Here is a 57076-nt window from a genome sequence, read left to right as displayed (position 1 = left end):
ATCCGTCCCGGACGAACGCCGCGGTCAGGTCGTGGAGCTCCTCGGGCTCGCCGAAGGTCAGGCAGGCGTGATCGTTGGCGGTCAGATCCGTGATCTGAACCTCCGCGCTGATCGTCACCCGCGCCACCACCTCACCGTGACCGCCGTCGCCACCGCACCGCGGAAACTCATCGTAATGACGTGTCCGAGGTGGGCGGACCGGCACCCGCCCCGTGGGGCGGCCCTGCCCCGAGGAGGCATGGAGCCGGGTCCTCGGGGTAGCGAGCGTCGGGTCGCCACGAAGCCGGAGGCGGGGGGACGCCCATGACCCGTGTGAGCGAGGACCGGACCGCCGGAGTCACCGAACCGGCCACCCGCCACCCGTCCGCGTCCATGGCTGTGGGAGCCCTGTTCGTGTCGGCCTCGGCCGTGCTCATCCACCTGTCGGGCGCCTCGCCGGGCACCGCGTCCTTCTACCGGTGCCTGCTGGCCCTGCCGCTGCTGATCCCGCTCGCGCTGGGCGAGCGGAGGCGGGAGGGCGGGATCCCGGGACGCCGCCGGCTCGTCACCGTCGTCGCGGGAGCCCTGTTCGCCGGCGACATGCTGCTGTGGACGGCGGCCATCGCAGAGGTCGGCGCCGGGCTCTCCACCGTGCTGGTCAACGTCCAGGTGGTGATCGTCCCGCTGCTCGCGCTGCTCGTGGACCGCGAGGCGCTCTCCCGCAGGTTCCTGGCGTCCGTGCCCTTCCTCCTCGTGGGCGTGGTCCTCGCGGGCGGCGTGTTCGAGAAGGGCGGCGGCGGGAGCGACCCGCTCCTCGGCACCGTCCACGCGATCCTCGCGGCCCTGTGCTACTCGGCCTTCCTGTTCCTCCTCCGGCGTGAGGGGCAGGACGGGCGGCCGGTCCAGTCCTACCTGTGGGTGACGGCGTCCGCCGCGGTCGTCTCGCTGGTCGTGGGCGCGTTCTGGCAGGGCGTCGACCCGGCCCCCGGCTGGGCGGCCGTCGGCTGGCTGGCCCTGGTCGCGCTCTTCGGGCAGGTTCTCGGGTGGCTGCTCGTCGCCCTCGCCACCCCCCGTCTCGCGAGCCACGTCGGCGCCGTCCTCCTGCTCCTCACCCCCGTCGGAGCGGTCGTGCTCGGCGCCCTCGTCCTCGGCGAGCGCCCCTCCGCCCTCCAGCTGGCCGGCTGCGTGCTGATCCTCGCCTCCGGCGCCGTCGCCACGATCCGTTCCCGGCGGTGAAGGCCGATCGCGGTGCGGCCCGCGATCGGATCTGCGCAGCTCCCGGGTCCTAGACTCGGGAGATGACCTTCGACCTCCACGGACGGACCAGGCGTCTGGAGCTGTCCGACCAAGAGCTGCGATCCTTCGAGGCCGTCGTGCTGGAGGCGACGCCGGACGGCATCGTCCTGGACCGCTCGGCCTTCTATCCCGGCGGCGGCGGCCAGCCCCCGGACCAGGGCGTCCTGCTGTGGCAGGGGGTGGAGACCCGGATCGAGGGCGTCCGCAAGGGCGACGACCTCCACCTCGTCCCGGCGCAGGACGATCCCATCCCCCCGGCCGGCACCGTCGTGCGGGCGGCGGTGGCCGACGAGCGGCGTTCGGCCCTCATGCGCACCCACTCCGGGCTGCACGTGCTGTGCGGGGTGGTGTTCCGCGACTACGGCGCGCTGGTGACCGGCGGGAACATGGAGCCGTTCACCGCGCGGATGGACTTCAACCTCCCCGAGGTGCCGCCCGGGTTCAAGGAGGCGGTCGAGGACGCCTGCAACGCCGAGATCGCGGCCGACCGGCGCATCGACGTGCGGGTGCTGCCGCGCGAGGAGGCCTTCGCGATCCCCGACATCATCCGCACCGCGACCAACCTCGTGCCGGAGGGCATCCCCGAGGTGCGGATCGTGGACATCGTCGGGCTGGACACGCAGGCCGACGGCGGGACGCACGTCGCGTCGACCAAGCAGATCGGCAGGATCAAGGTCGCCAAGATCGAGAGCAAGGGACGCGGCTTCCGCCGCCTGCGCATCGCGATCTCCGGCTGAGGGCTCCAGACCGGACCGCGCGTCATGCTTCGACGGCCGTGGAGATGTCCGAATCCTAGGGTGCGTTCCGGAGCCGTTGCCGGTCTCCAGCGGATGGGGCCGGTACGTGTGCCCCGTCCGATCACGTGACGCACTGCTCTGGAGGCCGAGGATGTCCGATGAGGTTCCGACCACCGATGACCGCGAACCGGCGCTGGTCGTGGTGTCGATGATCGACCACGTACTCGGCCTGGCGGCGACCTGGACGAGCTGGGACGGTCGCCTGATGCGTGTGGACGAGCGGGTCTACACCCCGCACAAGGCGATCCGCCGGGTCGCCGATCACCTCGTCGATCACCTCGCCGAGATGGAGGCACGGCTGGCGGGCGGCTCCCCGATCCCTGATCGCTGGCACGCGTCGGCGGCCACGACCCCTGCCGATCTGGCGCCCTTCACCGATCAGGACCTGGACGAGGCCGGAAGCCGGCTCACCCGGCTGGGCCGGATCTGGGCCGATCGGCTGACCGCGCTCAGTCCGGACCAGCTCGACTGGTCGTCCGGCGAGGGCTGGACGTTCCGGCAGATCGCGTTCCACCTGGCCGGCTCGGTCTACTACGCCGACGCCGTCGGGGACCTCTCCACGGTCGGATCCGATCACTGACCTCCAGTCCGCCGGGTCATGCCGGTCGGACGCCTTCCGACGGGCGTGCCGCCACCGGGTCGGGCGCGGCCGCCCGCCCGGGCAGCAGGAGCGGGGTGCCGAGCAGGAGGACGCCGGAGACGGTGATCGCGGCGAGCGGGCCGATGAGTGTCGCGAGCACGCCCCATACCACCATGAGGGTGGCCTGGGCGAGTCTGCTGCTGATGCTCCACGCGCTGAGGACCCGGGCGGCGTGATCGGCGGGAGCGCGTCGCAGGCGTTCCGTCGCGCTGATGGGGTTGAAGACGCCCATGCAGACGATCAGCAGGCCCTCCACGACGATCACGGTGAGAAGGCCGGGGACGCCGGGACGGGTGAAGGCGAGGCCGAGCGGGAAGATCGAGCGCAGCCAGCCGGTGACGATCATGACACGGTGCCGGCCGTAGCGGGCGGCGAGGCGCGCGGACAGGCGGGCCCCCGCGAGGCCTCCGAGCGCCGGGACGCCGAAGGCGAGACCGTACTGCCAGGCCGGGAAGTGGTACCGGCCGAGAAGGAGGACGGCCAGGAGGGGGCCGGTGGCCATGATCAGGCCGTTGACGGTCATCTGGTTGAGGAACAGGCGCCGCATCACGCGGTCGTGGAGGATGAATCGCCACCCGGCCAGGAAGTCGGCGGCCCGAATCCTGCTCGCGGGGTCGCGCGCCACCACGACGTCGGTTCCGCGGATGCGGAGGACCCCGAGCGCGGAGAGCAGGTAGCTGACGGCGTCCGCCGCGACGGTGACGACCGGGCCGAGCAGCCCGATGAGCGCGCCGCCGAGCGGCGGTCCCGCCGCGGTGGCCACCCAGGTCGTGCCCTCGAACCTCGCGTTCGCGGCGAGGAGGTGATCGCCGCGGACGAGGTGCTTCAGGTACGCGCCGGAGGCGGCGGTGAACACGATGCCCGCGGTTCCCGAGATGACCGAGACAACGAGGAGGTGGCCGTAGGACAGCAGCCCGAGGAGGTACGCGATCGGGACGCTCGCCATGGCCAGGAAGCGGACCATGTCCATGCCGATCATCACCGGGCGTTTGGCCCGGTGGTCGATCCACGGGCCGAGCGGGACCGCGACGACCGCCGCGACGGCGAGGCCGGCGGCCTCCAGGAGCGAGACGGCGAACGCCGGCGAGTGCAGCACCCGCACCGCGATCAGCGGGAACGCTCCGAAGGCGATCCACGTGCCGTACGTGCTCACCGCGTAGGCCGACCACAGCCACCCGAAACCGCGTTCCAACCGCACGCGCATGCGACTCCTTGCGACAACCGATGTCCAGATCGGTGAATCACACCAGCCGCCCGGGAGCGGGATCAAACAACCGGCTGCCCGGCCCCCACAACCATCGGTTGTAGGCCCGTAGGCTGCGTCGGTGGATACCGAGGCGGTGCGATCGTTCGTCCGCGCCGCCGAGCTCGGACAGCTGCAACAGGCGGCGGACGAGCTCGGCGTGACGCAGCAGGCCGTCTCCAAGCGGATCGCCGCCCTCGAGCGCGAGGTCGGCGTCCGCCTGTTCACCCGCACCCCCCGAGGGGTCCTGCTCACGCTCGACGGCCAGGCGTTCCTCCCGCACGCCCGGAGCATCGTCGCGGGTGTCGACCGCGCCGTCACCGCGATCAGGCCGGGGTCGCGGGCCCTGCGGATCGACGTTCTCGGCCTCCGGTCCGCCCAGGCCGTGATCCTGCACGACTACTGGCGGTCGCATCCCGGCGTGGAGCTCGACGTGGTGACCCTCAGGGTCGACGACCCGGGCGTGGCGGTCGCCGCCGTCCAGACGGGCGACGTCGACGCGACGTTCCGCACGATCACCGACCCCGCCGCGCTGCCGCGCGAGCTCGAGATGATCCGGGCGTTCGACTCTCCGCTGGAACTCCTCGTCGGCCCCCGCCATCCACTCGCCTCCGCGCGAGCACTGACGCCGGCCCACCTGCGGCGGCACCGGATCTGGGTGCCGGGCATCGCGCCGCGGAGCGAGTGGGCCGAGTTCTACGATCAGCTCACCGCCGAGTTCGATCTCCGCGTCGACGCCGCCGGCCCGCACTTCGGCGACGAGGTGCTCCTCGACACCCTCGCGGACTCCGCCGACGTGGCCACGCTCGTCGGCTCGCGCGACCGGTACGTCTGGCCGGCGGGCCACGACCTGCGGCGCATCCCGATCGTGGACCCGGTGATCGCCTACCCGATCTCGCTCATCCTGCCCAGGACGAATCCGCACCCAGGACTACGGGCGATCGTCCACCACTTCGGAAGCCTGGCCCCCCTCCCCGAGACGACCTGGCTCCCGTCCTGGGCCCGATGACAGCGGCCACCCGGGGCGGGACCTGTCCTGACGGGGGCGAGCGGCCGGAGGTCGCGGAGGGCCGCCACCCGGGCGCCGCCGCCGAGCTGCGCGCGCACGGTCCCCGTACGGAGGATGTCGAGGGACCGCCGACGGCGGCACGCCTGACCGAACCCGAGTAGCGGTCCTCCCGGCCGGCCGGCACGGCGATCCCCGCGTCCCGCGCCGACCGGATGTTTCGAAGTTTCTCCGAAACATTGCGAGCGCGCAAGCCCCAATCCCCGACGCCTCGGGGCGCCCAGGAGCATAATGCCCGATCAACAACCTCGGTCATCGAGGAGAAACTTTATGTTTGGCAGAGAAAGTTTCGATCCGGTCGCCGCCGGCGGAGAACGCGGCGTGCTGCTGCGACGGCGCCGCCGGGCGCGGGCCCGGCGGCGCCGTCGCGGGCTACTGGTTCCAGACCTGGAACTCGGAGACCTGGCCGGCGGGCCAGCCGGTGTTGGCGGTGACGGTGACCCGCCAGTACCGCTGGGTGCTCGCCGGGAAGGTGATCGTGACGGTGTTGCCGGACGACGGCGAGAACGTGTAGGCGGCCGACGCCTTCACGGTGGTGAAGGTGGTGCCGTCGGTGGAGCCGAGCAGCGACAGCGTCTGGTCGCGGGCGCCCCACGACGCGGGCAGTTGCAGCACCACGCGGCTCGCCTGCTGCGCCGATCCGAGGTCCACCTGCACCCACTGGGGGAAGGCGTTGTTGGCGCTCTCCCAGTAGGTGTTCTGGTCGCCGTCCGTCGTCTTCGAGGACGGGTACACGTCGGTGTGCGACGACTCGGCGGTCGGCCTGCCCGCGGCGAGGTTCGCGGAGGCGGTTCCGCCGGTGCCCGACAGCGCGACGACGGTGGGGCTGTTGGACGCGGTGCTCGTGATCGTGAGCGATCCGGTGCGGCCGCCGGTCGCGGTGGGGCGGAAGGTGACGTTGACCGTGCACGACGCGTTCGCCGCGATCGAGCCGCCGCAGGTGTTCGTCTGGGCGAAGTCGCCCGACGCGGCGACGGAGCCGATGGACGCCGCCGCCGTGCCCGTGTTCCGCACCGTCACCGCCTGCGCCGCGCTCGTCGTGCCGACCGCCTGACCGCCGAACGTCAGCGACGAAGGAGCGGCGGTGAGCGTGGCGGTCCCCCCGCCGGCGGCGGTGAACTGCAGGCTGTTGATGTTCCAGCCACCGTTGTCCTGGTAGGCGGTGAGCGTCTGCCGCCCGGCCGGCAGGGTCAGCTGGGCCGTGACCGTGGTCCACGTCTGCCAGCCTCCGGTGGCCGGGATGGTCACGGCGCCGGTGAGGTTGCCGCCCGAGGCGCCGGCGACGTGCAACGCCCCCGTCACCGCGGCGGGCGCGGCCACCCGCAGGCCGAGCGTGTACGTACCGGCCGACGCCACGTCCACCGTGTAGTGGAACCACTGCCCTGCCGACGTCCAGCCGATGTTGTAGCCGCCGCCGGTGTCCGACGTGGTCTCCAGGTCGACGCCGTCGGAGCGGTAGCCGTTCGCCGTGCCGTTGACCGAGGAGACGCCGTACGCGACGCCCTGGCCGCCGGTGTCGTAGTTCTCCGCCTGCACGGTGCCCGGGACGGCCGCGGGCGTTCCGCCGTACGGGCCTCCGGTCCCTCCCCCGCTCTGCCAGCTGTTGCCGGTGACCGTCGCGGTGAAGCCGCCGGAGTTGTTGACGTACGCCGTCGTCCCTGAGCGCAGGCCGGTGACGGTGGTGCCGGTGATGGTGGCCGACCCGCTCGGCGCGGGGTAGAACGGCGGGGCGACGACCACGCCGTTGCGCCACGGCGAGGTGACCGTGTTGCCCTGCAGGAGCGTGTTCGTCGAGGTGGAGAACCCGATGCCGTCGTACAGGGAGTCGCCGACCGTGTTGTTCGTGGCGGTGACGTGGTCGACGACGCCGGTGTTCTGCCCGTCGCCGCCGTTGCCGATGTGCAGCGCGGGCTGGCCCTGGTTGTAGGCGTTGCCGCCCGACCTGACGACGACGTTGCCGTTGACGGTGGCCGAGAGCAGGTCGTCGCCGTTGACGCCGAACCGTCCGGCGCCGAGGCCGATGTAGCGGGCGGTGTCGGAGATGTAGTTGTACTCCACGTCCTGGGCGCTGCCGCCGTAGATGCCGATGCCCTTGCCGCCCCACGGCGCGACGATCGTGTTGTTCGTCAGCGTGATGTGCGACATCGGCGTGTAGTAGGTCCTGTTGCCGGCGAAGTCGGTGTTGTAGTGGACCGAGTTGATGGCCATGCCGTCGTCGCCGGTGCCGCGGACGAAGTTGTTCGTCGCGGTCAGGCCCGACCCGACGGAGCTGTTCAGCGACACGTTGTTGAGGTTGACGCCGTCGGCCCAGATCGAGGTGAGACGGCTGTTGCGGACGGTGCCGCCGGTGCCGGAGGCCCAGAACCCGGACAGGACGTGCTGGCTCCAGATGCCGTCGGCGACCCAGTCGGTGCCGGTGGTGTCCATGGCGCCGCCGGCGCCGTCCACGCTCGCGCGGCTCGTTGCGCTCGAGTCCAGGTGGAGGTTCTGGACCGTGCACGAGGTGAGGTTGAACAGGGCGGGCAGCGGGACGCTGTTCGGCAGCGGGACGTCGCGGTAGATCGTGCTGTACCACATGCCGGCGCCGGCGATGGTGATGCCCCTGGCGTCCAGGCCCCGGGTGCCCTTCAGGTAGAACGTCCCTGGCGGGATCCACAGGACCTTGTTCTGCGACTGGGCCTGGTTGATGCAGTTCTGGATGGCGGCCGTGCTGTCGACGGCGCCGCCGTCGCCGGCGCCGTTCGTCGGGGTGTCGTCGGAGACGGCGCCGCAGCCGGTGATGGAGATGGAGCCGGCCGGCTGGCTCAGCGGCCCGGGCGGGTTCTCCACGTCGACGACGTCGACGTAGTAGAAGGCCGCGGTGTTGGACCCGTCCTTCTTCAGCGCGAACGTGCTGCCGGGCGCGATCGCCGTGCCGGTGACGAACGTCCGCGCCTCGTCGAAGAAGACCCGCGGGTTGCCGTTGGCCGGGTTCTGGCTGTTGCCGTTGTAGTTGTCGTTGCCCTCGTAGAGCCAGCTCTGCCTGGAGTTGAGGTTCAGCGTCTGCCGGAAGGTGTTGTCGACGTACAGGTCGAGCGTGCCGGTCTGCCCGCCGCCCCCGGCGGAGTCGGGGATGCTCACCCGCACGGTGATCGCGCTGATCGGCCGGCCCGTGCCGTTCGTCCACTGGACGCTCTGCCCGGTGCCGTTGAGCTGGACGTACGAGTGCCCGGACGCCTCCAGTGCGGCGCTGGAGTACTGGGTCGTCGGCGGCGCGGTCAGGGCGACGGTCGTCGCCCCGCCGCCGGGCGTCCCGGCCTCGGCCTCGTAACTCGTGAACGGCAGCGAGGCGCCGGCCGTGGTCGCGGCCGCGGCGGCCGTGCCGGCTGCCGTGGTGCCGGTCGTGGTGGCGGCCCCGGCCGGGGCGGTCACGACCGCGGCCAGCGCGGTGCCGGCCACGACGGCCGCGGCGGCCGCGCCCGTCAGGCGGCGTAAGACGGCACGGGGATGGTGGCGCATGCGTTTCCTCCTCAGACCGCGGTACGGAGCGGTCCCCCCGCCGCCGCGTCGATGAGGGGGAGCCCGGCATGCGGACCCGGCGGTACGGCTCGTGCGCGGACAGCGCGTGTGGGATGGTGGCGGCTCAGAGTGTGTCGGAGATTTCCAGATTCTGGCAAGCAATTCGCGGCCGTTTATCAGGAAGATGAAACGCCTCTGTAATGCGTCCGTCAAGAGGACGTCTCCAGGCGGCCCGGCACGGTCACGCAGGCATGGACGGCCCGGCTCGCCCACCCGGCACCACCGGGCTCTCAACGTCGCTTGCGCCTGCCGTTGTCAAGAATGACGAAAATTTGCAGCAAAAATTGAGCTGCAATCACGGCACAGTTCGGTTATTGCGGAGAGATGTCCTGGAGGTTACGGTCCCAGGTACATCGATCCCATCGCTCTCCGGGCCTGTTCCCCCCGCAGCGCTGAAAGTGAGCAGCAGATGTCCATCCCCCGTCCACCGCGCGGGCCGCTGGCCCGCGTTCTCGTGGCGAGCGCCGCGCTGGCCGCGGCCGGTGTCGCCGCCGTCGTCCAGGCCGGTCCCGCCTCCGCGGCCGCGACCGGCGGCGTCGGCGCCTCCCTCCCGTACGTGGAGGTGCAGGCGGAGAACTCGACCACCAACGGCACCGTCATCGGCCCGAGCGCCGTCTACGGGACGCTGCCCGCCGAGGCGTCCTACCGCAAGGCGGTGACGCTGCAGGGCGGCGGCAAGTACGTCGAGTTCACCACGCCCGCGGCGACCAACTCGATCGTCTTCCGGTACAGCATCCCGGACAGCTCCGGCGGATCCGTCTACACGACCCAGCTGTCGCTGTACGTCAACGGGACCAAGCAGAGCAACTTCACCCTCACCAACGCCTACAGCTGGTACTACGGCGGCTACCCGTTCACCAACTCGCCGGGCGGCAACCCGCACCACTTCTACGACGAGGCGCACCGGCTGTTCACCACGACCTACCCGGCGGGGACGAAGTTCCGGCTGCAGGTCGACCCCGAGGACACCGCCTCGTCGTACACCATCGACTTCGCCGACTTCGAGAACGTCGGCGGCGCGCTGTCGCAGCCGGCCGGCTCGGTGTCCATCGCCAGCTACGGCGCCGACGCGTCCGGCTCGGCCGACTCGACCGCCGCGTTCACCTCGGCCATCAGCGCCGCCGGCGCGGGCGGCACGGTGTGGATCCCGCCGGGGACGTACCGGGTGCCCGGCCACATCATGGTCAACAACGTGACCATCCGGGGCGCCGGCATGTGGCGCTCCACGGTCACCGGCGCCGCCCCCGGCTTCTACGGCAACAACGCGCCGAACGGCAGCGGCGGCGTCCACCTGGCCGACTTCGCCGTCTTCGGCGACGTCCAGGAGCGCAACGACGGCGCGCAGGTCAACGGCATCGGCGGCGCGATGAGCAACTCGACCGTCGACCGCCTGTGGATCGAGCACGAGAAGGTCGGCGCCTGGATGGACGGGCCGTTCGACAACCTCGTGTTCAGCGGCATGCGGATCCGCAACACCACCGCGGACGGCGTCAACTTCCACGGCGGCGTCACGAACTCGAAGGTGACCAACAGCGACCTGCGCAACCTCGGCGACGACGGGCTCGCCACCTGGTCGGACCAGGCGATCGGCGCGGACGCCGGCAACTCCTTCGACCACAACACCGTGCAGTACCCGATCCTCGCCAACGGCATCGCCATCTACGGCGGCCACGACAACGTCGTCGCCGACAACCGGGTCATCGACTCGGGCCTAACCCAGGGCGGCGGCATCCACGTCGCGCAGCGCTTCGCCTCCACCCCGCTGGGCCGCACCGACGTGCTGCGCAACACGCTGATCCGCGACGGCAGCCTCGACCCCAACTGGAACTTCGGGGTCGGCGCGCTCTGGTTCGACGCGCGCGACGCGGCGATGAGCGGCCTGACCAACGTGGACAACATCCTGATCCAGCAGAGCCCGTTCGAGGCCGTCCAGTTCGTCTCGGGCTCCGGCATCACCAACGTGAAGATCAACAACGCGACCATCCAGAACACCGGCACCTGGGTCGTCCAGGAGCAGGTCGGCGGGTCGGCCACCATCTCCAACAGCACCGCGACCGGCACCCAGGCCCCCGCGCCGGTCTACAACTGCGGCGTCGGCTTCACGCTGACCGACGGCGGCGGCAACTCCGGCGTGACCGGCCCCACGGCCTGCCAGAACATCACCACCCCCGCGTTCCCGCCGTACCTGCCGGACAACGGCTCGCAGCTGTCGATCAGCCCGAGCACGCTCGGCTTCGGCACCGTGGCCACCGGCTCGTCGAGCGCCGCCCAGGCGGTCACGGTGACCAACACCGGCAGCTCCGCGGCGCCGGTCGGCTCGATCACCGCCTCCGGCGACTTCGGCCAGACCAACACCTGCGGCGGCAGCATCGCCGCGGGCGCCTCGTGCACGGTCAACGTCACGTTCACGCCGACCGCGTCCGGATCCCGGTCCGGCACGCTCACCATCACCGCGTCCGGCGTCACGAGCACGGTCGCGCTGTCGGGCACGGGTGTGGCGCCCGGGCCGATCCTCACCCCGAACCCGACGAGCCTGTCCTTCCCCGGGACCGTCGTCGGCAGCTCCTCCGCCACCCAGACCGTGACCGTGACGAACACCGGGACGACGGGGGCGACCGTCTCCGGGGTCTCGGCGAGCGGCGACTTCAGCCAGACCAACACCTGCGGCACCCTGGCGGTGAACGCGTCGTGCACGGTGACGGTACGGTTCACCCCGACCGCCTCGGGCACGCGCACCGGCACGGTCACGATCACCGGCAACGCCAACAACAGCCCGGCCACGATCTCCCTGTCGGGCAGCGGCGTCGGCAGCACCACCAACATCGCGCGTGGCCGGCCGGCCACGGCGAGCAGCCAGGTGAACGGGACGCAGAGTGCGGCCACGGCCACCGACGGCGACGCGAACACCTACTGGGAGAGCGCCAACAACGCCTTCCCGCAGTGGCTCCAGGTCGACCTGGGCGCGCAGTACGGCATCGGCAAGGTGACGCTGAAGCTGCCGCCGTCCTCGGCCTGGGGCACCCGCACCCAGACCCTGTCGGTGCAGACGTCGACGGACGGCACCACCTTCAGCACGGCCGTCGGCTCGGCGAACTACACGTTCACCTCGCCGTCCAACGTCGTCTCCATCACGGTCCCGGGGACGAACGCCCGGTACGTCCGGCTCAACATCACCGCCAACACCGGCTGGCCGGCGGGCCAGGTGTCGGAGTTCGAGGTGTACCCGAGCGGCGGCTCGTCCGGCTCGGCCACCCTGAGCGCCAACCCCACCTCGCTGACCTTCGCGAGCCAGGCGCTCACCACCACGAGCGCGGCCAAGACGGTCACGGTCACCAACACGGGTGACGCCTCCGGCTCGATCTCGGGCGTCACGGTCTCGGGCGACTTCGCCCAGACCAACACCTGCGGCACTCTCACGGCCGGCGCGTCCTGCACCGTCAGCGTCACCTTCCGGCCGACCGCCTCCGGCACCCGCACCGGCACGCTGACCGTCACCGGCAACGCGTCGAACAGCCCGGTGACGGTAGCCCTGACCGGGACCGGCGCCGGCGGGACGAGCACCAACCTGGCGGCGGGCAAGCCCACCGGCGAGTCGAGCCACACGCAGACCTACGGGTCGGGCAACGTGACGGACTCCGACCAGAACACCTACTGGGAGAGCGCCAACAACGCCTTCCCGCAGTGGGTCCAGGTCGACCTCGGCTCGGCCCAGAGCGCCGGCAGGATCGTCCTGCAGCTCCCCGCGTCCTGGGAGGCGCGCAAGGAGACGCTGACGGTCCAGGGGAGCACGGACGGGACGAGCTTCACCACGGTCGTGGGCTCCACCACCTACTCCTTCGACCCGGCCGGCGGCAACACGGTGACCATCACGTTCCCCGCGACGACCCAGCGGTACTTCCGGCTGACCATCACGGCGAACACCGGCTGGCCCGCCGGGCAGATCTCCGGCTTCCAGGTCTGGAACAGCTAGCGATCGACCGCTGACCGGTCCGGGCGGCCGGGCGCGTCTCGCGCCCGGCCGCCCGCGTCGTTCTCCTCGCGGCCGGCCGCCCGACGCCAGGTCATGGTGCCCGAGCCCGGACGGGCGACCGGCCGCGGTCACCGGCCCGGCCTGGCCGCACGGGCGGCGGGGGCGGGCGGAGCTCTGCTGATGGCCGCCGCGCAAGATCATCCCTGATGTGGTGGCGGAACTCCCTGCTTGCGAGGGTGCTACTCGCAGGGGCCCTGCGCGCCGTCGCACTCGCCGGTCTCGCCTGCGTCGCGTCGGTGGCCGCGGCGGGCGTCGCGGTCGAAGATACCCATGATCTCGCACGGGCCGCCCCCGACCCCGATCGCGTGCGGCATCATGGTGGGGAACTCGGCGGCCTGGTGGGTCTCGATGCGGAACCGGCGGTGGCCGAGCATGAGGATCGCGGTGCCGGAGAGCACGACGAGCCATTCGCGGCCGGGGTGGGCGCGCATGCGGGCGGGATTGTCGGGCGGAGGTTCGGTCATGCGCTGAAGCACGACGCTCATGCCGGGGTCGCCCTTGATGGGCCAGCGCATCAGGCCGTGGGCGCCGTCGATCATCGGGCTGATGACGACGTCGTCGGCGGCGTTCTCCACGAGCTGGTCGAGGGTGGTGTCCAGGGCGCGGGCGAGGGTGACGAGCTGGTCCAGGGCGAGGCGGCGCTGTCCGTTCTCGATCCGGCTCAGCGAGGACTGGCTGAGGTTGGCGCGGGTGGCCAGCTCTTCCAGGGACCAGCCCTGTGCGACGCGCAGTGCGCGGATCCGTTTGCGTACGAGGCTGTCCAGCCCCCCATCTTCTTGCGTCATAGGCAACATGGTATGCCTCTGCTGCAATGCGGGCTTAACGTCGAATACAGATGGTCCAGCCCCGGGGCCAGGTACGACGAAAGGGCGCGACATGTCTGCGCAGACTTCCCGCTACGAGAGCGACGCCATCCCCGCCGAGACCGTGGACGTGGTAGTGATCGGCGGCGGTCCCGCGGGCCTGAACGGCGCGCTGATGCTCGCACGCTCGCGCCGGTCGGTTCATCGTGATCGACAGCGGCACCCCGCGCAACGCACCTGCCGCGGTGATGCACGGCTTCATCGTCCTGGACGGTACCCCGCCACCCGAGATCCTCAAGCGCGGACGCCGGCAGGTCCGTGAATACGGCGGGCAGATCGTCTTCGGTGAAGTCGCCTCCGCCGAGCCCGCCGAACCGGTCGAGGGTGATCTGCGGTTCACCGTCACCCTCACCGCCGGCCGCAGCGTGACCGCGCGCCGCCTCCTGGTGGCCACCGGCCTGCGCGACGTACTGCCCGAGGTCCCAGGCCTGGCCGAGTACTGGGGCCACAGCGTCGTGCACTGCCCCTACTGCCACGGCTGGGAAGTGCGCGACGAGCCCATCGGCATCCTCGCCACCAGCCCCGCTTCCCTCCACCACGCACTGCTGTTCCGTCAGCTGACCGACGACCTCGTGTACTTCACCGATGGCGCGGACCTGGACGAGGGCACGCGCGCCCGGTTCGCCGCCCGCCACATCCGCATCGTCGAGACCGAAGTACAGGAAGTCGTCGAGAGGGACGGCGCCCTGGCCGGTTTGCGCCTGATGGACGGCACCTTCGTCGCCCGGCGCGTGATCACGGTGGCCACGCGGTTGCAGGCCCGCACCGAGGGCCTGGACGGGCTGAAGCTGCCGATGGAGGACCTGCCCGACGACATGGGCTGCCGCTTCGCCTCCGGCATGGCCGGCATCACCGACGTCCCCGGCGTGTGGGTGGCGGGCAACGCCACCGATCTGACCGCGCAGGTCGGTGCGTCCGCCGCGGCCGGCGCCCTGGCCGGATCCCACATCAACGCTCTGCTGGCCACCGCCGATACCGACACGGCCCTCGCCGCCGCCCAGGCCGCGAACACCCCCGCCCGACCCTCGGCCTGATCCACGCGGACCGCAGCCGGCGGTCCGCGCGACGAGCCCTTGTTCCCCCCTCTTCGGCGACCGGCCCTGTCCGGGCGCTGATTCTGCATGCCCTTTCTGAGAGGAAATCATGAGTAGCAACCAGCCTCCCCATGCGGCGGCCGCGACAGCGGCCGCGACAGTAGGTGGCGGGGGTACGCCGGATGCGCGTCAGCTGCGCGCGATCCTGACCGCCGTGTCGATCGCGCTGATGGCCGTCATCGCGTCGGTATCCGGCCTGAACGTCGCCCAGACCCACATGGCCGTCGAGTGGGGCGCCTCACAGACTGCTGTCCTGTGGATCATCAATGTTACACCCTTGCCCTGGCCGCCCTTCTGCTGCCGCTCGGTGCGATCGGTGACCGATTGGGCCGCAAGCCCATGCTGATCATCGGACTGATCATCTTCGGCGCGGCCGGCGTCGTCGCCGGGCTCGCCCCGTCGGCCGCAGTGATGATCGGCGCCCGCGTGGGCGCGGGCATCAGCGCTGCGATGATCATGCCCATCACGCTGGCCGTCATCACCTCCACGTTTCCCGAGGAGGAACGGGGCAAGGGGATCGGTGTATGGACCGGCGTCGCCGGAGGCGGCGGCATCCTGGGCATGTTCCTCTCCGCGTTCCTCGTGGACATCGCGGCCTGGCGGTGGCTGTTCGTGCTGCCCGTGGTACTGGTCGTCGTCGCGCTGGCGATGACCCTGAAGTCGGTGCCCGACTCCCGCGAACGCTCCACCTATTCCTTCGACACCATCGGCGCATTGGTGTCCACGATCGCCGTGGTCGGACTCATTTTCGTCCTGCAGGAAGGCCCCGAGCGCGGCTGGACCGATCCCGTCTCCCTGATCAGCCTGGCCGTCGGCGTGGTCGCCGCCATCGCCTTCGTGGCCTGGGAGCTGCACCGCCGCGACGCATCCCTGCTGGACGTACGCCTCTTCCGTGAGCGCGGCCTGGCCGGCGGCTCCATCACGCTGCTCGTCGTCTTCGGCGTCCAGGCCGGTATCGCCGTTGTGCTCTTCCCGTTCTTCCAGGCCGTGCTGGGCTGGTCGGGCCTGCTGTCGACCGTGGCGATGATGCCCATGGCCATCATGATGATGATGACGTCCGGCCTGGCCCCCAAGGTGGCCGCCAAGATCGGCGCCCGCTCCACCATGACCTTGGGCATCGCCCTGTCCGCCCTCGGCCTGGCGTTGATGGCGCTGTTCGTCTCCGTCGACGGCGGCTACCTGTCCATCCTCGCCGGCATGCTCGCCATGGGCATCGGCATGGGTCTGTCTATGACGCCCTCCACCGAGGCCATCACCAGTTCCCTGCCCCGCGCCAAGCAGGGCGTTGCCTCGGCCCTCAACGACGTCAACCGCGAATTCGGCACCGCCCTGGGCGTCGCGATGCTCGGCGCGCTCCTGGCAAACGGCTACCGCAGCGCCATTGACGACAAGCTCGGCGGCATCCCCCAGGGGGCCGCGGACACCGCACGCGAAGGAATCGCCAACGCCGTCGAAGTGGCTCCGAGCACTGGCAGCCATGCTCAGGACCTGATCCACGCCGCGCAGCAGTCCTTCGTCGACGGCTGGCAGCAGGCCATGTGGGCAGGCGTCGCCGTCATGGGCGTGCTGCTCGTCTACGTCGCTCTTCGCGGGCCGAAGGGCTCAGACCCCGCCATCGCGGACGAGACGGAGACCACGGAGACCGTCGCCGTCCGGTGACCGCGTAACGACTGGCGGATCATCCGTCAGGCGTCTGGCATCGCGATACCGCGATGCCTGACGCCCCAGCTCAGCTGCGGTTCGCCCGCAGTCCGTGTCCGTGGCCGGCAACGGCACGGTGGACGGACCCTCAAGGGCGTTGCCTCCGCGTCGCCCAGCGCATTCTCGCGATGGCCGCCGCGATCTGGCACAACCACAAGTTCGGCGCCCCCGTCCTGCGGTCCCTGACCGTATTCGACCACGAACCACATCGGAACTACTCGTCTAGGAGCCGCTCACGCCGAGGGCCTCGGCCTCCTCCTCCTCGATCCGCTGGTTCCACTCCCGCTTGGAGGACTGCCAGCCGTCCTCGTCCCGGCCGCGCCGCCAGTAGCCGGAGATCGACAGCCGCTCCATCGGCAGGCCGCGCTCCACGCGCAGATACCGCCGCAGTTCCTTGACGAAGGTCGCCTCCCCGTGGACGAAGGCGTGCACGACGCCCTCGGGGAAGTCGAGCCCCCGCACCGCCCGGACGAGCGCCTCGCCCACCTGCCCGCCGCCGCGGTGCAGCCACACGATCTCCGCGCTGCTGGCGGTCGGCAGCTTCTGCTCCTCCTCGGGGCCCTCCACCTCCACGAAGACGTGGGCCGGCGCCCCTGCCGGGAGCCGTTCCAGAGCCGCGCCGATCGCGGGCAGCGCGCTCTCGTCCCCGGCGAGCAGGTGCCAGTCCGCCTCGGCGCTCGGCGCGTAGGCGCCGCCCGGGCCCATGAAGCGGATCACGTCGCCCGGGCGCGCCCGCAGCGCCCACGGCCCGGCCAGGCCCTCGTCGCCGTGGTAGACGAAGTCGACGGCCAGCTCCAGCGCCGCCGGGTCCCAGGAGCGCACCGTGTAGGTCCGCGTCCTCGGCCACTGGTCGCGCGGCAGCTCGGCGCGGATCACCCCCATGTCGAACGGCTCGGGGTAGTCCACCCCCGGCACCGGGAACAGCAGCTTCACATAGTGATCGGTGAACTCTCCCGCGCCGAACCCGGCGAGTCCCTCACCGCCCAGCACCACGCGGATCATGTGCGGGGTCAGCCGCTCGGTGCGCAGCACCACGCCGGTCGTCACGGGGCGCGTGCGCCGTACCGGTTCGGTCGTCGCCATACGGTTTCCCTTCATCGTCTTGTTAGGTAAGCCTAACTACTTCGGGGCCCCCGTGGACGCGGAACATCCCGAGCCCTTGCGGTCCGGATTGTTACATCTGCTCCAAATGTTCCCCTTGTACCATCTGAAGCGCGGGGCCGGCAGCCCCGCCGTGCGGACCCGCTCCCACCCCCGGGAGCGGGCACCCGTCACCCGTCCGTCGGGAACCATCATGAACGAGACCACCCCATCGCCGGACCTGCCGCAGCGGGACACCGCCAGGCGATGCGCGACGCTCGAGTCCGGCCGGCGTTGCGTCCTGCCGTCCGGCCACGACTGCCCGCACGTCTACGCCCCGGTGCCGCTTCCACGACGCGACGAGCCGCCGGGCCCGCCGCCTTCCGGAAGCCGGGAGGTCACCTGAAGCGGCGCAGGCGCAGGCTGTTGCTGACGACGAAGACGCTGGAGAACGCCATGGCCGCCCCGGCGATCATGGGGTTGAGCAGCCCGAGCGCCGCCAGCGGCAGCGCCGCCACGTTGTAGGCGAACGCCCAGAACAGGTTGCCCTTGATGGTGCGCAGAGTCCGGCGCGACAGCCGGATCGCGTCGGCGGCCACCCGAAGGTCGCCCCGGACCAGGGTCAGATCGGCCGCCTCGATCGCCACATCGGCGCCGGTGCCCATCGCGAGCCCGAGGTCGGCCTGGGCCAGCGCCGCGGCGTCGTTCACGCCGTCGCCGACCATGGCCACCGTCCTGCCCTGAGACTGCAGCCGCTTCACGACGGCCACCTTGTCCGCCGGGAGCACCTCGGCGATCACCTCCGTGATGCCCACCTCGGCGGCGACCGCCCGCGCGGCCGCCTCGTTGTCGCCAGTGAGCAGGACCGGCGTCAGGCCCAGAGCGCGGAACCGGTCGACGGCCTCGGCGCTGGTCGGCTTGACGGTGTCGGCCACAGTCAGGACCGCGCGGGCCGCGCCGTCCCACCCCACCGCCACCGCCGTACGGCCGGCCGCCCGCGCCTCGTCAAGCGCCCGTTCGAGGTCCCGGGGCAGATGCTGCGACGACTCGGCGAGCAGCGCCGGCCGTCCCACCAGGACGGCGTGCCCGTCCACGACGCCCCGCACGCCTCGGCCCTCGAGGTTGGCGAAGTCCTCCGGCGTGGGCAGCGCGCCCACGCGCTCGGCGGCGCCTCGGGCGATCGCCTGCGCGATCGGGTGCTCCGAGGCGTGCTCCAGGCCGCCGGCCAGGCGGAGGACCTCCTCCTCGGCCGTGCCCTCGGCGACGCGCACCTCGACCAGGCTCATCTCCCCACGGGTCACCGTGCCGGTCTTGTCGAGCACGATCGTGTCGATCCGGCGGGTCGACTCGAGGACCTCCGGACCCCTGATCAGGATGCCGAGCTGGGCGCCGCGGCCGGTGCCGACCAGCAGCGCGGTCGGCGTGGCCAGCCCCAGCGCGCAGGGGCAGGCGATGATCAGCACCGCCACCGCGGCGGTGAAGGCGGCGCCTGCGCCCTCCCCCGTGCCCAGCCAGAACCCCAGCGTCGCCGCCGACAGCGCGATGACGATCGGGACGAAGACTCCCGAGATGCGGTCGGCCAGCCGCTGCACCTGGGCCTTGCCGGTCTGGGCCTCCTCCACCAGCCGCGCCATCTGGGCGAGCTGGGTGTCGGCCCCGACCCGGGTCGCCCGCACCACCAGCCGGCCGCCGGCGTTCACGGTCGCTCCGGTCACCGAGTCGCCGGGCCGCACCTCGACCGGGACCGACTCCCCCGTGAGCATCGAGGCGTCGACCGCCGAGCCGCCCTCCTCGATCACGCCGTCCGTTGCGATCTTCTCCCCGGGCCGTACGACGAAGCGGTCGCCCACCCTCAGCTCGCCGGCGGGCACGCGGACCTGCCGGCCGTCGCGGAGCACCGTGACGTCCTTGGCGCCGAGCTCCAGCAGGGCGCGCAGGGCGGCGCCCGCCCGGCGCTTGGACCGGGCCTCGAAATAGCGTCCGGCCAGGATGAACGCGGTCACCCCGGCGGCCGCCTCCAGATAGATGTTCCCCGACCCGTCGCCCCGCGACATGGTCAGGTCGAACCCGTGGGTCATGCCGGGCATGCCCGCGGCGCCGAAGAACAGCGCCCACACCGACCAGCCGAGGGCCGCGACGGTGCCGAGCGACACCAGGGTGTCCATGGTCGCCGCGCCGTGACGCAGGTTGGTCCAGGCGGCCCGGTGGAAGGGCAGACCGCCGTACACCACGACCGGGGCGGCGAGGGTGAGCGACAGCCACTGCCAGTAGGTGAACTGCAGCACGGGGATCATCGCCATCGCCACGACCGGCACGGCGAGCGCGACGGAGACGTATAAGCGGGTGCGCAGGGAGCCGAGCTCGTCGTCCGCGTCCCGTGGCCCCGTGCCGGGCTCGGGCGCGGGAGGCTCGGGGAGCCTCGCCCCGTAGCCGGCCTTCTCCACCTCGGCGACGAGCACGTGCGGGTCCAGCCCCTCGGGGAAGGTCACCTTCGCCTTCTCCGTGGCGTAGTTGACCGTGGCGGACACGCCCTCCAGCCTGTTGAGCTTGCGCTCGATCCGGTTGGCGCAGGACGCGCAGGTCATTCCGCTGATCGAGAGCTCGACGCCGGCGCTCGCGGTGGGCCGCCTGTCATCGGTGACGGAGGTCATCACCTCTCCTCTCGGCAAGCTGCTCGTCCCCGGCGGGGGACGCTCCTGCGGGCGTCGCGGCCGGCGAGCCCGCCGACGTCCACCGAGGGTACGCGGCGCGCCCGCCCTGTTTCCCCCTTGACGGACGTCGCGGAGCCGCCGCGGTCCCCCAGGTCATATCGTCGACTATACCCCTCCACCGTATTAGTGCTGCCGAGGGCCCCAGGCTTGGGGCCGGATTCACCCCTGCCCGGGCCGTACCAGCTCGGCGTGATGATGGACGATGAGCCAGCCCTCCGCCGAGCGCCGCAGCACGTCGGTGACCCGGGTCTCCTCGGGTGCGCCGCCGCCGGCCGGGACCGCGACCAGCACGTAGCGGGCCGCGGCGGTGTCGTCCCACACGTCGACCCGCATGTCGCGGGCCGTGAGCGACGCCAGGGCCGGCCGGGCCCCGGCCGCGTCCCGCTGCGACCGGTAGGCGTCGAGGTCGGCGCGGTCGCGCAGCGGGCCCGGCAGGTGCGTCTCCCACGTGGTCACCTCGGGGTGCAGGTGGGCGTCGAAACGGCGGCGGTCGCCGGCGAGGAAGGCGTCGTACATGTCCTCGATGCCCGCCGCGACCGCGCCGGCCGCGTCCTGTCCCGTCATGCCGCCTCCATTCCCGCCCGGTCGTCGCGGACGATCCGGCCGCCCGCCATCACCCAGCGCACGCCCCGGAACGCCGAGGTGTCCGCGAGGGGGTCGCCGTCCATCGCGATCAGGTCGGCGAACTTGCCGGGTTCGACGCTGCCGAGGTCGGCCTCCGCGCCGAGCCACCGGATCGGGCCGAGCGTGCCGGCGTACAGGGCGCGTGCCGGGCCGAGGCCGGCCCCGGACATGTGCTCCAGCTCCCGTACGGAGGCGTTGGTGCCCTCGAACCCCCAGAACGGCGGCATGTCGCTGCCGAGCAGCACCTCCACCCCGGCGGCGAGGGCCATGGCGTAGCTCTCCAGGTGCCGGGGGCCCGCCCCGAGCGAGCGGCGCTGCATCCACTCCGGCACTCCGAGCTCGTCGAAGAACTCCTTGCAGCGGGTGACGAGCAGGGTCGGCACCAGGGCGGTTCCCCGTTCCGCCATCAGCGCCGCGACCTCCGGGGTGAGCTGGTAGCCGTGCTCGACGCAGTCCAGCCCCAGGCCGACCGCCTCGGCGATGACCGGCGCGGGCCCGGCGTGCGCGGTGACCTTCCGGCCCCAGGCGTGCGCCGTCTCGATCACGGCGGCCAGCTCGTCGCCGAAGAGCTGCCGCGTGTGGATCGCCTCGTGCTCGCCGGCGATGCCCCCGGAGATCATCACCTTGATCAGGTCGGCTCCGGCCCTGACCTGGCTGCGCACCCCGCGGCGGAAGCCGTCGACGCCGTCGCACTCCAGGGTGTCCGTGCCCTCGTGCCCGTGGCCGCCGGTGCAGACGAGCGCCCGGCCGGCGGTGAAGATCCGCGGGCCGGTCACCCGTCCCGACGTGATCGCGCGGCGCAGCGCGAAGTCGGCGTGGTCCTTCTCGGCCACGCACCGGACGGTGGTCACCCCGCACAGCAGCGTGCGCCGGGCGCCGTCGGCCATGTAGAGGGCGAGCTCGTGCGCGCCCATCCCCTTGACGGCGTCGCCGCCCTGGCCCGGCAGGGACAGGGACAGGTGGGTGTGCATGTTCACCAGCCCCGGGGTCACGTACGCGCCGGCCAGGTCGACCCGCCGGAACTCGCCGGCCGCTTCCGCCGCCGCGAGCACCTCGGCGGCGGGCCCGACCGCCGCGATGCGCTCCCCGCGCACCCACACGGCGGCGCCGGGCAGCGGGCCGACGCCGTCCAGGACCCGGCCGTCGACCACCGTGCACCCGGTCAGCACGATCCCGGGCGGTTCCGCGTGAGCCGCGGCGTTCATGAGATCCACTCCTGTCCGTAGAGTTCGCGGGCCGCCTCGGCCCAGGCGCGGCCCTCGGCGACGCCGCTCCGCGCCGCGGTCGCGATCCCGGCGTCGCCGTGCCCGCCGGTCACCGCGGCACCGCGGCCAGGGCCGGCAGGACCTCCGTGCCGAGCACGTCGACCGCCTGCCGCACGTCAGGGCCGAGGGGCGGCCCGAACGACAGGTGGGTGGCGCCCATCTCGCGCAGCGACCGGCACCTCTCGACCACCTGCGCCACGCTGCCCGTGACGCCCAGCGCCAGCATCCTGTCGTCGACCAGCCTGGCGGCGGCGTCCAGGCCCTCGCCCTCCAGCGCCGCCGTCACCGGGGCGAAGTCCTCGATCGCGAGCCCGGCCCTGGTCAGCAGGTACGGCGCGAAGGACGGCCCGTAGTAGGCGATCTTCGCCGCAAGGGCGAGCCGCGCCTCCTCGGCGTCGTCGGCCACCGACACCCAGAAGCAGGCGGGGATGTCGATCTCGTCCGGCGACCGCCGGGCGTCCTCGGCCCCCCGGAGCACCTGCGCCCTGGCGTCCGCGAAGTGCTCCGGCGGGTAGAGCAGCGGCAGCACGCCGTCCGCCAGCCTCCCCGCCATCTCCAGCATCTTCGGGCTCATGCCCCCGACGTAGACGGGCACCGGCGCGCCCGGGGGGACGCGCAGCTCCGCCGACGGCCCGAACCACTCGGGCAGCTCCCCCCGCACGTCGCGGGCGCCCAGCAGGGCCCGGGCCGCCGTCACCGCCTCCGCCGTCCTCGTGAGGGGGCGCGGCCGGTCGATCCCCGCCCACGCGAGGAACTCGGCGGAGCCGGCCGCGAGGCCGAGCAGGAACCGGCCGCCGGTCGCCTCCTGCATGGTCGCCGCCATCATCGCGATCTCGGCGACGTGGACCGAGTACGGATTCATGATCCCGACGCCCAGCCTGATCCGCTCCGTCTTCGCCGCGAGCACCCCGAGGAGCACCGGGGCCGACCGCAGGAACAGGTCGTTGGACACCCAGAGCTGGTCGAAACCGTGCCGCTCCGCCCGCTGGGCCAGGTCGACGAGGGTCGCGACGTCGAGATCGTTGTTCACCCGCAGGGAGTACGTCATCGGCGGACCGCCTGCGCGTCGACCTCGACCTCGACGAGGAAATCGGGACCGATCAGCGAGCCGACCACGTAGGTGCTGTTGGCGGGCGCCACGTCGCCGAGCACCTCGGCGTGGGCGCGCGACGCCTCCCGCCAGTCGGCCCCCGGCGCCAGCAGCAGGCGGGTGCGCAGCACCGACGTGCGGGCGCCGCCCAGCTCCTCGACGGCCGCCACGGCCCTGCGCAGGCACTCGAGGGTCTGCGCGTAGGTGTCGCCCGGGTGCAGCGCCGAGCCGTCCGGCCCGTGCGCCGTCGTCCCGCTCACCGCGATGCCGTCGCCCTGCCGGGCCGCGCGGGAGTACCCCGCCTGCTCCTCCCACCCCGTCCCGTCGCGGAACCGCGGACCGGGCGGGGGCGTGTCCGCTTCGCCCGGGGAGCCGCCGGCCTCCGGGACGGAGCCCTGCGCCGGGTCGGTGTACTCCTCGATCCGCACGACCCGGCCGTCCCGGACCTCGACGCGCATCATCGCGTCGACCGCGAGCTCCGCGCCCGTGGCCCGCTCGCGGCCGCGGTACACGCACCGCTGCACGTAGCCGTCCGGCAGCGGGTCGACGCGCAGATCGGTGGCGTGGAATCCGTCGTAGTGCGCGGCGATGCGGCGGACGGCGTCGAGGCTCTCCGCCTTGTCCCGCGCCACGCCGTCGTGGTTGTGCCACACCCGGATGTCCTCGGCGTACAACCGGTCGAGCCGCGCCAGGTCGCCGGAGGCGATGGCGTCGACGAGGTCCTCGGCGTACCGGCGCATGTCGACGGAGGCGTCGGCGAGGGCGTCGGCCCGCCGCAGGTCGCCCGCGTCGTCAAGGAGCTGCAGCCGCTGCACGGCCAGCGGCACGTTGCCGTCGGACCACAGGGCGTCGTGGAAGGCCCGCAGGTCGAAGCCGTCGCGGGCGCGCCGGGCGGCGTCGGCGAGCAGCCGCATCACCTGGACCTTTCCCACCTGGTACGAGAGGCCCTGCCCGGGGGTCGCCGCGAAGAAGGCGGCCTCCTCCCTCGCGGTGTCGAGGTCGAGCGGCACGAGGTCGTTGAGCATGCGCGCGGCGCCGTCGATGTCGATCTCGCCGAGCGCGAGCCTGACGTCCACCTCCACCCGGATCGCCCGCAGCCGCATGAAGTTGTAGACGATGGCGCGGGTGAGCGGCGCGTCGTCGAACAGCCCCGCCTGCAGGACCATCTCCTCGTTGTAGAAGGCGATCCCCTCGTTCGGCACGGAGTCGTAGAACCGCCGATGCGCCGGGTCGGGGTGCCGCCAGGTGAGCGCGAGCTGCTGGTAGTGCACCCCCTCGTGGATGATGCCGGCCCTCGGGTCGGCCGCGTTCGCGCGGTAGAAGTACGGCAGGCCGGGGCCCGGCGCGGGGACGTAGCTGACGCCGTCCTCGGCCAGCCGGTCCTCGTCGGTGAGGTCGTCGCTCACCCCGAGCCAGCGCAGCGGCTCCAGGTAGGCGGGCCGCGGCAGGTTGCGGTAGTGCCGCAGCGAGGCCGGCTGCGAGAGCAGCCCGCGCTCCTCGTAGAACGCGCGCACGTCGAGCTCGGCGGCCCGCTCCGTCGCGCACTGCTCCTCGGCCGTGGCGGGAGGGGGCGGCCACTCGGGGGGCCCGGACCTCGCCCGTTCGAACAGCTCGAACGCCTCGGCCCGGTCCCGCTCCTGCGCGGCGAGGTTGAGGATCTCCGCGGCCGACCAGGGCAGCAGGGCGACACGATGCAGGAAGAACCCGAAGGCCTCCCGGCCCACGGGACGGTGCGGGGCGAACGTGGGAACACAGTCGGCCAGCCAGGAGCGCCATGCCGCGAGCGCCTGCGAGGCGTCCTCGGCGGCGCTCAGGGCGGCCTCCCGCCAGTCGCCGTCGAGCAGCGGGGCGAGCAGCCCGATGGAGGCGCGGAGCTGCTCGGGCGCCCCGGCGCTGTCGCGCAGCGCGAGCTCGGCGAACTCGCGGGTCGCGGTCGCCTCGAGGTTGTCCCGCGCGGTGCCGAGGGTGGCGGGGATCCAGCGCAGCCGCTCGACGACGTCCGCGCTGCGCGCCGCGTCGAAGGGGGCCGGGGATAGCAGGGCGTCGAAGACGTGGCCGATGGTCTGGTCGAGGTAGAACCAGGGGTCGCGCCGCCAGCTCCGCACGATCTCGAGCTCCCAGCGCACCCGGGCCGTCGCCGAGCCCAGCAGCCGCCGGGGCACCTCGACGGCGGGGTCCTCCGACGGCGCCACGGCAGCCAGCCCGCTCTCGACGCCGGCCAGAAAGCGCAGGCCCTCGTTCACGGTGGCGGCGTCCCACGCCGGGCGCCACCCGGCCGGCCGGGTCACGCGCGGGATGTCGTCGCGCGTGCGCGGGGTGGTGGCGAGCCGCCAGGTCCAGAACCGCTCGGTCAGATCGGTGAGAACCGACCTGGGATCGGTCATGTCGCGTCCTTCCATAGGGGCCGTGCCGTGGGGATGTGGGTCAGTCGGCCGCCGGCGCCGCCTCCCGCGGCTCCGGCAGCGGACGCGGCGGCTCGCCGGGGCTCTGCAGGACGCACGCGGCCGACCGGCCGTCCCGCAGGACGGCGAGCGGCGGGTCCTGCCGGGAGCACTCCGGCAGCGCCAGGGGGCAGCGCGGGTGGAACCGGCAGCCGCCGGGCGGCCGCGCCGGGTCGGGGACGTCGCCCGGGAGCTCGACCGGCAGGACGCCGGCCCCGTCGGCACGCGGCACGGCCGAGATCAGCGCCCGCGTGTAGGGGTGGGCGGGCGAGGACCAGATCTCCCGGGTCGGGCCCACCTCGACGACGCGCCCCAGGTACATGACCGCGGTGCGGTCGGCGATCTGCCGGACGACCGACAGGTCGTGGGAGATGAACACCATGCCCATGTCGAGCTCGCGCACGAGCGCGACGAGCAGGTTGGCGACGGACGCCTGCGCCGAGGCGTCGAGCGCGCTGATCGGCTCGTCGGCGACGATGCAGCTCGGGTCGGTGGCCAGCGTCCTGGCGATCGCGATGCGCTGGCGCTGCCCGCCGCTGAACTCGTGCGGGTACCGCCTCGCGGCGTCCGCCGGCAGCCCGACGCGTTCGAGCAGCTCCCCCGCCCTGCGCGCGGCCTCCGGGCGGCCGGTCCCGCCGAGGACGTACCCGTCGCCGACCTGGTCGCCGATCCGCCGCCGCGGGTTGAGCGACGCGTACGGATCCTGGAAGACCATCTGCAGGCCGCGCAGCCCCGGCTCGCGCCGCCGCCTGCCCAGGGGCGTGACGTCGCGGCCGTCGAAACGGACCGCGCCGGCGGCGGCCGGCTGCAGCCCGACGAGGGCGCGCCCGAGCGTCGACTTGCCGCAGCCCGACTCGCCGACGAGCCCGAGGATCTCACCCCGTCCGAGGCTCAGGTCGACCCCGTCGACCGCGCGCAGCGCGGACGCCCCGCGCCTGTGGTACTCGACGGCGACTCCCGTCGCCTCCAGCAGCGTGCTCACGCGGCGCCTCCCAGTGGGTCGGGCGGGCAGGCCGACTCGTGCGCCGGTTCGACGAGGGCCGGCACGGGGCGATCTGTCCGGCACTCCGGGACGGCGAACCCGCAGCGGGGGTGGAAGGGACATCCCTCGGGCACCTCGCCGAGGGGCGGCGGACCGCCCGGGATCGGCCGGAGCGCCGCGGCTCCGCTCTCCGGGTGCGGCAGCGCGTCGAGCAGGCCCTTGGTGTAGGGGTGGCGGGGCCGGGTCAGCACGTCCCGCCTCGGGCCGACCTCCGCCACCCGGCCGCCGTACATGACGCAGATCCGGTCGGCCACGGCCGACATCACGCCGAGATCGTGCGTGATCACGACGACGGCGAGGTCCTGTTCGCGGCGCAGCCTGTCGAGCAGCCGCAGGATCCCCGCCTGGACGGTGACGTCCAGCGCGGTCGTGGGCTCGTCGGCCAGGAGCAGGCGCGGCTCGCAGGCGAGCGCCACGGCGATGGCGATGCGCTGCCGCATGCCGCCGGAGAACTGGGCCGGGTGCGCGCCGAGCGCCCGCTCGGGGTCCGGGATGCGCACCGTGGCGAGCAGCTCGACGGCCCGCCCGCGCGCCTGCGACCCGCTCAGCCCGAGGTGGTGGCGCATGTGCTCGGTCAGCTGCGTCTCGATGCTGAGCATCGGGTGCAGGCTCGTCGACGGGTCCTGGGACACCATCGCGATCCGGCGGCCGCGCACCGCCCGCAGTTCCCCCGGGGACATCGCGAGCAGGTCGCGTCCCTCGAACACCGCTCTGCCGCTGGTCCGCGCGGCGTGCGGGAGCAGGCCGAGCAGCGCCATGGCGGTCATCGTCTTGCCGCTGCCGCTCTCTCCGGCGATGCCGAAGATCTCCCCGCTGTCGACCCGGAACGACAAATCGTCGACGGCCTTGCGCGGGCCCCGCCGGGTGGCGAGCCACACGGTGAGGTTCTCGACTTCCAGGAGCACTCCCATGATCACTCCCTGATGGCGCGCGCGGTGCGCGGGTCGAGGGCGTCCCGCAGGGTGTCGCCCACGAAGTTGAAGGCGAGCACGACCGTGAGGATGGCCAGCCCGGGGAACAGGCCCACCCACCAGCGGTCGAAGTTCGCCGCGCCGGCCGCGACCATGGCGCCCCACTCCGCGGTGGGCGGCTGGGCGCCGAGCCCGAGGAACGACAGGCCGGACAGCAGCAGGACGGCGTTGCCGACGTCGAGCGCGGCCATCACCAGCACCGGCCCGGCGATGTTGGGCCGCAGGTCCACGACCATCGTCCGGAAGGCCGACGACCCGAGCAGGCGGCTGGCCGCGACGTACTCCGAGTTCCTGGCGGACAGCACGAGGCCGCGCACCAACCGCGCGTACGAGGGCCACGACACCACGACCACCGCGAGGACGGCGTTGCGGAGCTGGGGCCCGAGCGCCGCGGCCACGGCCATCGCCAGGATGATGCCGGGGAAGGCGAACACCAGGTCGGCCAGCCGCATCAACGCGCCGTCGACCCAGCCGCCGAAGAAGCCCGCCACCGTCCCCACGACGGATCCGAGCACGGCGGCGAGCGCCACCAGCAGGAACGCCAGCGGCAACGAGACGCGGGAGCCGTAGATCACCCGGTTCAGCACGTCCCGGCCGAGCTCGTCGGTGCCGAACAGGTGCTGCCCGGACGGCTCCAACAGCTTCGGCGAGAGCTGGTCGAGCGGCCCCTGGGGGGCCAGCAGCGGCGCCAGGACGGCGATCAGCACCCACAGGACGACGAGCGCGCCGCCCACGAGCGCGAGCGGCTGCCGCCACGGCGATCGGGCGGCCCGGTCGCGGCGGGCGCCTCCGGCGGGGGCCGCCGGCACGGATTCGGTCACTGTCACGTCAGTCTGATCCTCGGGTCGATGACCCCGTAGAGGAGGTCGACGAGCAGGTTCATGACGATGTAGACGGCCGCGACGACGACGCTGACGCCCATGATGGCGGGCAGGTCGAGGTTGACGGCGCTGTGGTAGGCGTACTGCCCGAGGCCCGGCCAGGAGAAGATGTTCTCCACGAGGACCGCGCCCGACAGCAGGCTGCCGAAGGCGACGCCGGCCACGGTGATGATGGCCACCATCGCGGGGCGCAGGACGTGCCGCATGATGACGACCCGCTCCGGAAGACCCTTGGCCCGGGCCGCGCGGACGTAGTCGTTGCCGAGGATCTCCAGCACGGACGCGCGGGTGAAGCGCATCAGCATGCCCACGGTGTAGACGGCCAGCACGAGCGACGGCAGCACGAGGTGCCGCACCGCCGACCACCAGACGTCCCACTGCCCGCCGAGCGCCGCGTCCACCGTGTAGAAGCCCGTCAGGTGCGGCGGGGCGTTCATGCCGGGGTCGAGGCGGCCGCCGCCCGGCAGCAGCCCGAACTTGAAGAACAGCAGGTAGAAGGCGACGAGCGCGACCCAGAACGTCGGCATCGACACGCCGCCGAGGCTCACCACGCGCAGGACCTGGTCGGGCCAGCGGTCCCGGTTGACGGCGGCGACGACGCCGAGGGCCACGCCGACGAGCAGGGAGAGCACGATCGCGAACAGCGCGAGCTCGATCGTGGCCGGCACGTACTCCGCGAGGTCCTGCGCCACCGCCCGGTGGCTCTGCTGGGACATCCCGAGGTTGCCCTGCAGCAGGTTGCCGAGGTAGGTCAGGTACTGCAGCGGGACCGGCCGGTCGAGGCCGTACTTGGCCCGGAACGCCGCGACGGCGGCGGGGTCGCCGATGGCCCGCTGCCCGAGGTTCGCCGTGGCGGGGTCGCCCGGCACCAGCTGCGTCAGGACGAACGCGACCAGCGTGATCCCTGCGCACAGCAGCACGGCGGCCGCGAGGCGCCGGGCGAGGAACCGCAGCAGCCCCCTTCCGGAGCGGGCCCTCTGGCCCGCTCCGGAGGCGGCGGCGGTCGGGTTAGCCGAGCTCACGGACGTTGACCTGCCACAGAGCGTTGGACTGCAGGTTCTTCAGCGACTTCGCGCCCACGAGGATCTGGGCCGGCTGGATCAGCGGCATGATCGGCCCCGACTCGTTCATGGACTGCTGGATCTGCTTGTACAGCGCGGCCCGCTGCTGGTCGTCGATGGTCGACGCGGCCTGCTCGCCGAGCTTCTCCAGCGCGGCGTCCGTGCCCTTCGCCCAGCCCGCGCGCAGGCCGACGAGCTGGCCCGGCAGGAAGTTGAGGTAGTCGCTCGGGTCGGGGTAGTCGGGACCCCACTCCCACAGGCCGAGCTCCTCCTTGCCGCCGCGGTAGGTGTCCAGAGCGGTCTGCACCGACGCGGGCGCCAGGTTCACCGTGATGCCGACCTCCTTGAGGTTGGCCTGCACCCGCGCCGCGAGGTCGCCGAAGTTGAGCCCGTTGACCTGGATGTCGCTCGGGTAGCTCAGCTTCACGGTGGGGTTCTGCACGCCGGACGCGGCCAGCGCCGCCTTGGCCCTGGCGACGTCGCGCACGACCGCGTCGGTGTCCGCGAGCGCGCCGAGGAAGATCGACGGGACGATCCCCGGCGCCTGGACGGCTCCCTGCCCGGCGAGGTCGAGCAGGCCCTTGTAGTCGATCCCGTAGCGGACGGCCTCCTGGAACTTGGCGTTCGAGGAGGTCTTCGAGATGTCCGGGTTGTTGTTCGTGAACAGGAAGAACACGTTCGGCGAGGCGCCGTTCACGACCTGGAGCTGGTCGAGGCCCTTGGCCTGGTCGGGCGACAGGTCCACCGCGATCTGCGACTCGCCCTTGAGGACGTTGAGCCGCTGCACGTTGGCCTGCACGTTGCGCACGACCACCTTGGAGTACGCCGGCTTCGTGCCCCAGTACTTCTCGTTCGCGGTCAGCACGACCTGCGTGGTGGTGCTGAAGCTGCTGAGGGTGTACGGGCCGCTGCCGAGGGACTGCGAGTTGAGGAAGCTCTCCGCGGTGTCGGACTTGTCGGCGCCCTCCGCGTCGGTGGCGCCGTGCTGCTTGGCCACGGCCGAGTTGAGGATCCCGAGCGCGGGGTTGGGCAGGATGAACGGGACGGCGGCGTTCGCCTTCTCGCTGGTGATGACCACGGTGCCCGGGTCCGGGGCGGCGACCGTCAGCCCGTCCATGAGGAACGACGGGTTGCCCTTCAGGTTCTTCACCCGGTTGAGCGAGAAGACGACGTCGGCCGCCGTGACGGGCGAGCCGTCGGAGAACGTGGCGCCGGTGCGGAGCTTGAACGTGAAGGTCTTGCCGTCCGGGGCCGCGGTGTAGGACTCCGCGAGCGCCGGGACCGGCTTCGTCACGTCGCTGCCCTTGAACGTGAGCAGCGTGTCGTAGATGGACTCGTCGACCATCAGCCCGGTCGGCTCGAACATGCGGCCGGGGTCGGCGGTCTTCAGCTGGAACGCGGTGTCGATTACGAGGGTGCCGCCGCCCGCCTGCGAACTCGTCGAGGTGGGGGTCGAGCCGCCGCCGCACGCGGCGAGCAGGCTCGACAGCGCGATGGCCGCTGTGAGCAAACCGGCAGACCGGATCTTCATGCGGGTCTCCAAGGCCGGACTACGGAGGGAGTTGCAGGGCGGTCGTCCGGGCCGCCGTGAGCAAACGTTTCCACAACTTCCTGCACCGGCCGATCCGGTGTCAAGGGTGTTCCGGCCGGTCGAAAGGTCACGATTCGGCTATGACGCATGACTGGCGGATCACCAGTTGCGCGCCGACGCGGTACTCGGTCGGCGTCTGCCCCGTCGAGCCGGGGTTCGCGACGATGCGGTCGAGGAGCAGGCTCACCGCCAGGTCGCCCATCCTGGCCGCGTTGTTGTCCATCACCGTGATCCCCGGGTCCCACCAGCGCAGCATGTCGGCGTCCTCGTAGCAGAGCACGCTGAGCTCGCCGGGGATCCGCACGCCGCGCTCGCGCAGCGCGGGCAGCAGCCCGAAGGCCGCCTCGTGGTTGGTGACCAGCACCGCCGTCGGCCGCCTCCCCTCGGGGAGCGCGAGCATGCGCGCGGCCGCCTCCGCGCCCCACGCGGGCTCCAGCGGCCCCTGGAAGACCAGGTCGTCGCGGTAGGGGACGCCTGCCTCGTCCAGCGCCAGGCGGTGCCCCGCGAGCCGCTCGTAGCCGGACGTCACCGCCGGCGGCCCGGCCACCACCGCGATCCGCTGATGGGAGAGCCCCAGCAGGTAGCGGGTGGCCTCCCGGGCCCCCTCGATGTCGGCGCCCAGCACGCAGTCGCCCGCCGGGCGGCGCGGCCGCCGGGCGAGGTGGATCGCGGGGATGTCCGTCTCCCGCAGCGACTGGACCGCCTCGTCGTCGGACCCGACGACGAGGACCCCGTCCACGTTGTGGTCGCGCAGGGTCTCCACGTACGCGCGCTCCTCGCCGGCGTCGTCGCCGGTGATGCACAGCACGAGGTGGTAGCCGGACGCCTTGAGCCGGTCGTGCACGACCTCCGCGATCACGTGCAGGGACGCGTTGACCAGGTTCGTGATGACCAGCCCGATCAGCCGGGAGTGGTTCGTGCGCAGGCCGCGGGCGAGCGCGTTGGGCCGGTAGCCCAGGTCCTCCGCCACTTGGCGGACCCGCTCCCGGGTGGCCGCGCTCACCCGCCCGGAGCCCGACAGCGCGCGGGAGGCCGTGCTGAGGGAGACCCCGCTCGCCGCGGCGACCTTGCGAAGGTCCACGACCACGCTGCGTCCTCCCACTTGCGTCGCTGACCCGAGCCGAAGATGCGCAAACGTTCTCACAATTCGCGCCTCCCCGCCAGTTAGCAAAGCAGTTAGCGAAGCGACGGGTGCCCGGAGTGTAGATCCGCACGGGGGACGCCGGGAAGATCGGCGGTTGTCAGGCGCGGCCGGCGACCACCTCCGGCGGTCCCCCTGCGGCGACGTCGTCGGCGCCGAGCGCCAGCCCCACCGCGACGGCGCGCTCGCCGGGTCGCGGCGTCACCAGGCTCACCACGACGACGACCACCAGGTTGACGGCCATGGCGAGCAGTCCAGGCTCCCAGTCGGGCAGGTGCGCGGCCCAGAAGTCCTTCGCGAAGGGGGCGAGCAGGGCGGTGAAACCGGCCACGATGCCGGCCAGCACGCCGATCGCCGTGGTGCGCCGCCACAGGAACGCGAGGAACACCGCGGGTGCGAGCATCCCGATCGCGGAGTACGCGTAGAGCAGGATCGTGACCAGCGACTCGCTGCGGCCGAGCGTCAGCCACACCGCGATCGCGGCGAAGCCGATCATCGACACCTTGGACAGCAGCAGCGCCCGCCGGTCGTCGAGGCCCTTCCGCAGCGGCGCCACGACGTTGCGGGCGAACAGCGAGCCGCAGGTCAGCAGCAGGACCGACCCGGGGGCGAGGGCGAGCAGGAAGCCGGTACCGGCGACCAGGCCCACGGTCCACGCCGGGTACCGGTCGGTGACGAACTGCAGCAGCGCCGCGTTCGGGTTGCCGCCGCCGGGGGCGGTGCCGGCCGTCAGCGCGGCGAAGCCGAGCAGGATGACGAAGAAGTACGCGAGCGAGTACAGCGGCTGCCAGACGGCGTTGCGCCGGATCGCCCGCCCGCTCCGCGCCGCGTACGAGACCTGGAACAGGTGCGGGAACACCCAGTTGCCCAGGGCCACATTGAGGGCCGAGGTCATCAGCCACACCGGCCCGGTCGGTGACGCGGGGTCGAGCCCGGGCAGCCTGCCTATGCCGGGATGCGCCCGCTCCGCGAGGCGGAACACGTCGGACAGCGACGCGGCGCCCACCTTCGCTGCCACCGTGGCCGACAGCAGGACCACCACGACGACCATGAGGACGTCCTTGACGGCGGCGGCGAACGCCGCCGAGCGGAGACCGGCCAGATAGACGAAGGCGAGCATGACGAGCGCCGCGACGACGACGGCCGCCGTCGCCGACAGGGTCCCGCCGAGCGCGAGCTGCACGATCAGGCTCAGGCTCACCAGCTGGATCTGCACGTAGACGACCAGGGCGGCGATGCCGACCAGGCCGGCGACCACGCCGAGCCACGGAGCGCCGAAGCGTGCGGTGAAGAAGTCGGCCTGGGTGATCAGGCCGTGCGCGCGGCCGGCGCGCCAGATCTTGGGCATCAGCCAGTAGCCCAGCGCGTAGCTCAGCGAGACCGAGCAGAAGGCCAGGTAGGCGGGGGCGCCGAGGGCCCAGGCGTAGCCGGAGATGCCGAGGACGGCGAACGTCGTGTAGACCTCTCCGGCGTTCATGAACCAGAAGATCAGGGTGCCGAGGCGCCGGCCGCCGACCGCCCATTCGCTGACGCTGGCCGTCCCGGCGGCGCGGCGGCCGTACCCGACGGCCCCGGCCGCGGTGCCCAGCACGATCACCAGCACGATGGCGAGCTTCATGCCGGCTCGCCCGCGGTCGTCTCGGTGGCCGCCTCGAACCGGCGCTCCTCCTCGTCGACGCCCGCCGCCCGGTCGAGCCGTACCACGGCCGCGATGACGACGGAGGTGGCGACGATGCCGAGCATCTGCCAGAACATGGGGAACGGGATCTCCAGTGGCGTCGCCCGCACGTCGTTGACGACCGGCACGAGCGCGACCTGCCAGACGAACGGGATCACGAGCAGCCATCGATGAGCGGTGGACCGGCGTGCCGGGGCTCGCTCGGGGGGAGGGAGCGATGTCATGACTCTCCTGAAGGTGCGAGCGGCGGCGTGGCCGCCGACCCCGATCGTGCAGCTTCACTGCACGTTGAGCGGGCACGCTAGGGTCTCCGCCGCAGCCCCGTCAAGGCCCTAATTGTGACAAACCGCCAGAAAGCCCGCCCAACATGCCGTTGACGTGGGCCCCGCCTCCCCCTACGGTGCATGCCACGCGTGCAGTTAACCTGCACGTGACACGGCGATGGTAAGAAAGGGCGGCGTGGGTGATCGGAGACCGCTTGCGCGAGCTGCGCACGGCGCGGGGCATGAGCCTTCGCGTCCTCGCCGAGCAGGCGGGGGTGTCCGCGACGCTGCTCAGCCAGGTGGAGCGGGGAGTCACCGAGCCCAGCCTGACGACCCTCCGCCGGCTCGCCGGCGTCTTCGGCGAGTCCATCGCCTCGCTGTTCGAGGATCCCGCCGCCCCGTCGGTGTGGATCAGCAGGCCCGGCGAGCGGACGACCCTGGGCGCGCCCAACGGCCAGATCCGGTACGAACGGCTCACCCCCGGCAACGGTCAGCTCGAGGTGCTGCGCGCGGTCCTCGCCCCCGGCGAGGTCTCCAGTGAGGACCTGTGGAGCCACCCGTCGCTGGAGTGCGCGTACGTGGTCGCGGGGACGCTGACCGTCGAGTTCGAGCGGGTGACGCACAGCGTCGCCGCGGGCGAGAGCATCACGTTCGACTCCAGCCAGCCGCACCGCTACCGCAACACGTCCGGCGCGCCCGCGGAGATCGTGCTCGCCATCAACCCGCCGACGCCCTGAGCGCCGGTCGCTGACGGAAGGAACCGGCATGGCCGACCACGACGGCGCCGAGGGCGCCGGCGACATGGAGCTCTACGACCTGCGGGTGAGCGTCGACCACATCGAGGGACGGTCGGTCTGCGGCATGGCGCCCGGCGACTACTTCGAGCTGACCGACAGCGCCCACCTGCGCCTCCCCGAGGGCCGCCACTTCTGCGTGTACGCCCTGGCCTCCGTGCTGCCGTTCCTGGCCGCCAAGCAGCGCGACCTCGCCTCAGGAGACTGGCTGGCCCAGGACGCGCTGTTCGCCTGCCCCGACCCCGAGGAGCGCCTGGTCATGCGGGTGGAGCGCACCTGCAGGCGCCGGCTGAACTCCGCCGACCTGACCTGACCTGACATGACCGACCTGACCGTGCGAGGAGAACCCGTGGCGAACGACGTCGAGATCGGGCTCGGGCTGCAGAGCGACAAGCGGGCCGGCGACTACGCCAGGCTGGCACGTGGCGCCGAGGAGCACGGCTTCGACGTCCTGACCGTGTTCGGCGACCTGATGTACCAGCCGCCGATCTTCCCCCTGCTCGAGATGGCCGCCGTCACCGGACGCGTGCGCCTGGGGGCGGCCTGCCTCAACCCCTTCTCCATGGCGCCCTACGAGATCGCCGGGCAGGTCGCCGCGCTCGACCTCGCGTCGGACGGCCGCGCGTACCTGGGCCTGGCCAGGGGGACCTGGCTGGGCGCGGTCGGCATCGGCCAGCCGCGGCCGCTGACCGCCATCGAGGAGGCGGCCGAGGTCGTCTACCGCCTGCTGCGGGGCGACTCCGGCGGCTACGAGGGCAGGGTGTTCCGGCTGCTCCCCGGCACCGCCCTGCGGTACCCCGTGCGCCGGCCCGACCCGCCGCTGCTGATCGGCGCGTGGGGGCCGAAGGGGGCGGCGCTCGCCGGCCGGATCGCCGACGAGATCAAGGTGGGCGGCAGCGCCAACCCCGCCATGGTGGCGGTGATCCGGGACCGCGTGCGGGCCGGGGCGCTGGCCGCCGGCCGCGCCGGCGAAGAGGTCGGGATCGTGTTCGGAGCGGTCACCGTGGTGGACGCCGACGGGGCGGCGGCGCGGGACCGGGCACGCGCCGAGGTCGCCATGTACCTCGCCGTGGTGGCCGAGCTGGATCCGACCGTCGAGATCCCCGCGGACCTGCTCGCCCGGGTGCGGGAGCTGGTCGGCGCGGGCCGGCACCGGGACGCGGGCCGGCTCGTCCCCGACGACCTGCTCGACCTGTTCGCCTTCTCCGGCACCCCGGAACAGGTCGCCGCGCAGGCGCAGGCACTCATCGACGCCGGGGTGCGCAGGGTCGAGTTCGGCACGCCGCACGGGCTCGCCGACATGCGCGGCGTGGACCTGCTCGGCTCCGCGGTGCTGCCGCTGCTGCGCCGGGAGCCGGCGCCGGCGTCAGTCGCCCCGTGACTGCCCCAGCGGGTCGCCGGCCCGCGACGCCGGAGGGGTGACCGGATGCCACGAGAGCGGAGTCGACAGGACCATCGTGCTCGACGGCTGCCCGTAGGGCGCGAGCCGGTCGATGACCCGCTCGAAGGCGTCCATCGACTGGGCGGCGACCTTCAGGATGCAGCAGGCGTCGCCGGTGATCCGGTGGATCTCCAGGATCTCCGGCCACTCCCCCACGGCCGGATCGCGCAGCATGCAGCGGGAGCCGTAGCAGGACATCCGGATGATGGCCATCACCGGCCAGCCGGTCCTCGTCAGGTCCACCCGGGCGTGGTAGCCGGAGATGACGCCCGACTCCTCCAGCCGCCGGACCCGCTCGGCCACCGCGGGCGGCGACAGGTGCACCCGGCGCGACAGCTCGCTGAAGGAGAGCCGGGCGTCGACCTGCAACTCGCGCAGGAGCGCCCAGTCCATATCGTCCATGACCACCTTCGGTTCGTTAAGCGTCCGGGCAATTTGGCCGTACATCTGTAGGTTTGTCGCGCATCGTACCGTTAACTGCTCCTTCCGGGTGTCTGCCCCGTTGAGGGACCATTGGGTCACTCAGGGCGCATAAATCACGCCTGTTGAGGGGAGCCGACACGTGGAGAGCACCGATAGGGGCGCGCGGACGGGCACCGCGACGCTGCGCCCGTCAAACGCCGAGGATCGTACGACGAGGGCGGCCGGCAACGCGGGCGAACCCACCCTGGAGTTCGCCGACGGCCTGCCGTACGACATGTACGTGCGCGCGAGCACGCTGCACTCCTTGCAGCGGACCGTGAGCGAGGACACGGGCGAGATGTCCTTCCTCATGATCAGCCAGATCATGGAGCTGTACTTCGGCCTGACCTGTTTCGAGCTGCGCGAGGCGCAGAAGCTGTTACGCGAGGACGACGTGTGGGGGGCGCTCACCCCGCTGCGGCGGGCCGCGCTCCACGTCGAAGGGCTCAACGCCGCCTGGCGGGGACTGCGCTGGATGACGCCGGCCGACTTCAACCGCTTCCGGGACCTGCTCGGGGAGGCCTCGGGGTTCCAGTCCGCGATGTACCGGCAGCTGGAGTTCCTCCTCGGCCTCAGGAACGCCGCGCTGATGCGCCCGTTCCACCGGCAGCCGGAGGTCCACGCGGCGCTCGCCGAGACCCTGCGCGCGCCGAGCCTGTGGGACGACGTCGTCGCGCTGCTGGCGCGGCGGGGCTTCGACATCCCGCGCGTCCTGCTGACGCGTGACGTCGCCGAGGAGCACGAGGCGCATCCCGCGGTGGAGGCGTCCTGGGTGGAGATCTACCGGACCGACACCCCCGACAACCACCTCAGGATGCTCGCGGAGGCGCTGACCGAGCTCGCGGAGCAGTTCGGCGACTGGCGCTACCAGCACGTGAAGGCGGTCCAGCGGACCATGGGCGAGAAGCCGGGCAGCGGGGGCTCGGCGGGCCTCACCTGGCTGCGGCGCAGCATGGCCCGGGTGGTCTTCCCGGAAATCTGGTCCGCCAGGACCGTCATCTGAGCGAGGCGGAGTCGATGACGTTCACCGAGGACGACGCGCGACGGCGCGACGCGGCCGACCCCGGCCACCGCGATCTCTTCCACGTCCCTCCCGCGGAGGGCGGCCGGTACGGCGAGGTCGCCTACCTGGCCGGGAACTCCCTGGGCCTGCAGCCCCGGGCCACCCGGGACGACCTGCTCGACGACCTGGACGCCTGGGCGAGGCTCGGCGTCGAGGGACATCTGGAGGCGGAGCGCCCCTGGCTGCCCTACCACGAACTGCTGACGGACGCCGCGGCCCGGCTGGTCGGGGCGCTGCCCGCGGAGACCGTCGTGATGAACTCGCTGACGGTCAACCTGCACCTGCTCATGGTGTCGTTCTACCGGCCCGCCGGCGCGCGCACCCGCATCGTCATCGAGGACACCGCCTTCCCCTCGGACAGTTACGCGGTGCGCAGCCAGACCCGCTTCCACGGGCTCGACCCGGACGAGACGGTGGTGCGCCTCCGCCCGCGGCCGGGCGAGGACACCCTGCGGACCGAGGACGTCGTGGACCTCGTCCGCCGGGAGGGGGACGGGATCGCCCTCCTCCTGCTCGGCGGGGTCAACTACCTCACCGGCGAGCTCATGGACATCCCGGCGATCACCGACGCGGGCCGGGCCGCCGGCGCCCTCGTCGGCTGGGACCTCGCCCACGCCGCCGGCAACGTCCCGCTCCGGCTGCACGAGTGGGGGGTCGACTTCGCGGCCTGGTGCTCGTACAAGTACCTGAACGCGGGACCGGGGGCGCTCGCGGGCGCGTTCGTCCACGAGCGCCACCTCGGCGACCCCGCCGTCCCGCGGTTCGAGGGCTGGTGGAGCACCGAGCCGGCCACCCGCTTCGAGATGGCCCCGGTCTCCCGTCCCCCGGCCCGGGCCGACGCGTGGCAGGTCTCCAACCCGCCGATCTACGCGATGGGCCCGGTCCGCACCTCTCTCGAGATCTTCGACAGGGTCGGCATGGCCGCGCTGCGGGCCCGCAGCGAACGGCTCACCGGCTACCTGGAGGCACTGCTGGACGAGGTCGCGCCCACGCGGCCGATCACGCTGATCACGCCGCGCGACCCGGCCCGGCGGGGCAGCCAGCTGTCGCTGCGGCTCGGTACCGGCAGCGCGGGCGAGCTGGCCAAGCGGCTGCGCCACGAGCACGGGGTGATCGCCGACGCGCGGGAGCCGAACATCCTGCGGGCCGCGCCGGCGCCGCTGTACTCGACCTACCACGACTGCTGGCGTTTCGCCGACGCGCTCGCGCGAACGGTGGAGGAGGCCCGATGAGTGACATGGACGAGGTTGCCGTCGTCGGCGCCGGCCTGGCCGGCTGCCTGCTCGCCTGCTTCCTGGCCCGGCGCGGCCTCCGGGTCGCCCTGTACGAGCGCCGTCCCGACCCCCGTGCCGGGACGGCGGAGCGCGGCCGGTCGATCAACCTGGCCCTGTCCGAGCGCGGGCTCGACGCGCTGCGCCGGATCGGCCTGGACAAGCAGGTCATGGCCCAGGCGCTGCCGATGCGCGGACGGGTGATCCACCCGGTGCACGGGAACCCCGACTTCCAGCCGTACAGCTTCGACGGCGAGCGGGCGATCAACTCGATCAGCCGGTCGGCCCTCAACGCCGCGCTGCTCGACGCCGCGGAGGGGCTCCCCGGCGTGCGGGTCGCCTTCGGTCGCCGGCTGACCGGCCTCGACCCGGACACCGGCGGCATGACCTTCGAGACCCCGGAGGGCGAGGTCCGGGCCCGCGCGGCGGTCGTGCTCGGCGCGGACGGCGCCGGGTCCGCCGTGCGGGGGCGGCTGCTCGCGTACGGCTCGCTCACCGAGAGCCTCGACTTCCTCGACTACGGGTACAAGGAGCTGAGCATCCCGCCGCGTGACGGGGAGTTCGCCCTCGATCCGGGCGCCCTGCACATCTGGCCGCGCGGCACGTCCATGATGATCGCGCTGCCCAACCCGGACCGCTCGTTCACCTGCACGCTGTTCTGGCCGACGGGCGGCACCGCCAGCTTCGCGTCGCTCAGCAGCCCGGCCGCGATCGAGCGCCACTTCGCCGAGCACTACCCCGATCTGCTGTCGCTGTCCCCCACCCTGGTCGACGACTACCTCCGCAACCCGGTCGGGATGCTCGGGACCGTGCGCTGCGGGCCCTGGCAGGTCAACGGCCGGGTGGGGCTGGTCGGCGACGCCGCCCACGCGATCGTGCCCTTCTACGGGCAGGGCGCCAACTGCGCCTTCGAGGACGTGGTGGAGCTGGACCGCTGCCTCGACGAGACCGGCGGCGACTGGGCGGCGGCGCTGCCGCTGTTCGAGTCGCGGCGGCGCGAGAACACCGAGGCCATCGCGCGGATGGCGCTGGCGAACTTCGTGGAGATGCGCGACAAGGTCGCCTCTCCGCTGTTCCAGATCGGCAGGAAGGTCGAGCACGCGCTGGAACGGCTCCTGCCCGGCAGGTACGTCTCCCGCTACGAGCTGGTGTCGTTCTCCACCGTGCCGTACGCGGAGGTGCAGCGCCGGGTGCGCCGCCAGCACCGGGTGCTCGGCGCCGCGATCGCCGGGTCGGCGCTGCTGCTCGGCGCGCTCGGCGCCGCCCTCGTCAACGGAAGGAGGAACCCGTGAGCCCCACGCTGTGGACGCCGGAGCTGATGGCCGGCCGTCCGGCCGGCGCGCCGGGCCTGCTGCGCAACTTCGTCGACGGCGCGTTCGTCGCCCCAGGGACGACGTTCTCCAAGGTCAGCCCGGTCACCGGGGAGACGCTCTTCGAGGTGGCCGAGGCCGACGCCGGCACGGTGGACGCGGCGGTCGGCGCCGCCCGCCGGGCGCTGCGCGGCCCGTGGGGCCGGATGGGCGAGCAGGAGCGCGCCGGGATGCTGCGTGCGATCGCGGCAGAGCTCGATCGGCGCTTCGACGACCTGGTGGCCGCCGAGGTCGCCGACACGGGCAAGCCGGTCTCACAGGCGAGGACGCTGGACATCCCCCGGGGGGCCGCGAACTTCCGGGCCTTCGCGGAGATCGCGGCCGCACCCACGGAGTCGTTCACCACGGTCACCGCGAACGGCGGCAGGGCGCTCAACTACGCCGTGCGCAAGCCCGTCGGCGTCGTCGCGATCATCGTCCCCTGGAACCTGCCGCTGCTGCTGCTGACGTGGAAGGTCGCCCCCGCGCTCGCGTGCGGGAACGCGGTCGTCGTCAAGCCGTCCGAGGAGACCCCCTCGTCGGCCACCCTGCTCGCCGAGGTGATGGCGGCGGCCGGCGTCCCCGACGGGGTGTTCAACCTCGTGCACGGCTTCGGCCCCGGCTCGGCGGGAGAGTTCCTCACCCGTCACCCGGGGGTCGACGCGATCACCTTCACCGGGGAGTCCGCGACCGGCGGCGCGATCATGCGCGCCGCCGCGGACGGCGTGAAGGCCGTGTCGTTCGAGCTGGGCGGCAAGAACGCCGGCCTGGTGTTCGCCGACGCCGACCTCGACGCGGCGGTGGAGGGCTCGGTCCGGTCGAGCTTCGCCAACGGCGGCCAGGTCTGCCTGTGCACGGAGCGCCTCTACGTGCAGCGGCCGGTGTTCGACGAGTTCGCCGAGCGGCTGGCCAAGCGCGCCGGCGAGCTCGCCTTCGGCTGGCCGTACGACGAGGCGACCGCCACCATGCCGCTGATCTCCGCGCAGCACCGCGCCAAGGTGCTCGGCCACTACGACCTGGCCCGCGCGGAGGGCGCCACGGTGCTCGCCGGCGGGGGCGTGCCGGTCTTCGGCGACGCGCGCGACGGCGGGGCGTACGTGGAGCCGACCGTGCTCACGGGCCTCGGGCAGGACGCGCGGACCAACCGGGAGGAGATCTTCGGCCCGGTCTGCCACGTCGCGCCGTTCGACGACGAGGACGAGGCGTTCGCGCTCGCCAACGACAGCGCGTACGGGCTCGCGGCGGCGGTCTGGACGCGGGACGTCGGCCGGGCGCACCGGGCGGGCGCCGGGCTGGACGCGGGCGTCGTCTGGGTCAACACCTGGTTCCTCCGCGACCTGCGCACCCCGTTCGGCGGCGTCAAGGCGTCGGGCGTCGGCCGGGAGGGCGGCGCCCACTCGCTCGGCTTCTACTCGGAACTCACCAACGTCTGCGTGGACCTGTCATGACCGTCGACATCGAACAGGCGGCGAGCGTCCTGCGCGAGGCGTACGACACGGCGACGCCGTGCCCGCCGCTGCGGGGCGGCCTGCTTCCCGAGGGGGACGTCGACGCGGCGTACGCCGTGCAGCAGGCGCAGGTGCGGCACTGGACGAGGGAGGGCCGCCGGCCGGTCGGCGCGAAGATCGGCCTGACCAACCCCGCCGTGCAGGCGTCGCTGGGCGTCTACCAGCCCGACTTCGGCGTGCTCTTCGCGGACATGGCCGTGGACGACGGCGCCGAGGCGGACCTCGGCCGGCTGCTGCAGCCGCGGGTGGAGGCGGAGATCGCGTTCGTGCTCGGCACGGACCTGCCGTACGAGCAGGTGACGGTGGCCGACGTGATCCGCGCGACCGACCACCTGCTGCCCGCGATCGAGATCGTCGACTCGCGGGTCGCGGGCTGGGACATCTCCATCGTGGACACCGTCGCCGACAACGCCTCCAGCGGCCTGTTCGTGCTCGGCACGACACCTCGCCGGATCGCGGACGTCGACCTGCGGCTGTGCGGGGCGGTCCTCGAACACGCGGGCGAGCCCGTCTCGGTCGGCGCCGGCGCCGCCTGCCTCGGCAACCCGGCTCACGCCGTGGCGTGGCTGGCCGCGACCCTGGCCGCGGCCGGGCGTCCGCTGCGCGCCGGCGACGTCGTGCTGTCCGGGGCGCTCGGACCGATGGTGCCGGTGACGCCCGGCGCCGCCTACGAGGCGCGGATATCCGGCCTCGGGTCCGTCCGGACCCGCTTCGGCGATCGGGAGGAGACGTCATGAGCACCGGTGTGGCCGTCATCGGGTCGGGCAACATCGGCACCGACCTGATGATCAAGATCATGCGCCTGTCGGCGTCGCTGCGGATGGTCGCCATGGCCGGAATCGACCCCGCCTCCGACGGCCTGGCCCGCGCCCGCAGGCTCGGGGTGGCCACCACCGACAAGGGCGTCGAGGGGCTGATCGCGATGCCGGAGTTCGCCGACGTCCGCCTCGTGTTCGACGCCACCTCGGCCGGCGCCCATCGGGACAACGACGCGGCGCTGCGCGCCCACGGGAGGACCGTCGTCGATCTCACGCCGGCCGCCGTCGGGCCGTACGTCGTGCCGCCGGTCAACCTCGACCGGCATCTCGCCGAACCGAACGTCAACATGGTCACGTGCGGCGGCCAGGCGACCGTGCCGATCGTCGCCGCCGTCGGCCGGGTCACCCCGGTCGCGTACGGCGAGATCGTCGCCTCGATCGCGTCGAGGTCGGCGGGGCCGGGCACCCGGGCGAACATCGACGAGTTCACCGAGACCACGGCGCGGGCGATCGAGGTGGTCGGCGGCGCCGGACGCGGCAAGGCGATCATCGTGCTCAACCCCGCGGACCCTCCGCCGCTCATGCGGGACACCGTCTACTGCCTGTGTCCCGACGCCGGCGCGGACCGTACGGCCGTCGCGCGGTCGGTGGCCGCCATGGTGGACGCGGTGCGCGAGTACGTGCCCGGCTACCGCCTCAAGCAGGAGGTGCAGTTCGACCCGGTCGAGGCGTACGTGCCGGCGCTGGGCCGGACGTTCTCCGGGCTCCAGGTGTCCGTCTTCCTGGAGGTCTCCGGCGCCGGGCACCACCTGCCCGAATACGCCGGCAACCTCGACATCATGACGTCGGCCGCGCTGCGGACGGCCGAGCGGCTCGTGGAGGTGCGACGCGCATGAACGGGCTCTACATCCAGGACGTGACGCTCCGCGACGGGATGCACGCCATCGCCCACAGGTACACGGTGGACCAGGTCCGCGAGATCGCCGCCGTCCTCGACGCCGCCGGGGTCGACGCCATCGAGGTGGCCCACGGCGACGGGCTCGCGGGATCGAGCGTCACCTACGGCCACGGCGCCGCCGCGGACGCGGAGTGGATCGCCGCCGCCGCGTCCGTCGTGCGGAACGCGCGGCTCACCACGCTGCTGCTGCCCGGCATCGGCACGATCGCCGATCTGAGGGCCGCCCGCGACCTCGGCGTGACGAGCGTGCGGATCGCCACCCACTGCACCGAGGCCGACATCTCCGCCCAGCACATCTCGTGGGCCCGGGAGAACGGCATGGACGTGTCCGGCTTCCTGATGATGGCGCACATGAACGACCCGGCCGGCCTCGCCGCGCAGGCGAAACTGATGGAGTCGTACGGCGCGCACTGCGTCTACGTCACCGACTCGGGCGGCCGGCTGTTGATGCGCGACGTCGCCGAGCGGGTCGACGCCTACCGTCAGGTGCTCGACGACGCCACCGAGGTGGGCGTCCACGCGCACCACAACCTGTCGCTGGGCGTGGCCAACAGCGTGGTCGCCGTCGAGCACGGCGCCACCCGGGTCGACGCCTCGCTGGCCGGGCAGGGCGCCGGGGCGGGCAACGCGCCGCTGGAGGTCTTCGCCGCCGTCGCCGACCTGTACGGCTGGCGCCACGGCTGCGACGTCTTCGCACTGATGGACGCCGCCGACGACATCGTGCGGCCACTGCAGGACCGGCCCGTGCGCGTCGACAGGGAGACGCTGTCCCTCGGCTACGCGGGCGTCTACTCCAGTTTCCTGCGCCACGCCGAGCGCGCCTCGGAGCGGTACGGCGTGGACGTCCGGGAGATCCTGGTCGAGCTGGGCCGGCGCCGGATGGTCGGCGGCCAGGAGGACATGATCGTCGACGTCGCGCTCGACCTCGCGCGGGGAGGATCCCGATGACCGGACAGACGCCACCCGACGTCGAGGAGCTCGCCGACCGGCTCGACGAGGCGGCGGCGAAGGCCGCGCCGATCCCCCGGCTCGCCGCGGCGGCCGGCGTCGGCCCCGCCGCCGCGTACGCGGTGCAGGAGGCGCTCGTCGAGCGGCGGCTCGCCCGCGGCGAGCGGCTCGTCGGCCTGAAGATGGGGCTGACGAGCCGCGCCAAGATGGCGCAGGTCGGCGTCGACGAGGTCATCTGGGGCCGGCTCACCGACGGGATGCGGGTCGACGACGGCGGCCTGGTGGACCTGGGCCGCTACATCCATCCGCGGGTGGAGCCCGAGGTGGCCTTCCTCATGTCGCGCAGCCCGGAGCCCGGGGAGCCGGTCGGCGACCTCGCCTCGGCGGTGCGGGCGGTCGCCCCGGCGATCGAGCTGATCGACTCGCGCTACGACGGCTTCTCCTTCTCGCTGCCGGACGTGATCGCCGACAACACCTCGGCGGCGGGCTTCGTCGTCGGCCCCTGGCGGCCGGTGCCGGACGGGCTGGACAACCTCGGCGTGCTGCTGGAGGTCGGCGGCCGGGTCGTGCAGACCGGCTCGACGGCGGCGATCCTCGGCGATCCGCGCCGCGCCCTCGACGCCGCGGTCCGGCTGGCCGGCCGGCGGGGCGTCCGGCTGCGGGAGGGGTGGGTCGTCCTCGCCGGGGCGGCGACCGCCGCGGTCCCCCTGCGGGCCGGGGATCACGTGCGGGCCGTGGTCGAGCGGCTGGGCACCGCCTCGCTGAGGGCGGCGTCGTGAGCGGGGCGCGGACGGTGCCGGGCAAGGCCGCTCCGCGCGGCCGCTTCCCGCACGTCAAGGTCGCCGGCGGCTTCGCCTTCGTCTCCGGCACGTCGAGCCGCCGGCCCGACAACACGATCGCGGGCGCCGAGGCCGACCCGATGGGCACCACCTCGCTCGACATACGCGCGCAGACCCGCGCCGTGATCGAGAACATCCGGGACATCCTGCGGGCCGTCGGGGCCGACCTGTCCGACCTGGTGCAGGTCACCGCCTACCTGGTGAACATGAACGACTTCGGCGGCTACAACGAGGTCTACGCGGAGTACTTCGACGAGGCCGGACCCGCCCGCACCACGGTGGCGGTGCACCAGCTCCCCCACCCCCATCTGCTGATCGAGATACAGGCCGTGGCGCTACTGCCGGAAGGAGTCAGGAAATGAGCGACATCGCGGAGCCGGTGAGCTTTCCGGGCTGGATCGAGGAGAACCGGCACCTGCTGAAGCCGCCGGTCGGCAACAAGGAGATGTTCCCGGGCGGGGCGGACTTCATCGTGCAGGTGGTGGGCGGCCCCAACCAGCGCACCGACTACCACGTCGACCCGTACGAGGAGTTCTTCTACCAGATCAAGGGCGACATGCACGTCAACCTGATGACGCCCGGCGGACCGCGCACGGTGCACATCCGCGAGGGCCAGATGTGGATGCTGCCGGGGAACGTGCCGCACTCGCCGCAGCGGCCGCAGGCGGGCTCGATCGGCATGGTGGTCGAGCGGGTCCGCGAGGAGGGCACGCTGGAGAGGTTCCAGTGGTACTGCCCCGCCTGCGGCGGCCTCGTGCACGAGGTGGAACTGCAGGTGCGGGACATCGTCACCGACCTGCCGCCGGTGTTCCAGGCGTTCTACGGCGACGAGGCCGCCCGCACCTGCGCCGCGTGCGGAGCCCTGCACCCGGGCAGGGGCTGATGCCGGGGCCGGTCGTCGACGTGCACACGCACGTCGTGCCGAAGGGGTGGCCGGAGCTGTCCGCCCGGTGCGGCGGCTCCGGCTGGCCCTGGCTGCGCGTCGACTCGGAGCGGGCCGCCATGATCATGATCGGCGACGCCGAGTTCCGGCCCGTCGGCGCCGAGTGCTGGGACCCGGAGACGCGCCTGGCCGACATGGACGCCGACGGCGTGGACGTGCAGGTGGTGTCCCCCACGCCGGTGTTCTTCTCCTACGAGCGCTCGCCGGACCAGGCCGTCAAGGTGTCGAGGATCTTCAACGACCTGACGCTGGAGGTGACCGCGGGCGGCGGGGATCGGCTGGTGCCGTTCTGCCAGGTGCCGCTGCAGGACCCCGACGCGGCCTGCGCGGAGCTGGACCGCTGCCTCGCCGCCGGCCACGCGGGCGTCGAGATCGGCAACCACGTCGGCGACAAAGACCTCGACGACGCGGGCGTCGAGGCGTTCCTGCGGCACTGCGCCGAGGTGGGCGCGCCCGTCTTCGTGCACCCGTGGGACATGCCCGGCGGGCCGCGGCTCGACCGCTGGATGGCCCGCTGGCTGACCGGCATGCCGGCGGAGACGCACCTGTCCGTCCTGGCGCTCATCCTCGGCGGCGTGCTGGACCGGGTGCCGTCCTCGCTGCGCATCTGCTTCGCCCACGGCGGCGGCAGCTTCCCCTTCTGGCTGGGGCGGGCGGACAACGCCTGGCACCGCCGCGGCGACCTGGTCCGCGGCCGGTCGTCCTTTCCCCCGAGCCACTACGTCGACCGCTTCCACGTCGACAGCGTGGTGTTCGACCCCGCCGCGTTGCGCCTGCTCGTGGACACGATGGGCGAGGACCGTATCCTCCTCGGCAGCGACTACCCCTACCCGCTGGGAGAGCGCCCGGCCGGGCGGGTGGTCCGCGCGGCGGACTTCCTCGACGAGGGGCAGCGCGCGAAGCTGCTGGGCGGCAACGCGCTGCGGTTCCTCGGGAGGGACGGGACGGGCGACGTGGCGACGGCGCCCCGATGAGCGGGCCGCGGCGGCCGACCGGAAGAGGAACCGATGTGACGGGTGGCGACAGGGCGGCGGTGCGCGTCCTCGTGGTGGCGGGCCCCGGGCTGGTGGCGGACTCCGCGCTGGTCCGGCGGGTCGCCGAGACCGAATGGGAACGGCTGGGCGTCCCGGGGTCGCTGGTGGCCGTGGCCGACGCGGAGGGGCTGCGGGACGTGCTCGGCGAGGCGGCCCGGGACGAGTCGTGCGCGGTCGTGGCCCTGCCCGGCCCCGACGCCGGCGCCCGCCGGCTGATCTCCGATCCCCTTCCCGGGCCGCGGACCGTGTGGTACGACATGGCCGTCACCGGGCCGGTCGAGCCCGCGGGCGGCGCCGCGCATCTCCACGGCCGCGGCCTCGGGGGCCTCGCGTGGGCCGTCCGGCACGCCGTGCACCGTCTGCGGCACCCGGCGCGCCGAGTCCCGTACGGCCCGGGCGACGAGCAGTGGGGCGAGCTGCGCCTGCCGCCGGACCACGACGGCCGGCCGCTGCCCGTGGCGGTGCTCGTCCACGGGGGCTACTGGCGGTCGATCTGGGCCGCCGACCTGATGGACGCGCTCGCCGTCGACCTGGCCAGCCGCGGGTACGCCACATGGAACCTCGAATACCGCCGCCCGGACCGGCACGGCTGGGACGCCACCACCGCGGACGTCGCGGCGGGAATCTCCCGCCTGGCGGCCGTGGCCGGCGATCTCCCGCTCGACCTCGCCCGTGTCGCGGTCGCCGGACACTCGGCGGGCGGCCAGCTCGCCCTGCGCGCGGCGGCCGACGGCGCCGGCGTCGCGCTCGCGGTCTCGCTGGCCGGCGTGGTCGACCTCGCCGAGGGGGAACGGCGACGGGTCGGGACGGGCGCCGTCCCCCCCGCCCTCGGCGGCCCGCGGGCCGAGGTCCCCGAGGTGTACGCGGCCGCCGATCCGATGAGCCGCCTCCCGATGGGCGTCCCGCAGCTCGTCGTCCAGGGGCTCGGCGACGATCTCGACCTGGTCGACTTCAACCGCCGCTACGTCACCCGGGCGCGCGGGGCCGGCGACGACGTGACCTACATCGAGCAGGCGGGAGACCACTTCGCGGTCATCGATCCCGATTCGGACATCTGGGCGGCCACGGTCGCCGAGATGGACCGTCGGCTGCGGCCAGGGGAAACCGCGCCCGCGGCGTCGGGGTGAGCCTCCGGGCCGATGGAGGAGCCCCGGACCCGCGCGGATCCGGGGCTCCAGTCCCACGAGAACTCACGCTCCGGTCTCCCGGAGGTACCGCGCGTGCGCGGCGGCCAGCCGGCCGCCCACCTCGGCCGTGCTGACGAGCACGGACATGTTGGCCCGGGAGGACCGGCCCTCGGTGGCGGCGTCGACCGCGCGCATCAGGTACTTCGTGATCGCGTTGCCGCGCACGCCGTCGCGTTCCGCCGCCGCCGTCGCCCCGGCGATGGCCGCGTCCACGTCGGCGGTGTCGATCGCGTCCTCCTCCCGCACGGGAGTGGTGATCAGGAACGCGCTCCGGTTGCCGAGCGCCCAGTGGCTCTCCACCGCCCGGGCGATCACCCGCTCGTCGTCCAGCCGCTGGGGGCTGCGGATGCCGCTGGACACGCAGTAGAACGCGGGGAAGTCGTCCGACCGGTAGGACACCACCGGGACACAGTGGGTCTCCAGGTACTCCAGGGTCAGGGCCAGGTCGAGGATGCTCTTGGCCCCGGCGCAGACGACCGCCACCTTCGACCGGGTGAACTGGATCAGGTCGGAGGAGATGTCCATCGTCTTCTCGGCGCCCCGGTGCACCCCGCCGATGCCGGCCGACGCGAAGAACGGGATGCCGGCCAGCTCGGCCGCCACGACCGAGCTGGCGACCGTCAGCGCGCCGGGCCCGCCCTGGGCCAGGACCACCGGCATGTCCCGGCTGCTGACCTTGGGGATGCCGCCGGTCGAGGCGAACCGGTCGACGTCCCGGTCGGTCATGCCGACCTTGATCCGGCCGTCCTCCAGGCAGATCGTGGCCGGGACGGCGCCGCCCGCGCGGACCGCCTCCTCGACCTTCCTGGCCGTCGCGGCGTTGTCCGGGTACGGCAGTCCGTGGGTGATGACGTTCGACTCCAGCGCCACCACGGGCCGGCCCTCGGCGAGGGCGTCCGCGACCTCCTCGGCGTACACCAGCGGGATGCCCCCGTGCCGATCTCCAGTCATCGTCACTCCCTCAGTTCGAGGCCGCGGGGCCGTAGTTCGGCAGCTTGCCCAGCTCGTGCCTGCGGTTGACGATCTCGGGGATGTAGACCTGCTGGTCCCACAGCTCCTTCGCGACCGGCTCCAGGATGATCGACACCGCGCCCTCGTCGCAGCCGAAGGCGCTCGTCATCGCCGCGGTCACGGCCGCGACCAGGTCGGAGTGCTGCTGCTCGGTGAGGGACACCGGGAAGTGCTTGATGCTGACGTGCGGCATGATGATCTCCTTGTCGGCGCCGAGACGGTCCCGGATGGCGGCGGTCAGCTCGCCGATCCCCTGCTCCCTGAGCAGGGCGTAGTGGTCGGCCTCCAGATCGACGACGACCGGGGGCGTGGCCGAGTAACCGCTGCTGTTCTCCAGGAACGAGTAGTCGTCACCCCTCGCCTTGAACACCGTCATCGGCGCCTGGATGCGCCGCCGGGTCAGCTCGCGGAAGGTGTACGTGAACTCGAAGGTCTGGCCCACCACCCGCATGATGCGGCGCACCAGGTCGACGTCCAGGTCGGGGAAGTGGCGGTGGATGAAGGCGGCGAAGCCGTCCTCGTCCCGGACCTCGGCCAGGCACCGCTCCAGCAGCGGCCCGCTGATCGTGCCCGCGAAGACCGAGAAGAGGATCGTCAGGTACGCCCTGTTGTGGTAGCCGGCCTCGTGCGCGTGCGCGGGGTCCCCGGCGTCGACCTTGGGCGAGCCCGGCGCGATCAGGAACAGGTGGTCCACCTGTTCGCCGGCCTGCTCCAGCTGGTAGGCGGCCTCGAACGCGACGCGCGCGCCGAACGAGTACCCCCACAGCGTGTACGGACCGGCCGGCTGGCGCCGCCTGATCATCCGGACGTCCTCGGCCGCCATCTCCACGATGGTCGCGTACGGGACCTCGCCGGCGTTGATGCCGTACGCCTGCACGCCGTAGAAGGGCCGCTCGGCGCCCATCTCGCCGGCCAGCAGGCGCAGGTTGAGGGGGTAGCCGCCGAGACCGGGCCAGCAGTAGACGGGGTTGTCCGCCCCCTCCCGCTGCAACGGCACCAGCCGCGTGCACTCCTCCTGCTCGCGCCCGTCGACCAGCCGGGCGAGCTTCTCCACCGTGGGGCACTCGAACAGCGCCTGCAGCGGCACGGAGGCGCAGAACTCCCGGTTGATCCTGTTGATCAGGCCGACCGCGATGAGCGAGTTCCCGCCGGAGGCGAAGAAGTCGTCCCGCACCGAGACCGTCTCCCGCTTCATCGCCTTCTTCCACAGCTCGGCGATCCGGCGCTCGGTGACGGTCCGCGGCGCGACGAACGGCTGGTCGGAGGTGTCCGCGTTCGTCTTGTCCGACGCGGCCAGGGCCTTGACGTCGATCTTGCCGTTGGCCGTGAACGGCAGCCGGTCCAGCACGACGACCTTGTTGGGGATCATGTAGTCCGGCAGGAAGTTGATCAGGTCGTCCCTGATCATTTCCGCCGGGCCCCGCATGTGGACCGCGTCCTCCTTCATCCCCTCGCTCAGCCGCTGCGCGTCGCTCACACGGCCGCCGACGAAGAAGTACGACGGGCCGGTGGGCCGGCCGCAACTGCGCAGGATGGCGTCGATCCGGCGCGCTGAGGGCAGGTCATCGCCGGTCTTCGAGCTGTACCCGGACGACATGAACCCGAAGTTGAGGTCGTTCATCGACAGGTGCTGCAGCGTGCGGCCCAGGTCGATGTAGCGCAGCCAGTCCTCGCCGTTCCTGCTGACCACCGAGACGCCGATGCCGGCCCGGTCGTAGACCTGCTGGTTGATGGCGATGACGTGCTTCTTGAGGATGAGCTCCTCGGAGATCAGCCGCAGCCGCCCGTTCTCGTAGGCGTACTGGCCGGCCTGCAGGTCGGGGACCTTGCCGGGATGCGCCTGGACGTAGACGTCGACCTCGTCCGTGCGGGGCCCCGCGTAGGGGACCAGCTCGAACGTGCCGATGTAGTCGTCCTCTTCGGCGCAGCCCAGGCGCTCCTTCGTGGCCGGCGCGTACTCCAGGGCCCTGATGTCCAGGCCGTACTCGGGCAGCACCTCCTCGAACAGGCCGACCATGTGCCCGGTCTCGATCTCGAGGACCTCGCGGATGTTGTTCTTGTAGACCGGTTCGATCGCCCGCTTCTTGCCGACGAAGTGCAGCTTCACCCGCGGCTCCGGCCCCTCGGCCGCCGGCCTGAGCAGCACGAGCCGGTGGTGCACCGGGTGGTGGTAGTAGAGGCCGGGGGCGAGGCCGCCGACCCGGTCGACCTCGAGGTACAGCTGGGTCGCGTACAGCGCGCCGGGCGAGGCGTACGCGTACTTCGGCAGCAGCCGCTCCTCGCTGAGGTGCTGCCCGAAGTGCCGCAGGATCTCGCCGAGCTCCTCCAGGCCCAGGGTGCCGAGCCCGCGGGAGGGCGCGCCCGTCACCTGCCTGGCCAGCAGTTTCAGGATGTCGCCGCGGCTGGTCTGCCCGCCCTCGTAGAACCGGTAGGTCTTGCGGGCGAACGCCAGCGCGCGCTGCCTCGCGGTCGCCTCCCTGCCGGGCAGGTCGATCACCGGCCTGCCGGCGAGGTCCTCGTCGTCCCGGGCCCCGGCGTTCGACAGCTGCGCCCTGACCTGGAGCCTGCTCTCCTTGGACTGGTGGTGCGCGCCGTGGTTGCCCTGGTCCATCAGGGCCGCTTCCTTGGGGTTCAGCTCGACGCAGGCGATCAAATTCTGGAACCCGGTGCGCGGGTCGTTCTTCACGATGACCGCGGCGTGCTTGACCCAGTCGTGGGTCTCGATCGCGAGCTTGATCTCGTCCAGCTCGACCCGGAAGCCGCGCAGCTTGACCTGGTTGTCCGCCCGGCCGACGAACTGCACCGTGCCGTCGGCGTTCCAGTACGCGAGGTCGCCGGTCTTGAACAGCCTGCCCTCGCCGAACCGGTTCGGCACGAACCGCTCCGCGGTCAGCTCCGGACGGTGCAGGTAGCCGCGGGCGATCTGGACGCCTCCGATGTACAGCTCGCCGATCTCGCCGACCGCCGCCGGCGCCCCGCCGACGTCGAGGATGTGGTACTCGGTGTGGTCGACCGGGGCGCCGATCGAGATCGCGTTCGGGCCCTCCCCGACGGTGGCGCGGTCCACGGTGTACGCCGACGAGTTGATCGTGCACTCGGTCGGCCCGTACAGGTTGATCAGCTCGCAGCGGGACAGGGTCTCGAGGAAGTTCGTCGCGAGCGTCTTGGACAGGACCTCGCCGCCGGTGAAGACCTGCGTCAGCGACCGGCAGGTCTGCAGCTCGTCGGTGTCCAGCAGCGCCGTCAGCAGCGTCGGGACGCACTGCAGCGTGGTGACCTCGTGCGTCCTGATGACGTCGATCAGCCGCTCGGCGTCCCGGTACACGCCGGGCGGTCCCACGGCGACCACCGAGCCGCACGCCGGCGCGAGGATCTCCCACTGCGCCGCGTCGAAGCTCATCGGCGTCTTCTGCACGACGGTCTTCTCGTGGTCGATGCCGTAGGCGGCCTTCAGCCACCGCATCTGGCTGACGATGCTGCGGTGCTCGATCATCACCCCCTTCGGTTTCCCGGTGCTGCCGGAGGTGTAGATGACGTACGCCAGGTGTCCGGGGCGCAGGTCCGGGTGGGTTCCCGGCGGCCCGGTGAGCCGGTCGGCGTCCTTCAGCGTGACGATCCTCGTCCCGGCGGGCGCCAGCTCGGCCAGCCTGGACACGAGCTCGTCCTGGGTGACGACGACCCGGACGCGGGCGTCCTCCAGCATGTACCGCAGCCGCTCCTCGGGATACTCCGGGGACAGCGGCAGGTACGCCCCGCCGGCGTACAGGATTCCCCACACGCCGACCATCAGGTCGAGCGAGGGCTCCACGAAGAGCCCCACCCGGTCGTCGGGGGCGACGCCGAGCTCTCGCAGGTAGCCGCCGAGCGCCGCGCTGCCGTCCGCGAGCTCCCGGAAGGTCAGCCGGCCGTCTCCGCAGACGACCGCCGTGTCCTGTGGGCGCATGCGGACCTGCGCGTCGAGCAGATCGGGAAGGCAGGTGTTGTCTGGTGCTTTCCGCCGCGCTTCAGTGCGTGGAGTGTTCATTTACTCCCCCTGCATGGGACGGATAAGGAGGGTTACGGGGAGACCGTCCTCCCCGGCGCCGCCGGAGCTCCGCCGTGCCCGGCCGTGGATGCGGCCGGCCCGGTCCGGGCGAGCACGACGGCTGCGACGACGACCAGGGCGCCGGTTGGTGGAACGCGTCCCCTCATCGCACGACGTCGGTGCCGAAGTAGCGGTCGCCGAAGTCGCCGATTCCGGGGATCATGTACGCGTTCTCGTTGAGCCGTTCCTCGACGGCCGACGTGACGATCCGTACGCGCGGGTGGCGCTCGTGGACCGCCTTGATGCCCTCCGGGGAGGACAGCAGGGTGACGAACACGATGGCGTCCTCCTCGACGCCCTGGCCGAGCAGGACCTCGATGGCGGCCAGCGCGGTCCCGCCGGTGGCCAGCATCGGGTCCAGCAGCAGCACGTGCCGCCGGTCGATGTCCGCGGGCAGCGCCGCGTAGTACAGGTGCGGAAGTTTCGTGACCTTGTCCCGCTGGATGAGGATCTTGCCGATCCGCACCCCCGGGGCGATCGCCCGCAGCTCGGACTCCATGCTGTCCCCGGCCCGCAGGACGGACACGCCGCAGATGTGCGGCGTCATCCGCAACCCGCGATAGGTGCGCCCCACCGGTGTGCAGACCTCGCGCGGCTCGAACGGGAGGAGGTCGAGCGCCGTCTCGATCAGCTGCCGGATGACGCGGCCCGACGAGGTGACGAACTCGTCGCGGCCGGCGTGCCGGTCGCGCATGACCGTGTGCAGCGCCCGCAGGGCCCGGGTCTGCGGCAGCAGGCGGACGGTGCCGACCCCCGCCGCCGTCGCGGTGGTCATACGACCACACCCGTCCCCAGCTCGGCGAAGGCCCTGCGGGCCTCGGCCACGAACGTGCGCACCTTCACGCGGTCCTTCCGCCGGGTGACCGGGTCCTCCAGACCGGTGTGCGCGTCGACGGCGGCCGGGCGGACCTCCGCGATCGCCGCCGCCACGTTGCCCGGGTTCAGCCCGCCCGCCAGCATCAGCGGCCGCGGCGAGATCCGCACCAGCTCGGCACTGATCGACCAGTCGTGCAGGAGCCCGGTGGCGCCCTTGGCGCCGGTGGCCGGGTTGAAGCTGTCGGTGATGAACATGTCGACCCACTCGGCCGCCTCGTCCACGATCCCGGCCAGCTCGTCGACGTTGTCCTGCTTGACCACGAGGCTCTTGAGCACGTACAGGTCGGGGGCGATGCGGCGGAGGGTCCGCAGCTCGCCGGGCGTCACGTCGCCGTGCAGCTGGATGGCGGTGACGCCCAGCTCCCCGCAGAACGCCTTGATCTCCTCGGCCTCCGTCAGGTAGGTGATCACGACGCCCCGGTGCTCCGGCTGGATCTCCTTGATGATCGCCGCGGCGTCCGCCTCGGACAGGTCCTCGTTCTTGGCCGGGAGCCGCAACGCGAAGCCCAGCCAGTCGGCGCCCTCCTCGACGATCAGGTCCGCCTCGGCCTGGTCGATCACACCGGCCACTTGAATCAGTCCATGCATGGTGACCCGCCTTTCCCGCCGGCGTCGGCCGGCATCGGTTGGGAGCGAATTGCACCCGGCCGGGGAACGAATACCGTGAACAGCCCCGTGACAGCACGGTCCCGGTGCCAGGGAATTCACCCTCTCGGCCAGCCGGACATATTCAGAATTCGCGGCGGGCGCACTTTCTCACAACCCCTAACGCCCCCCACTGCAGAGCAGGACGATATAGGGCATAACCGTACTTCTCCGACACAAATGCCCGCGCCCCGGCGGCAACCCCGCTTCCCCCCTGAAAGAAAAGAGCTCGTCCCCGATTCTTGGGAATGCGCGTTGACCGCGCACGGAATTCGAATCTAACGTCCGTTGCCGAGGCGTCCGCGGCGCGTGCGCGAGAAACGGCGGTGAGAAATGCAATTCCGAGGCCCGAGAGCAGAGGAGCGATCCCCATGACGCAGGTCGAGTCCGTCCCCGCCCCGGTCCCCACGCCGGAGCGGGTGCCCCTCAGGAACTGGATCGCGATGGTCGCCGTCGCGCTGGGGACCTTCCTGGTGGTCACCGTCGAGAACCTGCCCATGGGACTTCTCACCGCGATCGGCGGGGGCCTGCACGTCTCCGACGGCGAGGTGGGCCTCATGGTGACCGTGTCCGGCCTGGTCGCCGCGGTCACCGCGCCGCTGCTCCCCGTGGCGATCCGGGGGCTGGACCGGCGGGTGGTCCTGCTCGGGCTGATCCTCCTGGCGATGGCGGCCAACGTGGTGTCGGCGCTGACGCCGGGATACGCCGTGCTGATGGTGGCGCGTCTGTTCGTGGGCGTCAGCATCGGCGGCTTCTGGTCGCTCGCCGCTGGTCTCGGCGTACGGCTGGTCCCCCCGTCGCACGTGGCCAGGGCGACATCGCTGATCTTCTTCGGGGCAATGGCGGCCAACGTCCTCGGCGTCCCCGCGGGCACGGTCCTCGGCGAGTTCGCCGGCTGGCGCCTCGCGTTCGCCGCGGTCGCCGCGATCGCGCTCCTGCTGGTCGCCGCGCTGTCCGTGCTGCTCCCCCGGATGCCCGCCACCGAGCCGGTCCGACTGCGCACGCTGGCCGACCAGCTCCGCACACCGGCCGTACGGGTCGGGGTCGTCGCCACCTTCCTGCTCGTGGCCGGGCACTACGGCGCGTTCACGTTCGTCAGCCCGGTCCTGCAGGACGTCTCCGGCGTGGACGCCACGTTCGTCGGTCCGCTGCTGCTCGCGTACGGCGTGGCCGGCATGGCCGGCAACCTCGTCGCCGGATCGTGGGCGGGCCGCGACGTCCGCGCCACCATCGTCGCGGTCAGCCTGACGCTCGCGGCGGTACTGGCGCTGTTCCCGTTCCTCGGCGGCAGCCCCGTGACCGGGTCGATCCTGCTGATCCTGTGGGGTCTCGCGTTCGGCGGCCTGCCGGTGAGCGTGCAGACCTGGATCATCAAGGCGGCGCCCCAGGGCGTCGAGGCCGCCACCGGGCTCAACACCTGCATGTTCAACCTGGCCATCGCGCTGGGGGCCCTGTTCGGCAGCCTCATCGTGGGCACGGTCACCGTGACCGGCGTGCTGTGGGCCGCCGCGGGGCTCGTGGTCCTCACGTCGGTCGTCGTGTCGGCCGCCAGGCGCGTCTAGCGCTTGCCGGTGTGTGGCCCGGCCCTTCCTGCCTGGATCACGGGCCCGGCAGGGGTCACGCGGTGATCGCTCCGGCGCCGAGCAGGGCGAGCAGGAGCACACCGGCGGCGATCCGGTAGACCACGAAGACGGTGAAGGAGTGGCGGGCGACGTACCGAAGCAGCCAGGCGATCGAGGCGTAGGCGACGACGAAGGACACCGCCGTCCCGGCCACCAGCGGCGCGAGGCCGGTCCCCG

The 57076-nt window shown here is 72.5% G+C and carries 50 protein-coding genes and 1 pseudogene (1 of these 51 cut by a window edge); 27 read left to right on the top strand and 24 right to left on the bottom strand.

Features of this window, described 5'->3' with window-relative positions; genetic code table 11:
- Window positions 1-118: the start of an MEDS domain-containing protein gene (locus Mco01_RS18510; RefSeq protein WP_204058133.1), read on the bottom strand. The gene continues 752 nt to the left of window position 1, outside the view; 118 of the gene's 870 nt are visible here — the first part of the coding sequence; the start codon lies at window positions 116-118; its stop codon lies off the left edge, out of view.
- A gap of 185 nt (window positions 119-303) precedes the next feature.
- Here Mco01_RS18510 and Mco01_RS18505 point away from each other — a divergent pair, with 185 nt between their 5' ends.
- From Mco01_RS18505 to Mco01_RS18495, 3 genes are all read left to right on the top strand, one after another.
- Complete coding sequence (locus Mco01_RS18505) at window positions 304-1215, top strand: DMT family transporter (protein WP_204058132.1); 912 nt, start codon at window positions 304-306, stop codon at window positions 1213-1215.
- A 62-nt stretch (window positions 1216-1277) separates the two neighbouring features.
- Entirely contained in the window at window positions 1278-2012 is a 735-nt protein-coding gene (locus tag Mco01_RS18500) for an alanyl-tRNA editing protein (RefSeq protein WP_204058131.1), read from the top strand.
- Between the two features lie 151 nt (window positions 2013-2163).
- Entirely contained in the window at window positions 2164-2652 is a 489-nt protein-coding gene (locus Mco01_RS18495) for a hypothetical protein (protein ID WP_204058130.1), read from the top strand.
- Window positions 2653-2668: 16 nt separating this feature from the next.
- Here Mco01_RS18495 and Mco01_RS18490 read toward each other — a convergent pair whose 3' ends face one another.
- A complete protein-coding gene (locus Mco01_RS18490) occupies window positions 2669-3916 on the bottom strand; it encodes an MFS transporter (protein WP_239103727.1) in 1248 nt (415 codons plus the stop codon).
- Window positions 3917-4037: 121 nt separating this feature from the next.
- On the opposite strand from Mco01_RS18490, the gene Mco01_RS18485 reads away from it, so the two are divergent.
- Window positions 4038-4964: a LysR family transcriptional regulator gene (locus Mco01_RS18485; protein ID WP_204058129.1), complete on the top strand. Its 927-nt coding sequence runs from the start codon at window positions 4038-4040 to the stop codon at window positions 4962-4964.
- On the top strand, window positions 4961-5125 hold the full coding sequence (locus Mco01_RS18480) for a hypothetical protein (protein ID WP_204058128.1): 165 nt from the start codon (window positions 4961-4963) through the stop codon (window positions 5123-5125). The genes Mco01_RS18485 and Mco01_RS18480 overlap by 4 nt, the downstream gene beginning before the upstream one ends.
- Window positions 5126-5393: 268 nt before the next feature.
- On the opposite strand, the gene Mco01_RS18475 is transcribed toward Mco01_RS18480, so the two are convergent.
- The gene (locus Mco01_RS18475) at window positions 5394-8519 is read right to left on the bottom strand and encodes a carbohydrate-binding protein (RefSeq protein ID WP_204058127.1); all 3126 of its coding nucleotides are present in this window, start codon (window positions 8517-8519) and stop codon (window positions 5394-5396) included.
- Window positions 8520-8988: 469 nt separating this feature from the next.
- Between Mco01_RS18475 and Mco01_RS18470 the strand changes: the two genes are divergently transcribed.
- Window positions 8989-12549: a choice-of-anchor D domain-containing protein gene (locus Mco01_RS18470; protein ID WP_204058126.1), complete on the top strand. Its 3561-nt coding sequence runs from the start codon at window positions 8989-8991 to the stop codon at window positions 12547-12549.
- Between the two features lie 239 nt (window positions 12550-12788).
- On the opposite strand, the gene Mco01_RS18465 is transcribed toward Mco01_RS18470, so the two are convergent.
- Window positions 12789-13394, bottom strand: coding sequence for a helix-turn-helix domain-containing protein (locus tag Mco01_RS18465; protein WP_204058125.1), 606 nt, complete (start codon window positions 13392-13394; stop codon window positions 12789-12791).
- A gap of 224 nt (window positions 13395-13618) precedes the next feature.
- Between Mco01_RS18465 and Mco01_RS18460 the strand changes: the two genes are divergently transcribed.
- The 4 genes and pseudogenes from Mco01_RS18460 to Mco01_RS40465 form a co-directional block, all read left to right on the top strand.
- Window positions 13619-14506 (top strand): NAD(P)/FAD-dependent oxidoreductase, encoded by an 888-nt coding sequence (locus Mco01_RS18460; protein ID WP_307825593.1) that lies wholly within the window; start codon window positions 13619-13621, stop codon window positions 14504-14506.
- Window positions 14507-14615: 109 nt separating this feature from the next.
- Window positions 14616-14912: a hypothetical protein gene (locus Mco01_RS18455; RefSeq protein WP_204058204.1), complete on the top strand. Its 297-nt coding sequence runs from the start codon at window positions 14616-14618 to the stop codon at window positions 14910-14912.
- Window positions 14795-16225, top strand: a complete 1431-nt coding sequence (locus tag Mco01_RS18450) for an MFS transporter (protein WP_307825591.1) — start codon at window positions 14795-14797, stop codon at window positions 16223-16225. The genes Mco01_RS18455 and Mco01_RS18450 overlap by 118 nt, the downstream gene beginning before the upstream one ends.
- Window positions 16226-16333: 108 nt before the next feature.
- Window positions 16334-16467, top strand: a pseudogene (locus Mco01_RS40465) (IS982 family transposase); the annotation flags it as partial.
- 22 nt (window positions 16468-16489) lie between these two features.
- On the opposite strand, the gene Mco01_RS18445 reads toward Mco01_RS40465, so the two are convergent.
- Entirely contained in the window at window positions 16490-17350 is an 861-nt protein-coding gene (locus Mco01_RS18445; RefSeq protein ID WP_204058123.1) for a siderophore-interacting protein, read from the bottom strand.
- A gap of 211 nt (window positions 17351-17561) precedes the next feature.
- On the opposite strand from Mco01_RS18445, the gene Mco01_RS18440 reads away from it, so the two are divergent.
- On the top strand, window positions 17562-17753 hold the full coding sequence (locus Mco01_RS18440) for a hypothetical protein (protein ID WP_204058122.1): 192 nt from the start codon (window positions 17562-17564) through the stop codon (window positions 17751-17753).
- Here Mco01_RS18440 and Mco01_RS18435 read toward each other — a convergent pair.
- The 13 genes from Mco01_RS18435 to Mco01_RS18375 all read right to left on the bottom strand — a co-directional run bounded on the left by Mco01_RS18435 (window position 17746) and on the right by Mco01_RS18375 (window position 34067).
- Entirely contained in the window at window positions 17746-19998 is a 2253-nt protein-coding gene (locus tag Mco01_RS18435; protein WP_204058121.1) for a heavy metal translocating P-type ATPase, read from the bottom strand. The genes Mco01_RS18440 and Mco01_RS18435 overlap by 8 nt on opposite strands.
- 219 nt (window positions 19999-20217) lie before the next feature.
- The gene (locus Mco01_RS18430) at window positions 20218-20622 is read right to left on the bottom strand and encodes a nuclear transport factor 2 family protein (RefSeq protein WP_204058120.1); all 405 of its coding nucleotides are present in this window, start codon (window positions 20620-20622) and stop codon (window positions 20218-20220) included.
- A complete protein-coding gene (locus Mco01_RS18425) occupies window positions 20619-21887 on the bottom strand; it encodes an amidohydrolase family protein (protein WP_204058119.1) in 1269 nt (422 codons plus the stop codon). The genes Mco01_RS18430 and Mco01_RS18425 overlap by 4 nt, the downstream gene beginning before the upstream one ends.
- 109 nt (window positions 21888-21996) lie before the next feature.
- Window positions 21997-22995, bottom strand: a complete 999-nt coding sequence (locus Mco01_RS18420; protein ID WP_204058118.1) for an LLM class flavin-dependent oxidoreductase — start codon at window positions 22993-22995, stop codon at window positions 21997-21999.
- Entirely contained in the window at window positions 22992-25421 is a 2430-nt protein-coding gene (locus Mco01_RS18415; protein WP_204058117.1) for a DUF885 family protein, read from the bottom strand. The genes Mco01_RS18420 and Mco01_RS18415 overlap by 4 nt, the downstream gene beginning before the upstream one ends.
- A 40-nt stretch (window positions 25422-25461) precedes the next feature.
- Window positions 25462-26460: an ABC transporter ATP-binding protein gene (locus tag Mco01_RS18410; protein WP_204058203.1), complete on the bottom strand. Its 999-nt coding sequence runs from the start codon at window positions 26458-26460 to the stop codon at window positions 25462-25464.
- Entirely contained in the window at window positions 26457-27431 is a 975-nt protein-coding gene (locus Mco01_RS18405; protein ID WP_204058116.1) for an ABC transporter ATP-binding protein, read from the bottom strand. The genes Mco01_RS18410 and Mco01_RS18405 overlap by 4 nt, the downstream gene beginning before the upstream one ends.
- 2 nt (window positions 27432-27433) lie before the next feature.
- Window positions 27434-28318, bottom strand: coding sequence for an ABC transporter permease (locus tag Mco01_RS18400; protein ID WP_239103726.1), 885 nt, complete (start codon window positions 28316-28318; stop codon window positions 27434-27436).
- The gene (locus tag Mco01_RS18395) at window positions 28315-29394 is read right to left on the bottom strand and encodes an ABC transporter permease (RefSeq protein WP_204058115.1); all 1080 of its coding nucleotides are present in this window, start codon (window positions 29392-29394) and stop codon (window positions 28315-28317) included. Before Mco01_RS18395 ends, Mco01_RS18400 begins: the two co-directional genes overlap by 4 nt.
- A complete protein-coding gene (locus tag Mco01_RS18390) occupies window positions 29381-30964 on the bottom strand; it encodes an ABC transporter substrate-binding protein (protein ID WP_204058114.1) in 1584 nt (527 codons plus the stop codon). The genes Mco01_RS18395 and Mco01_RS18390 overlap by 14 nt, the downstream gene beginning before the upstream one ends.
- Window positions 30965-31091: 127 nt before the next feature.
- Entirely contained in the window at window positions 31092-32111 is a 1020-nt protein-coding gene (locus Mco01_RS18385) for a LacI family DNA-binding transcriptional regulator (protein ID WP_204058113.1), read from the bottom strand.
- 154 nt (window positions 32112-32265) lie between these two features.
- On the bottom strand, window positions 32266-33783 hold the full coding sequence (locus Mco01_RS18380; RefSeq protein WP_204058112.1) for a sodium:solute symporter family protein: 1518 nt from the start codon (window positions 33781-33783) through the stop codon (window positions 32266-32268).
- Window positions 33780-34067: a DUF3311 domain-containing protein gene (locus Mco01_RS18375; protein WP_204058111.1), complete on the bottom strand. Its 288-nt coding sequence runs from the start codon at window positions 34065-34067 to the stop codon at window positions 33780-33782. The genes Mco01_RS18380 and Mco01_RS18375 overlap by 4 nt, the downstream gene beginning before the upstream one ends.
- A 239-nt stretch (window positions 34068-34306) precedes the next feature.
- Here Mco01_RS18375 and Mco01_RS18370 point away from each other — a divergent pair, with 239 nt between their 5' ends.
- Genes Mco01_RS18370 through Mco01_RS18360 form a run of 3 tightly spaced genes read left to right on the top strand, consistent with a single transcriptional unit; the run spans window position 34307 to window position 36281 of the window.
- A complete protein-coding gene (locus tag Mco01_RS18370) occupies window positions 34307-34843 on the top strand; it encodes a helix-turn-helix domain-containing protein (RefSeq protein WP_204058110.1) in 537 nt (178 codons plus the stop codon).
- Window positions 34844-34871: 28 nt separating this feature from the next.
- Complete coding sequence (locus Mco01_RS18365; RefSeq protein WP_204058109.1) at window positions 34872-35213, top strand: TIGR04076 family protein; 342 nt, start codon at window positions 34872-34874, stop codon at window positions 35211-35213.
- Between the two features lie 36 nt (window positions 35214-35249).
- A complete protein-coding gene (locus tag Mco01_RS18360; RefSeq protein WP_204058108.1) occupies window positions 35250-36281 on the top strand; it encodes an LLM class flavin-dependent oxidoreductase in 1032 nt (343 codons plus the stop codon).
- On the opposite strand, the gene Mco01_RS18355 is transcribed toward Mco01_RS18360, so the two are convergent.
- On the bottom strand, window positions 36267-36743 hold the full coding sequence (locus Mco01_RS18355; RefSeq protein ID WP_204058107.1) for an Lrp/AsnC family transcriptional regulator: 477 nt from the start codon (window positions 36741-36743) through the stop codon (window positions 36267-36269). The two genes, Mco01_RS18360 and Mco01_RS18355, sit on opposite strands and share 15 nt — an antisense overlap.
- Window positions 36744-36903: 160 nt before the next feature.
- Here Mco01_RS18355 and Mco01_RS18350 point away from each other — a divergent pair, with 160 nt between their 5' ends.
- From Mco01_RS18350 to Mco01_RS18295, 12 genes are read left to right on the top strand one after another with little or no spacing between them, the layout of a single operon-like run.
- Window positions 36904-37806 (top strand): tryptophan 2,3-dioxygenase, encoded by a 903-nt coding sequence (locus tag Mco01_RS18350; protein WP_239103725.1) that lies wholly within the window; start codon window positions 36904-36906, stop codon window positions 37804-37806.
- A gap of 14 nt (window positions 37807-37820) precedes the next feature.
- Window positions 37821-39098 carry a kynureninase gene (gene kynU / locus Mco01_RS18345; RefSeq protein WP_204058106.1) on the top strand — a complete coding sequence of 426 codons (1278 nt, stop codon included), beginning with the start codon at window positions 37821-37823 and terminating at the stop codon, window positions 39096-39098.
- Window positions 39095-40429, top strand: coding sequence for an FAD-dependent oxidoreductase (locus Mco01_RS18340; protein WP_204058105.1), 1335 nt, complete (start codon window positions 39095-39097; stop codon window positions 40427-40429). The genes kynU and Mco01_RS18340 overlap by 4 nt, the downstream gene beginning before the upstream one ends.
- Window positions 40426-41934 carry a 2-hydroxymuconic semialdehyde dehydrogenase gene (locus Mco01_RS18335; RefSeq protein WP_239103724.1) on the top strand — a complete coding sequence of 503 codons (1509 nt, stop codon included), beginning with the start codon at window positions 40426-40428 and terminating at the stop codon, window positions 41932-41934. Before Mco01_RS18340 ends, Mco01_RS18335 begins: the two co-directional genes overlap by 4 nt.
- Window positions 41931-42731, top strand: a complete 801-nt coding sequence (locus Mco01_RS18330; protein WP_204058104.1) for a 2-keto-4-pentenoate hydratase — start codon at window positions 41931-41933, stop codon at window positions 42729-42731. The genes Mco01_RS18335 and Mco01_RS18330 overlap by 4 nt, the downstream gene beginning before the upstream one ends.
- Window positions 42728-43648, top strand: a complete 921-nt coding sequence (locus Mco01_RS18325; protein WP_204058103.1) for an acetaldehyde dehydrogenase (acetylating) — start codon at window positions 42728-42730, stop codon at window positions 43646-43648. Before Mco01_RS18330 ends, Mco01_RS18325 begins: the two co-directional genes overlap by 4 nt.
- Window positions 43645-44658 carry a 4-hydroxy-2-oxovalerate aldolase gene (dmpG, locus tag Mco01_RS18320; protein WP_204058102.1) on the top strand — a complete coding sequence of 338 codons (1014 nt, stop codon included), beginning with the start codon at window positions 43645-43647 and terminating at the stop codon, window positions 44656-44658. Before Mco01_RS18325 ends, dmpG begins: the two co-directional genes overlap by 4 nt.
- Complete coding sequence (locus Mco01_RS18315; protein WP_204058101.1) at window positions 44655-45437, top strand: 2-keto-4-pentenoate hydratase; 783 nt, start codon at window positions 44655-44657, stop codon at window positions 45435-45437. Before dmpG ends, Mco01_RS18315 begins: the two co-directional genes overlap by 4 nt.
- Complete coding sequence (locus Mco01_RS18310) at window positions 45434-45859, top strand: RidA family protein (protein WP_204058100.1); 426 nt, start codon at window positions 45434-45436, stop codon at window positions 45857-45859. The genes Mco01_RS18315 and Mco01_RS18310 overlap by 4 nt, the downstream gene beginning before the upstream one ends.
- A complete protein-coding gene (locus Mco01_RS18305) occupies window positions 45856-46380 on the top strand; it encodes a 3-hydroxyanthranilate 3,4-dioxygenase (RefSeq protein WP_239103723.1) in 525 nt (174 codons plus the stop codon). The genes Mco01_RS18310 and Mco01_RS18305 overlap by 4 nt, the downstream gene beginning before the upstream one ends.
- Entirely contained in the window at window positions 46350-47414 is a 1065-nt protein-coding gene (locus tag Mco01_RS18300; RefSeq protein WP_239103722.1) for an amidohydrolase family protein, read from the top strand. The genes Mco01_RS18305 and Mco01_RS18300 overlap by 31 nt, the downstream gene beginning before the upstream one ends.
- A 35-nt stretch (window positions 47415-47449) precedes the next feature.
- Window positions 47450-48601 carry an alpha/beta hydrolase gene (locus Mco01_RS18295; RefSeq protein ID WP_239103721.1) on the top strand — a complete coding sequence of 384 codons (1152 nt, stop codon included), beginning with the start codon at window positions 47450-47452 and terminating at the stop codon, window positions 48599-48601.
- A gap of 63 nt (window positions 48602-48664) precedes the next feature.
- Here Mco01_RS18295 and Mco01_RS18290 read toward each other — a convergent pair whose 3' ends face one another.
- The 4 genes from Mco01_RS18290 to Mco01_RS18275 all read right to left on the bottom strand — a co-directional run bounded on the left by Mco01_RS18290 (window position 48665) and on the right by Mco01_RS18275 (window position 55220).
- Window positions 48665-49612 carry a pseudouridine-5'-phosphate glycosidase gene (locus Mco01_RS18290; protein ID WP_204058099.1) on the bottom strand — a complete coding sequence of 316 codons (948 nt, stop codon included), beginning with the start codon at window positions 49610-49612 and terminating at the stop codon, window positions 48665-48667.
- Window positions 49613-49622: 10 nt separating this feature from the next.
- Window positions 49623-53696, bottom strand: coding sequence for an amino acid adenylation domain-containing protein (locus Mco01_RS18285; RefSeq protein ID WP_275410524.1), 4074 nt, complete (start codon window positions 53694-53696; stop codon window positions 49623-49625).
- A 163-nt stretch (window positions 53697-53859) separates the two neighbouring features.
- Window positions 53860-54531: a uracil phosphoribosyltransferase gene (gene upp, locus Mco01_RS18280; protein ID WP_204058097.1), complete on the bottom strand. Its 672-nt coding sequence runs from the start codon at window positions 54529-54531 to the stop codon at window positions 53860-53862.
- Window positions 54528-55220 carry a phosphoribosylanthranilate isomerase gene (locus tag Mco01_RS18275; RefSeq protein ID WP_204058096.1) on the bottom strand — a complete coding sequence of 231 codons (693 nt, stop codon included), beginning with the start codon at window positions 55218-55220 and terminating at the stop codon, window positions 54528-54530. The genes upp and Mco01_RS18275 overlap by 4 nt, the downstream gene beginning before the upstream one ends.
- 428 nt (window positions 55221-55648) lie before the next feature.
- Between Mco01_RS18275 and Mco01_RS18270 the strand changes: the two genes are divergently transcribed.
- Entirely contained in the window at window positions 55649-56839 is a 1191-nt protein-coding gene (locus Mco01_RS18270) for an MFS transporter (RefSeq protein ID WP_204058095.1), read from the top strand.
- A gap of 55 nt (window positions 56840-56894) precedes the next feature.
- Here Mco01_RS18270 and Mco01_RS18265 read toward each other — a convergent pair.
- The coding region (locus Mco01_RS18265) for an undecaprenyl-diphosphate phosphatase (RefSeq protein ID WP_204058094.1) at window positions 56895-57076 on the bottom strand (182 nt) is incomplete at its 5' end.

The organism is Microbispora corallina, assembly GCF_016863035.1.
GTDB lineage: Bacteria > Actinomycetota > Actinomycetes > Streptosporangiales > Streptosporangiaceae > Microbispora > Microbispora corallina.
This window is presented reverse-complemented; position numbering and strand designations above follow the sequence as displayed.

Excerpts from the sequence above, each read along its gene's own strand:
- Mco01_RS18505 (WP_204058132.1), top strand. The coding sequence starts at position 304 with ATGACCCGTGTGAGCGAGGACCGGACCGCCGGAGTCACCGAACCGGCC.
- Mco01_RS18500 (WP_204058131.1), top strand. The coding sequence starts at position 1,278 with ATGACCTTCGACCTCCACGGACGGACCAGGCGTCTGGAGCTGTCCGAC.
- Mco01_RS18495 (WP_204058130.1), top strand. The coding sequence starts at position 2,164 with ATGTCCGATGAGGTTCCGACCACCGATGACCGCGAACCGGCGCTGGTC.
- Mco01_RS18490 (WP_239103727.1), bottom strand. The coding sequence starts at position 3,916 with ATGCGCGTGCGGTTGGAACGCGGTTTCGGGTGGCTGTGGTCGGCCTAC.
- Mco01_RS18480 (WP_204058128.1), top strand. The coding sequence starts at position 4,961 with ATGACAGCGGCCACCCGGGGCGGGACCTGTCCTGACGGGGGCGAGCGG.
- Mco01_RS18475 (WP_204058127.1), bottom strand. The coding sequence starts at position 8,519 with ATGCGCCACCATCCCCGTGCCGTCTTACGCCGCCTGACGGGCGCGGCC.
- Mco01_RS18470 (WP_204058126.1), top strand. The coding sequence starts at position 8,989 with ATGTCCATCCCCCGTCCACCGCGCGGGCCGCTGGCCCGCGTTCTCGTG.
- Mco01_RS18465 (WP_204058125.1), bottom strand. The coding sequence starts at position 13,394 with ATGACGCAAGAAGATGGGGGGCTGGACAGCCTCGTACGCAAACGGATC.
- Mco01_RS18455 (WP_204058204.1), top strand. The coding sequence starts at position 14,616 with ATGAGTAGCAACCAGCCTCCCCATGCGGCGGCCGCGACAGCGGCCGCG.
- Mco01_RS18445 (WP_204058123.1), bottom strand. The coding sequence starts at position 17,350 with ATGGCGACGACCGAACCGGTACGGCGCACGCGCCCCGTGACGACCGGC.
- Mco01_RS18440 (WP_204058122.1), top strand. The coding sequence starts at position 17,562 with ATGAACGAGACCACCCCATCGCCGGACCTGCCGCAGCGGGACACCGCC.
- Mco01_RS18435 (WP_204058121.1), bottom strand. The coding sequence starts at position 19,998 with ATGACCTCCGTCACCGATGACAGGCGGCCCACCGCGAGCGCCGGCGTC.
- Mco01_RS18430 (WP_204058120.1), bottom strand. The coding sequence starts at position 20,622 with ATGACGGGACAGGACGCGGCCGGCGCGGTCGCGGCGGGCATCGAGGAC.
- Mco01_RS18425 (WP_204058119.1), bottom strand. The coding sequence starts at position 21,887 with ATGAACGCCGCGGCTCACGCGGAACCGCCCGGGATCGTGCTGACCGGG.
- Mco01_RS18420 (WP_204058118.1), bottom strand. The coding sequence starts at position 22,995 with ATGACGTACTCCCTGCGGGTGAACAACGATCTCGACGTCGCGACCCTC.
- Mco01_RS18415 (WP_204058117.1), bottom strand. The coding sequence starts at position 25,421 with ATGACCGATCCCAGGTCGGTTCTCACCGATCTGACCGAGCGGTTCTGG.
- Mco01_RS18405 (WP_204058116.1), bottom strand. The coding sequence starts at position 27,431 with ATGGGAGTGCTCCTGGAAGTCGAGAACCTCACCGTGTGGCTCGCCACC.
- Mco01_RS18390 (WP_204058114.1), bottom strand. The coding sequence starts at position 30,964 with ATGAAGATCCGGTCTGCCGGTTTGCTCACAGCGGCCATCGCGCTGTCG.
- Mco01_RS18380 (WP_204058112.1), bottom strand. The coding sequence starts at position 33,783 with ATGAAGCTCGCCATCGTGCTGGTGATCGTGCTGGGCACCGCGGCCGGG.
- Mco01_RS18375 (WP_204058111.1), bottom strand. The coding sequence starts at position 34,067 with ATGACATCGCTCCCTCCCCCCGAGCGAGCCCCGGCACGCCGGTCCACC.
- Mco01_RS18365 (WP_204058109.1), top strand. The coding sequence starts at position 34,872 with ATGGCCGACCACGACGGCGCCGAGGGCGCCGGCGACATGGAGCTCTAC.
- Mco01_RS18355 (WP_204058107.1), bottom strand. The coding sequence starts at position 36,743 with ATGGACGATATGGACTGGGCGCTCCTGCGCGAGTTGCAGGTCGACGCC.
- kynU (WP_204058106.1), top strand. The coding sequence starts at position 37,821 with ATGACGTTCACCGAGGACGACGCGCGACGGCGCGACGCGGCCGACCCC.
- Mco01_RS18340 (WP_204058105.1), top strand. The coding sequence starts at position 39,095 with ATGAGTGACATGGACGAGGTTGCCGTCGTCGGCGCCGGCCTGGCCGGC.
- Mco01_RS18330 (WP_204058104.1), top strand. The coding sequence starts at position 41,931 with ATGACCGTCGACATCGAACAGGCGGCGAGCGTCCTGCGCGAGGCGTAC.
- Mco01_RS18325 (WP_204058103.1), top strand. The coding sequence starts at position 42,728 with ATGAGCACCGGTGTGGCCGTCATCGGGTCGGGCAACATCGGCACCGAC.
- dmpG (WP_204058102.1), top strand. The coding sequence starts at position 43,645 with ATGAACGGGCTCTACATCCAGGACGTGACGCTCCGCGACGGGATGCAC.
- Mco01_RS18315 (WP_204058101.1), top strand. The coding sequence starts at position 44,655 with ATGACCGGACAGACGCCACCCGACGTCGAGGAGCTCGCCGACCGGCTC.
- Mco01_RS18305 (WP_239103723.1), top strand. The coding sequence starts at position 45,856 with ATGAGCGACATCGCGGAGCCGGTGAGCTTTCCGGGCTGGATCGAGGAG.
- Mco01_RS18290 (WP_204058099.1), bottom strand. The coding sequence starts at position 49,612 with ATGACTGGAGATCGGCACGGGGGCATCCCGCTGGTGTACGCCGAGGAG.
- Mco01_RS18285 (WP_275410524.1), bottom strand. The coding sequence starts at position 53,696 with ATGAACACTCCACGCACTGAAGCGCGGCGGAAAGCACCAGACAACACC.
- upp (WP_204058097.1), bottom strand. The coding sequence starts at position 54,531 with ATGACCACCGCGACGGCGGCGGGGGTCGGCACCGTCCGCCTGCTGCCG.
- Mco01_RS18275 (WP_204058096.1), bottom strand. The coding sequence starts at position 55,220 with ATGCATGGACTGATTCAAGTGGCCGGTGTGATCGACCAGGCCGAGGCG.
- Mco01_RS18270 (WP_204058095.1), top strand. The coding sequence starts at position 55,649 with ATGACGCAGGTCGAGTCCGTCCCCGCCCCGGTCCCCACGCCGGAGCGG.